58 protein-coding genes and 9 tRNA genes (2 of these 67 only partly in view) are annotated in these 55,034 nt (G+C 46.8%); 39 read left to right on the top strand and 28 right to left on the bottom strand.

The window, feature by feature from the left end:
* Positions 1-886, bottom strand: the 5' portion of a protein-coding gene (locus tag ACZ5DR_RS02880) for a serine hydrolase domain-containing protein (RefSeq protein WP_377364296.1). The gene continues 365 nt to the left of window position 1, outside the view; 886 of the gene's 1,251 nt are visible here — the first part of the coding sequence; it begins with the start codon at positions 884-886; the stop codon falls past the left edge of the window.
* Between the two features lie 156 nt (positions 887-1,042).
* Positions 1,043-1,705 carry a TetR/AcrR family transcriptional regulator gene (locus ACZ5DR_RS02875; protein WP_377364294.1) on the bottom strand — a complete coding sequence of 221 codons (663 nt, stop codon included), beginning with the start codon at positions 1,703-1,705 and terminating at the stop codon, positions 1,043-1,045.
* A gap of 129 nt (positions 1,706-1,834) precedes the next feature.
* Here ACZ5DR_RS02875 and ACZ5DR_RS02870 point away from each other — a divergent pair, with 129 nt between their 5' ends.
* The 7 genes from ACZ5DR_RS02870 to ACZ5DR_RS02840 all read left to right on the top strand — a co-directional run bounded on the left by ACZ5DR_RS02870 (position 1,835) and on the right by ACZ5DR_RS02840 (position 9,082).
* The gene (locus ACZ5DR_RS02870; protein WP_377364292.1) at positions 1,835-2,323 is read left to right on the top strand and encodes a DUF3237 domain-containing protein; all 489 of its coding nucleotides are present in this window, start codon (positions 1,835-1,837) and stop codon (positions 2,321-2,323) included.
* Between the two features lie 52 nt (positions 2,324-2,375).
* Positions 2,376-3,476: an extracellular solute-binding protein gene (locus ACZ5DR_RS02865; RefSeq protein ID WP_377364290.1), complete on the top strand. Its 1,101-nt coding sequence runs from the start codon at positions 2,376-2,378 to the stop codon at positions 3,474-3,476.
* Between the two features lie 108 nt (positions 3,477-3,584).
* Positions 3,585-5,219 (top strand): carboxylesterase/lipase family protein, encoded by a 1,635-nt coding sequence (locus ACZ5DR_RS02860; RefSeq protein ID WP_377364288.1) that lies wholly within the window; start codon positions 3,585-3,587, stop codon positions 5,217-5,219.
* A 36-nt stretch (positions 5,220-5,255) separates the two neighbouring features.
* Positions 5,256-6,047 carry a TorF family putative porin gene (locus ACZ5DR_RS02855; RefSeq protein WP_377364286.1) on the top strand — a complete coding sequence of 264 codons (792 nt, stop codon included), beginning with the start codon at positions 5,256-5,258 and terminating at the stop codon, positions 6,045-6,047.
* 128 nt (positions 6,048-6,175) lie between these two features.
* A complete protein-coding gene (locus ACZ5DR_RS02850; RefSeq protein ID WP_464543852.1) occupies positions 6,176-7,372 on the top strand; it encodes an ABC transporter ATP-binding protein in 1,197 nt (398 codons plus the stop codon).
* 7 nt (positions 7,373-7,379) lie between these two features.
* A complete protein-coding gene (locus tag ACZ5DR_RS02845) occupies positions 7,380-8,276 on the top strand; it encodes an ABC transporter permease (RefSeq protein WP_377364284.1) in 897 nt (298 codons plus the stop codon).
* Between the two features lie 2 nt (positions 8,277-8,278).
* Complete coding sequence (locus ACZ5DR_RS02840; RefSeq protein WP_377364282.1) at positions 8,279-9,082, top strand: ABC transporter permease; 804 nt, start codon at positions 8,279-8,281, stop codon at positions 9,080-9,082.
* Positions 9,083-9,165: 83 nt separating this feature from the next.
* On the opposite strand, the gene smpB is transcribed toward ACZ5DR_RS02840, so the two are convergent.
* Entirely contained in the window at positions 9,166-9,645 is a 480-nt protein-coding gene (smpB, locus tag ACZ5DR_RS02835) for an SsrA-binding protein SmpB (RefSeq protein ID WP_377364279.1), read from the bottom strand.
* A gap of 158 nt (positions 9,646-9,803) precedes the next feature.
* Between smpB and ACZ5DR_RS02830 the strand changes: the two genes are divergently transcribed.
* From ACZ5DR_RS02830 to ACZ5DR_RS02820, 3 genes are read left to right on the top strand one after another with little or no spacing between them, the layout of a single operon-like run.
* The gene (locus tag ACZ5DR_RS02830) at positions 9,804-11,162 is read left to right on the top strand and encodes a sodium-dependent transporter (protein WP_377364277.1); all 1,359 of its coding nucleotides are present in this window, start codon (positions 9,804-9,806) and stop codon (positions 11,160-11,162) included.
* Between the two features lies 1 nt (position 11,163).
* Positions 11,164-11,592, top strand: a complete 429-nt coding sequence (locus tag ACZ5DR_RS02825; protein ID WP_377364275.1) for a type II toxin-antitoxin system RatA family toxin — start codon at positions 11,164-11,166, stop codon at positions 11,590-11,592.
* Complete coding sequence (locus ACZ5DR_RS02820) at positions 11,585-11,875, top strand: RnfH family protein (protein ID WP_377364273.1); 291 nt, start codon at positions 11,585-11,587, stop codon at positions 11,873-11,875. Before ACZ5DR_RS02825 ends, ACZ5DR_RS02820 begins: the two co-directional genes overlap by 8 nt.
* A gap of 5 nt (positions 11,876-11,880) precedes the next feature.
* Here ACZ5DR_RS02820 and ACZ5DR_RS02815 read toward each other — a convergent pair whose 3' ends face one another.
* Positions 11,881-12,198, bottom strand: a complete 318-nt coding sequence (locus ACZ5DR_RS02815) for an outer membrane protein assembly factor BamE (protein ID WP_377364271.1) — start codon at positions 12,196-12,198, stop codon at positions 11,881-11,883.
* Positions 12,199-12,267: 69 nt separating this feature from the next.
* Between ACZ5DR_RS02815 and fur the strand changes: the two genes are divergently transcribed.
* On the top strand, positions 12,268-12,678 hold the full coding sequence (fur, locus tag ACZ5DR_RS02810; RefSeq protein WP_377364269.1) for a ferric iron uptake transcriptional regulator: 411 nt from the start codon (positions 12,268-12,270) through the stop codon (positions 12,676-12,678).
* A gap of 14 nt (positions 12,679-12,692) precedes the next feature.
* On the opposite strand, the gene recN is transcribed toward fur, so the two are convergent.
* Entirely contained in the window at positions 12,693-14,363 is a 1,671-nt protein-coding gene (recN, locus tag ACZ5DR_RS02805) for a DNA repair protein RecN (protein ID WP_377364267.1), read from the bottom strand.
* Positions 14,364-14,546: 183 nt separating this feature from the next.
* Between recN and grpE the strand changes: the two genes are divergently transcribed.
* The 3 genes from grpE to dnaJ all read left to right on the top strand — a co-directional run bounded on the left by grpE (position 14,547) and on the right by dnaJ (position 18,383).
* On the top strand, positions 14,547-15,116 hold the full coding sequence (gene grpE, locus ACZ5DR_RS02800) for a nucleotide exchange factor GrpE (protein WP_377364265.1): 570 nt from the start codon (positions 14,547-14,549) through the stop codon (positions 15,114-15,116).
* Positions 15,117-15,217: 101 nt separating this feature from the next.
* Positions 15,218-17,137: a molecular chaperone DnaK gene (gene dnaK / locus ACZ5DR_RS02795; protein ID WP_377364263.1), complete on the top strand. Its 1,920-nt coding sequence runs from the start codon at positions 15,218-15,220 to the stop codon at positions 17,135-17,137.
* Between the two features lie 115 nt (positions 17,138-17,252).
* Positions 17,253-18,383 carry a molecular chaperone DnaJ gene (gene dnaJ, locus ACZ5DR_RS02790; RefSeq protein ID WP_377364261.1) on the top strand — a complete coding sequence of 377 codons (1,131 nt, stop codon included), beginning with the start codon at positions 17,253-17,255 and terminating at the stop codon, positions 18,381-18,383.
* Positions 18,384-18,419: 36 nt separating this feature from the next.
* Here dnaJ and ACZ5DR_RS02785 read toward each other — a convergent pair whose 3' ends face one another.
* Positions 18,420-19,031 (bottom strand): uridine kinase family protein, encoded by a 612-nt coding sequence (locus ACZ5DR_RS02785; RefSeq protein WP_377364259.1) that lies wholly within the window; start codon positions 19,029-19,031, stop codon positions 18,420-18,422.
* Positions 19,032-19,153: 122 nt separating this feature from the next.
* Here ACZ5DR_RS02785 and ACZ5DR_RS02780 point away from each other — a divergent pair, with 122 nt between their 5' ends.
* The 3 genes from ACZ5DR_RS02780 to ACZ5DR_RS02770 all read left to right on the top strand — a co-directional run bounded on the left by ACZ5DR_RS02780 (position 19,154) and on the right by ACZ5DR_RS02770 (position 21,706).
* Complete coding sequence (locus ACZ5DR_RS02780) at positions 19,154-19,726, top strand: hypothetical protein (protein ID WP_377364257.1); 573 nt, start codon at positions 19,154-19,156, stop codon at positions 19,724-19,726.
* Positions 19,727-19,735: 9 nt separating this feature from the next.
* On the top strand, positions 19,736-20,071 hold the full coding sequence (locus ACZ5DR_RS02775) for a DUF3392 domain-containing protein (protein WP_377364255.1): 336 nt from the start codon (positions 19,736-19,738) through the stop codon (positions 20,069-20,071).
* 264 nt (positions 20,072-20,335) lie between these two features.
* Positions 20,336-21,706 carry a glyceraldehyde-3-phosphate dehydrogenase gene (locus tag ACZ5DR_RS02770; protein WP_377364253.1) on the top strand — a complete coding sequence of 457 codons (1,371 nt, stop codon included), beginning with the start codon at positions 20,336-20,338 and terminating at the stop codon, positions 21,704-21,706.
* 73 nt (positions 21,707-21,779) lie between these two features.
* On the opposite strand, the gene ACZ5DR_RS02765 is transcribed toward ACZ5DR_RS02770, so the two are convergent.
* Complete coding sequence (locus tag ACZ5DR_RS02765) at positions 21,780-22,550, bottom strand: TSUP family transporter (protein WP_377364252.1); 771 nt, start codon at positions 22,548-22,550, stop codon at positions 21,780-21,782.
* Positions 22,551-22,748: 198 nt separating this feature from the next.
* Here ACZ5DR_RS02765 and ACZ5DR_RS02760 point away from each other — a divergent pair, with 198 nt between their 5' ends.
* Positions 22,749-23,033, top strand: a complete 285-nt coding sequence (locus ACZ5DR_RS02760) for a hypothetical protein (RefSeq protein ID WP_377364250.1) — start codon at positions 22,749-22,751, stop codon at positions 23,031-23,033.
* Positions 23,034-23,104: 71 nt separating this feature from the next.
* On the opposite strand, the gene ACZ5DR_RS02755 is transcribed toward ACZ5DR_RS02760, so the two are convergent.
* The 3 genes from ACZ5DR_RS02755 to ACZ5DR_RS02745 all read right to left on the bottom strand — a co-directional run bounded on the left by ACZ5DR_RS02755 (position 23,105) and on the right by ACZ5DR_RS02745 (position 25,733).
* The gene (locus tag ACZ5DR_RS02755) at positions 23,105-23,641 is read right to left on the bottom strand and encodes a DUF501 domain-containing protein (RefSeq protein ID WP_377364249.1); all 537 of its coding nucleotides are present in this window, start codon (positions 23,639-23,641) and stop codon (positions 23,105-23,107) included.
* A 7-nt stretch (positions 23,642-23,648) separates the two neighbouring features.
* Entirely contained in the window at positions 23,649-24,059 is a 411-nt protein-coding gene (locus ACZ5DR_RS02750; RefSeq protein WP_377364248.1) for a hypothetical protein, read from the bottom strand.
* Between the two features lie 261 nt (positions 24,060-24,320).
* The gene (locus ACZ5DR_RS02745) at positions 24,321-25,733 is read right to left on the bottom strand and encodes an aminotransferase-like domain-containing protein (RefSeq protein ID WP_377364246.1); all 1,413 of its coding nucleotides are present in this window, start codon (positions 25,731-25,733) and stop codon (positions 24,321-24,323) included.
* A gap of 188 nt (positions 25,734-25,921) precedes the next feature.
* Between ACZ5DR_RS02745 and ACZ5DR_RS02740 the strand changes: the two genes are divergently transcribed.
* The 3 genes from ACZ5DR_RS02740 (at position 25,922) to ppnN (ending at position 29,958) form a co-directional block, all read left to right on the top strand.
* Positions 25,922-27,901 (top strand): methyl-accepting chemotaxis protein, encoded by a 1,980-nt coding sequence (locus tag ACZ5DR_RS02740; protein WP_377364244.1) that lies wholly within the window; start codon positions 25,922-25,924, stop codon positions 27,899-27,901.
* A 63-nt stretch (positions 27,902-27,964) separates the two neighbouring features.
* Complete coding sequence (locus ACZ5DR_RS02735) at positions 27,965-28,444, top strand: peroxiredoxin (RefSeq protein WP_377364242.1); 480 nt, start codon at positions 27,965-27,967, stop codon at positions 28,442-28,444.
* 140 nt (positions 28,445-28,584) lie between these two features.
* The gene (gene ppnN / locus ACZ5DR_RS02730) at positions 28,585-29,958 is read left to right on the top strand and encodes a nucleotide 5'-monophosphate nucleosidase PpnN (RefSeq protein WP_377364240.1); all 1,374 of its coding nucleotides are present in this window, start codon (positions 28,585-28,587) and stop codon (positions 29,956-29,958) included.
* Between the two features lie 65 nt (positions 29,959-30,023).
* Here ppnN and ACZ5DR_RS02725 read toward each other — a convergent pair whose 3' ends face one another.
* From ACZ5DR_RS02725 to ACZ5DR_RS02710, 4 genes are all read right to left on the bottom strand, one after another.
* Entirely contained in the window at positions 30,024-31,085 is a 1,062-nt protein-coding gene (locus tag ACZ5DR_RS02725) for a zinc-binding metallopeptidase family protein (RefSeq protein ID WP_377364238.1), read from the bottom strand.
* 30 nt (positions 31,086-31,115) lie between these two features.
* Positions 31,116-31,922 carry an NAD(+) diphosphatase gene (gene nudC / locus ACZ5DR_RS02720; RefSeq protein WP_377364237.1) on the bottom strand — a complete coding sequence of 269 codons (807 nt, stop codon included), beginning with the start codon at positions 31,920-31,922 and terminating at the stop codon, positions 31,116-31,118.
* 79 nt (positions 31,923-32,001) lie between these two features.
* Positions 32,002-33,024, bottom strand: a complete 1,023-nt coding sequence (tdh, locus tag ACZ5DR_RS02715; RefSeq protein ID WP_377364235.1) for an L-threonine 3-dehydrogenase — start codon at positions 33,022-33,024, stop codon at positions 32,002-32,004.
* Positions 33,025-33,035: 11 nt separating this feature from the next.
* Entirely contained in the window at positions 33,036-34,232 is a 1,197-nt protein-coding gene (locus tag ACZ5DR_RS02710; RefSeq protein WP_377364233.1) for a glycine C-acetyltransferase, read from the bottom strand.
* Positions 34,233-34,391: 159 nt separating this feature from the next.
* On the opposite strand from ACZ5DR_RS02710, the gene ACZ5DR_RS02705 reads away from it, so the two are divergent.
* The 9 genes from ACZ5DR_RS02705 to ACZ5DR_RS02665 all read left to right on the top strand — a co-directional run bounded on the left by ACZ5DR_RS02705 (position 34,392) and on the right by ACZ5DR_RS02665 (position 36,292).
* Complete coding sequence (locus ACZ5DR_RS02705) at positions 34,392-35,453, top strand: polysaccharide deacetylase family protein (RefSeq protein ID WP_377364232.1); 1,062 nt, start codon at positions 34,392-34,394, stop codon at positions 35,451-35,453.
* Between the two features lie 62 nt (positions 35,454-35,515).
* A tRNA-Ser gene (locus ACZ5DR_RS02700) sits at positions 35,516-35,606 on the top strand.
* 40 nt (positions 35,607-35,646) lie between these two features.
* Positions 35,647-35,722, top strand: a tRNA-Asn gene (locus ACZ5DR_RS02695).
* 1 nt (position 35,723) lies between these two features.
* A tRNA-Pro gene (locus ACZ5DR_RS02690) sits at positions 35,724-35,800 on the top strand.
* Between the two features lie 23 nt (positions 35,801-35,823).
* Positions 35,824-35,899, top strand: a tRNA-His gene (locus ACZ5DR_RS02685).
* Positions 35,900-35,912: 13 nt separating this feature from the next.
* Positions 35,913-35,988, top strand: a tRNA-Lys gene (locus ACZ5DR_RS02680).
* Positions 35,989-36,033: 45 nt separating this feature from the next.
* Positions 36,034-36,109: transfer RNA gene (locus tag ACZ5DR_RS02675), tRNA-Asn, on the top strand.
* 1 nt (position 36,110) lies between these two features.
* Positions 36,111-36,187, top strand: a tRNA-Pro gene (locus ACZ5DR_RS02670).
* Between the two features lie 29 nt (positions 36,188-36,216).
* Positions 36,217-36,292, top strand: a tRNA-Lys gene (locus ACZ5DR_RS02665).
* Between the two features lie 460 nt (positions 36,293-36,752).
* On the opposite strand, the gene ACZ5DR_RS02660 is transcribed toward ACZ5DR_RS02665, so the two are convergent.
* From ACZ5DR_RS02660 to ACZ5DR_RS02630, 7 genes are all read right to left on the bottom strand, one after another.
* Positions 36,753-36,836, bottom strand: a tRNA-Tyr gene (locus ACZ5DR_RS02660).
* A 52-nt stretch (positions 36,837-36,888) separates the two neighbouring features.
* On the bottom strand, positions 36,889-37,836 hold the full coding sequence (locus tag ACZ5DR_RS02655) for a ProQ/FINO family protein (protein ID WP_377364230.1): 948 nt from the start codon (positions 37,834-37,836) through the stop codon (positions 36,889-36,891).
* Between the two features lie 184 nt (positions 37,837-38,020).
* Positions 38,021-38,488, bottom strand: coding sequence for a hypothetical protein (locus ACZ5DR_RS02650; RefSeq protein WP_377364229.1), 468 nt, complete (start codon positions 38,486-38,488; stop codon positions 38,021-38,023).
* Positions 38,489-38,502: 14 nt separating this feature from the next.
* Positions 38,503-38,724 (bottom strand): cell division protein ZapB, encoded by a 222-nt coding sequence (locus ACZ5DR_RS02645; RefSeq protein ID WP_377364227.1) that lies wholly within the window; start codon positions 38,722-38,724, stop codon positions 38,503-38,505.
* 52 nt (positions 38,725-38,776) lie between these two features.
* On the bottom strand, positions 38,777-39,973 hold the full coding sequence (locus ACZ5DR_RS02640; protein WP_377364225.1) for a flagellar assembly protein T N-terminal domain-containing protein: 1,197 nt from the start codon (positions 39,971-39,973) through the stop codon (positions 38,777-38,779).
* Positions 39,973-40,584 carry an LPP20 family lipoprotein gene (locus tag ACZ5DR_RS02635; protein ID WP_377364224.1) on the bottom strand — a complete coding sequence of 204 codons (612 nt, stop codon included), beginning with the start codon at positions 40,582-40,584 and terminating at the stop codon, positions 39,973-39,975. Before ACZ5DR_RS02635 ends, ACZ5DR_RS02640 begins: the two co-directional genes overlap by 1 nt.
* A 65-nt stretch (positions 40,585-40,649) precedes the next feature.
* A complete protein-coding gene (locus ACZ5DR_RS02630; RefSeq protein ID WP_377364222.1) occupies positions 40,650-40,832 on the bottom strand; it encodes a hypothetical protein in 183 nt (60 codons plus the stop codon).
* A gap of 198 nt (positions 40,833-41,030) precedes the next feature.
* On the opposite strand from ACZ5DR_RS02630, the gene ACZ5DR_RS02625 reads away from it, so the two are divergent.
* From ACZ5DR_RS02625 to greB, 7 genes are all read left to right on the top strand, one after another.
* Positions 41,031-42,014: a hypothetical protein gene (locus ACZ5DR_RS02625; RefSeq protein WP_377364220.1), complete on the top strand. Its 984-nt coding sequence runs from the start codon at positions 41,031-41,033 to the stop codon at positions 42,012-42,014.
* Positions 42,015-42,085: 71 nt separating this feature from the next.
* Positions 42,086-42,751 carry an alpha/beta hydrolase gene (locus ACZ5DR_RS02620; RefSeq protein WP_377364218.1) on the top strand — a complete coding sequence of 222 codons (666 nt, stop codon included), beginning with the start codon at positions 42,086-42,088 and terminating at the stop codon, positions 42,749-42,751.
* An 11-nt stretch (positions 42,752-42,762) separates the two neighbouring features.
* Positions 42,763-43,593, top strand: a complete 831-nt coding sequence (locus ACZ5DR_RS02615) for an inositol monophosphatase family protein (protein ID WP_377364216.1) — start codon at positions 42,763-42,765, stop codon at positions 43,591-43,593.
* A gap of 60 nt (positions 43,594-43,653) precedes the next feature.
* On the top strand, positions 43,654-44,118 hold the full coding sequence (locus ACZ5DR_RS02610; protein ID WP_377364214.1) for a DUF2489 domain-containing protein: 465 nt from the start codon (positions 43,654-43,656) through the stop codon (positions 44,116-44,118).
* Positions 44,115-44,486 carry a hypothetical protein gene (locus ACZ5DR_RS02605; RefSeq protein ID WP_377364213.1) on the top strand — a complete coding sequence of 124 codons (372 nt, stop codon included), beginning with the start codon at positions 44,115-44,117 and terminating at the stop codon, positions 44,484-44,486. Before ACZ5DR_RS02610 ends, ACZ5DR_RS02605 begins: the two co-directional genes overlap by 4 nt.
* A 22-nt stretch (positions 44,487-44,508) precedes the next feature.
* Positions 44,509-45,336, top strand: a complete 828-nt coding sequence (locus tag ACZ5DR_RS02600) for a mechanosensitive ion channel family protein (protein ID WP_377364211.1) — start codon at positions 44,509-44,511, stop codon at positions 45,334-45,336.
* 96 nt (positions 45,337-45,432) lie between these two features.
* The gene (gene greB / locus ACZ5DR_RS02595) at positions 45,433-45,936 is read left to right on the top strand and encodes a transcription elongation factor GreB (RefSeq protein ID WP_377364210.1); all 504 of its coding nucleotides are present in this window, start codon (positions 45,433-45,435) and stop codon (positions 45,934-45,936) included.
* A gap of 50 nt (positions 45,937-45,986) precedes the next feature.
* Here the strand turns inward: greB and ACZ5DR_RS02590 are convergent, their stop codons facing one another.
* From ACZ5DR_RS02590 to ACZ5DR_RS02565, 6 genes are all read right to left on the bottom strand, one after another.
* Positions 45,987-46,928, bottom strand: coding sequence for a sugar phosphate isomerase/epimerase family protein (locus tag ACZ5DR_RS02590; protein ID WP_377364209.1), 942 nt, complete (start codon positions 46,926-46,928; stop codon positions 45,987-45,989).
* Positions 46,929-46,954: 26 nt separating this feature from the next.
* The gene (locus ACZ5DR_RS02585; protein ID WP_377364207.1) at positions 46,955-47,956 is read right to left on the bottom strand and encodes a Gfo/Idh/MocA family oxidoreductase; all 1,002 of its coding nucleotides are present in this window, start codon (positions 47,954-47,956) and stop codon (positions 46,955-46,957) included.
* A gap of 97 nt (positions 47,957-48,053) precedes the next feature.
* On the bottom strand, positions 48,054-48,875 hold the full coding sequence (locus ACZ5DR_RS02580; RefSeq protein WP_377364205.1) for an ATP-binding cassette domain-containing protein: 822 nt from the start codon (positions 48,873-48,875) through the stop codon (positions 48,054-48,056).
* Between the two features lie 15 nt (positions 48,876-48,890).
* Positions 48,891-49,889 (bottom strand): ABC transporter permease, encoded by a 999-nt coding sequence (locus ACZ5DR_RS02575; RefSeq protein ID WP_377364203.1) that lies wholly within the window; start codon positions 49,887-49,889, stop codon positions 48,891-48,893.
* Positions 49,890-49,901: 12 nt separating this feature from the next.
* Positions 49,902-50,840, bottom strand: coding sequence for an ABC transporter permease (locus tag ACZ5DR_RS02570; protein ID WP_464543851.1), 939 nt, complete (start codon positions 50,838-50,840; stop codon positions 49,902-49,904).
* Positions 50,841-51,055: 215 nt separating this feature from the next.
* Complete coding sequence (locus ACZ5DR_RS02565; protein WP_377364199.1) at positions 51,056-52,033, bottom strand: sugar ABC transporter substrate-binding protein; 978 nt, start codon at positions 52,031-52,033, stop codon at positions 51,056-51,058.
* Between the two features lie 176 nt (positions 52,034-52,209).
* Between ACZ5DR_RS02565 and ACZ5DR_RS02560 the strand changes: the two genes are divergently transcribed.
* Both ACZ5DR_RS02560 and ACZ5DR_RS02555 read left to right on the top strand, forming a co-directional pair.
* Positions 52,210-53,244 carry a LacI family DNA-binding transcriptional regulator gene (locus tag ACZ5DR_RS02560; protein WP_377364197.1) on the top strand — a complete coding sequence of 345 codons (1,035 nt, stop codon included), beginning with the start codon at positions 52,210-52,212 and terminating at the stop codon, positions 53,242-53,244.
* Between the two features lie 99 nt (positions 53,245-53,343).
* Positions 53,344-54,372 carry a Gfo/Idh/MocA family oxidoreductase gene (locus ACZ5DR_RS02555; RefSeq protein WP_377364195.1) on the top strand — a complete coding sequence of 343 codons (1,029 nt, stop codon included), beginning with the start codon at positions 53,344-53,346 and terminating at the stop codon, positions 54,370-54,372.
* 393 nt (positions 54,373-54,765) lie between these two features.
* On the opposite strand, the gene ACZ5DR_RS02550 is transcribed toward ACZ5DR_RS02555, so the two are convergent.
* Positions 54,766-55,034, bottom strand: partial view of a CoA-acylating methylmalonate-semialdehyde dehydrogenase gene (locus ACZ5DR_RS02550; RefSeq protein ID WP_377364193.1) — the 3' end only. 1,234 nt of this gene lie beyond the right edge of the window; 269 of the gene's 1,503 nt are visible here — the last part of the coding sequence; its start codon lies off the right edge, out of view — the gene reads right to left on this strand; its stop codon occupies positions 54,766-54,768.

Below are 55,034 nucleotides of genomic sequence, written 5' to 3'. Positions count from 1 at the left end.
CGACACCGGGTTCTCCATCCATAATAAAAAAACCATCCTGTTCTGCGCCGAGTGGCTCCCACAATTTTTCAGCCATATAATTTGAGATGTTTGTGCCACTAACTCGTTCGATCAGTAAGCCGAGTACGGCGGTGTCGATTGTTTTGTACGCAAATACTTTTCCGGGTTGTGATGAGCGACCAATGGTTTTGGCGACATCAACAAAGCGTACGACATTTTTAATTAGCGCTTCGATGTGGTTTTTGCTGGCTACGCTCATTGTGTGGAAGTCATAACTTTCCACATAATCTACCCCAGAGCGCATTTCTAGTATTTGTTTAATGGTCACACCGTTGTATGCACCGGGTTTTAGTTCTGGCAGGTATTCGGTAATGTCCTGTTCGATGGATTGGATTAGACCGTCCTCAACCGCAATCCCGATTAGGATAGAGGTGATGGATTTGGTCATCGACCAGCCCATGAATTTGGTATCTGGAGTTGAGTGGTTGTGGTATTTCTCGTACACCACTTTTCCTTGTTTAATGATCATCATGGCATTGGTGTAGGTACGATCTAAAAACTCTTCTGGAGTTAAAGTTTCACCGCCCATTTCATAGGTAAAGTCCAGTGGCGCTAGTTGATAATCTAGGGCGCTGGGCTGTCCTGATTTTGGTACTTTGCGCGTGGTATATAGCATGTCCATTTGGCGGAACATGACGGAGTTAACCTGTTTGTCATTCATATGCCAGCGCGCATTTTGAATCGCGATGGGTACGCTGGATGGGGCGCCGACTTGCTCTAAAATAGGCTCTAACATTAATCCTGTTGGATTAGATGCTGGACGTGTAGTGTCCACAACAGGGGTGTCCGTGACATCGCGGTTTGGCATGTCTGCATTGATTGGCATAAATTGCTCCACATAAAAAAGTAATGACTATGTATCGGGTGTTAATGAGTGGTTCGACACGTTTTACATAGGGCATTGCCAATTCTATAGACTGGCAAGCAATTCAGACTTTGTGTGGAAATACGAGGTCTTTCCGTCATCACTGGTTGTCCGAGATTAGTTAAGTATCCAAGGTTTTAGCAATGCGCTAATCAGTTCGCGCAAATGCAAAACCAGTTCTTCGCGTGTGGCGAAATGTCCGCCAACGTATTCCTGAAATTCATGAGCACTGATGCAATAAATGATGCTGGCAACTTGCTCAGTTGGGCAGTCGGGCGAGAGCTGTTGACTGTTAATCATTTTGTCAAAAGCACGCAGCATTTGTTGTGAGTAAAAACTACGCTCAGATTCCAATCCTTCAATCCGGTCATGCTCTTCAGGCAAGAGTAATGACGCGGCTAATATTTCACGCCACATGTGTATGTCGATGGCTTCGTTTTCAGGGTGTAGTGCACCTAAGATGATGTTGCTGAGATACACCACGGGATCATCTGATGGCATTTCAATCATTCGATCAATGGCTTCGGCGGTTAATTCCCTTTCATCTGCGAGTAAACCAAGCAGGACAGATTGCTTCGATTCGAAGTAGTTATAAAACGTAGCAATCGAGACATCGGCCTTTTTACGAATTTTGGTAATGGTGGCTTTTTCGTATCCCAATTCAGAGATCAGTGAGCGCGCCGCATTCAAAATGTTGCGGTGAATGGTTTTAGCTTTGAGCTGACGCTTACTTAAAGTCTCAGTTTCCTGATTACTTCCACTCGCTTTTGACGTGGTCATTTTGACTCCCATAAAAAACTAAAAATAGAATGCATTCTGCCTATTGTTTAAAAATAGAATGTGTTCTAGTATTTTTAGTGTAACGCATTCTACTTTTTATTACTAATGAAAATCGAGGCACACATAACAATGAGTCAACATATCGAGAAAGCATTGATGGCACCAGATGATTCTGGCCGTTTCCAAGTGGAGCTGGCGTTCCGCGTTTATGTCGAACTAGGCCCGACAGAAGACATGGGTAAAACCCATGACGGGTGTCGTAAGAATTACCCCATTACAGGGGGCTACTTTAAAGGTCCAAATATTTCTGGGGTTGTGATTCCAGGTGGCGCAGATGTGTCATTAGAGCGCAATGATGGTGTGGCGGAGATTGGTGCCGTATATCGACTAAAAGCGGATAACGGGCAAATTATCCTGATTGATAATCAAGGTATTTGGCGATCGGCGCAGCCTGAAGACGGCTCAAAAGACGGACATTATCTACGTACTAACCCCAAATTTATCGCTCCAGAAGGTCCACACGATTGGCTAAATAAAAGCATGTTTATTGGCACAGTTGATGACTTTGAGGGGGAGAACACCCTCATCGTTTCCATGTATCGCGTATCGGGAAGTTGATACTCATTTATTAAACCGACATAACAAATTGAATCGCAAAAAAGGAACACAAATGATGAAAAAAATTAAAAGCGTTTCACTGTCTGTCCTGCTGTCATTAACGACGCTACCTGCCATGGCCAAGGACGACACATTACATTTATACAGTTGGGCCGGAATTTTTGATAAGCAGGTATTAGACGGTTTCACCGAGCAAACAGGCTATAAAGTACAACAAGATAACTACAGCTCTGACGCCATGTTGGAAACCAAGTTGCTGTCAGGGCAAGCTGGATACGACATCGTAATACCTTCCGCTGTGCCGTATTTGCAACGGGAAATTGCCGTAGGTGCCATGCAAAAGTACGACCCGGCGAAAGTGCCGAATATGAAAAACCTCAATATTGAAATGCGCTATTTGCTGCGACAGTCCGATCCGACTTTAGAGTACGCAGCTATTGCTGCATGGGGCAGTACAGGACTCGGTTTGAATAAGAAATTGATCGGCCAGCATTTGGATTTAAGTACCGCTCCAACCAATAGCTGGGGCTTGATATTTGAGCCGCAGTACGCGCAGAAATTACAAAAGTGTGGCCTTTATTTAGTCGATTCTGCATTTGATGTGATCCCAGCAATGGCCGCGTACCTCAATCTTGATCCAACCAAGATGGATAAAGAAACCGTTGATAAGGTGATGGAAAAACTGTCTGAAATTCGTCAGTACGTGTACTTGGATACGGGTAAATTTGAAACCGATATGGCGAATGGTTCTGCTTGTGCTGTATTGGGGTTCTCTGGCTCCATCACTCACGCCAATATGATTGCGCAAAAAGCTAATAATGGTGTCGAGCTGGATTACGTTATTCCGAAAGAAGGCGCTATGGCGTGGATGACAACGATCGCGATCCCAAATAACGCTCCGAATTCAGAGGCTGCGAATGCCTTCATGAATTACCTACTTGAACCTAAGGTTTCGGCGAGAATGTCGATGCTTACTGGCTTCCCAACCCCTGTCGAAGGCGCAAAAGCCTACTTGCCGCCAGAAATGGTGAATAACCCTATGTTGTACCCACCCGAAACGACGCTAGCGCGTTTGTTCATGGGAGGGCCATTAACGGCTAAGCAGAGTCGTTACTTACAGCGTAAGTGGTCTGAGTTCCGCAGCGCGCAATAGTGTAAACGCGCTTATACCTTAGTGCCTGACACGTTAGGCACTTTCTCTAACTTTTAAAAAATATGCTAGTTGCCGTGGCAGGGATTGCTGCGTCTATTTGAGGTGAATATGTCTGAGGTGAAACTAACCGGTGTTGTGATGACCAGTACCGGTCCTATTGTCGGGAAAGTGCTTGAAAGTGGGCGTGTGTCTAGCTTCTTGGGGATTCCTTACGCACAGCCGCCAATCGGTGCGTTACGTTTTAAGGCAACACAGCCGGTTAAACCGTGGCAAACACCGTTTGAAGCGACGCAATTTGGTTCGCCATCGCTACAAATGATGGGAGCTGAACATGAAGTTGCCGACTTTATTGATGAAAATACCCCAGTAGGGGAAGGTTATTTTGGTTCAGAAGACTGCCTAACGCTGAATGTGTGGAAGCCAGAAAATGAGCAAGCCAAGCGTCCGCTGTTTATATGGATTCATGGTGGCGCAAACCACATGGAGGGGAGCCGAAGTCGAATGTACAACGGCGAAGTCATGGCTGAGCAGGGCAATATTGTTTTTGCCTCGTTAAATTACCGCTTAGGCATGATGGGGTTTATGGATGTCAGCGAGCTAGGCGGAGAGGACTACTTAGGATCATCTTGTAACGGCTTAATGGATCAACTAATGGCAGTTGAGTGGATCCTATCCAATGCCGAAGCGTTTGGCGCAGACCCAGGTAATGTCACGATCGCAGGAGAATCAGCAGGCGGGATGGACATCAGTTGGTTGCTGGCGAGTGGTCGTCTTAAGGGCAAAGTTAAACGTGCCATCCTAATGAGTAATGTTAAAGGACCGGCCGGATTTGGCGAGGCTCCGAACAAACTATCCCGCCACGATAAGCGTTTCTCTCAGACTATCGCGAAGCAATTTATGGCGCGTCTTGGCTATGACTCGTTCGAAGTTATGCAAGCCGATGCGGCGCAAAATGTGTTTAACCGTCTTGCAAACAGTGTGACGGGAGAAGATCACCTATTTGATTTAGATGGGTTGTTTTACCCCTGTGTAGATGAGGTGTTTTCAGATAACGAACCGTATCGTGCCATTCGAGCAGGAATGTTGGATGGGATCGATATTATGTTGGGGTATACCAACTATGAGGCCGGTCTTTGGGTCATGGCGGAAGAGGCCATGTTAAATTGGCCCGCCCAAAAAATGGCGGACCTTTATGGCAATCTTAGCGATCGCGTAAAAGAGAAAGTTGTCGCTCAATATCGGACGTTTCACCCAACGCTTAGCGAAGGGGAGTTGGGGCTTATGATCATGAGTGACTGTGGCTTCGTGAGCCCCATCACGTGGTTTGCAGAGGAGATGTCGGCACGTCAAAACAAGGTTTGGATGTATCGATTTGACTGGGAAGTGAATAGCACATTCAAGGCCATGCACTCCTGCGAGTTGCCATTTTTCTTTGGTCGTCCGAACGACGAGGCGGCCTGTGAGCTCATTCAAGCACCGGCGAATTCTGAGCAAACACAAGAGCGTGAAACCTTATCCCAAGCATTCTTCCAGCGAGTGCTGTCGTTTATTCATCATGGCACACCGAATGCCAACCCAACCATCAATTCATTGAATTGGCCTTTATACGAATCCAATACACGAAGCGTCATGCGTTTCGATCTCGACTGCGAAGTCATTCAACAACCCAATAAGGAGAAACACAATTGGTGGACAGAGCATGTCTACGCACCACTTATGAACCCAACTAATGAAAGCGCTTAAAACAAACATATAACGATTAATCCATGAGGAAATATCATGAAGGAACTAAAAAAAATTGTTTTACCGGCTTTGCTGATTTCATTAACTACTTCTCAGGCATTTTCTGAAGAGGCGAGTGACATTAACTTAGCCGCCGCCCAGACGGGTAAATTGGCGCCGCCTAATGATGGTGCTTTGATTCTCGGTATGTCTTTGACCAGTAACTATATTATCGGTGGCAATACACAGACCAATAATAAGCCGGCCTTTCAACCATTTATCGAGTACAACGCGCCTCAAGGTTATTACTTAGGGGCTTGGGGATCGAGCGGAATTTGTGACTGTGCGCATACCCCTTACGGTTTGTATAAAGTGGATGAAAATGAGTATGAGTACGACATATATGTAGGTTATCGAGCACGTTTAACTGAGCGTCTGAATGTAGATCTGAACGCATGGCGTTTTGCGTACGACGATACTGGTCATTTCGGTAACACCTTGAACGCTAAGGTTAATTATCGCCTGACACCAAAATTCGATCTCGGATTATTGGTGAAGTATTACACCAACTTTGATAACACTTTGTTAAGCCAGCAAGCGAGCTATGCACTCTCAGAGCAATGGCGCGTGTCAGGGGCGTATGAGGGTTGGACTCAATCAAAAACGACCGGGGCTATTAGCCAAGATAGCAGTGATAGAAACTGGAATGTCGGCATTTCAAAGCAGTTAGATCGAGCGTGGTCTTTGGATGTGCGTGCCTACGGGGCTAATTTCGCAGATGTTTGGACTGGTGAAGATGAAACGCGATATGTGATGACGGTAACTGCCATTACAGACTTGCTTCACTGATTCAACTTTTGATTTAAAGATTCAACTTGACCCTTTTGTGGCTAAACGTAGAGGCCATGAGTTTTACCCTTTTAACGAATGGTATCCGCCTTTAGAGGCAAAAGTGGTCAATTTGGTTGGAGCTTAATATGTCTACAAACGCTTCCAACCTCAGACGTTTAGGAAAAGTTATGCTGGCTTTAACAGAAAAATCGGTAATTAACTCGGCAGGCCAGTTTGGCCGCGACACAGAATCTCGTACTCCCTTAATTGAAATTCGAGGCATTTCAAAAAGCTTCCATAGCTTCACGGCAATCAATGATTTGTCTCTCAATATTTATGAAAAAGAGTTTTTTGCACTACTTGGGCCTTCTGGCTGTGGCAAAAGTACTTTGTTACGAATGCTAGCAGGCTTCGAGACGCCTACTTCCGGTCAGATTTTATTAAACGGTGAGAATATGGTGTCGATTCCTCCAGAAAAACGCCCAATAAATATGATGTTTCAGTCCTATGCTTTGTTTCCACACCTTACCTTGGAGCAAAACATTGCGTTTGGTTTGAAGCGATTAAATATGGCGAAAGACGAGATTCATTCCCGTGTGGCCGAAATGTTGTCGTTGGTACAAATGGAAAAGTTTGCACGCCGCAAGCCCGGACAAATTTCGGGGGGGCAGCGTCAACGCATTGCGTTAGCTCGTTCCCTAGCACGACGCCCCAAAATGTTGTTGCTTGATGAACCCATGGCGGCACTCGATAAAAAATTACGTCGCGAAACCCAACTTGAGCTGATGGATATCCAGCATCAGCTGGGAACCACTTTTGTAATAGTGACGCACGATCAAGAGGAGGCGATGACAGTAGCCAATCGTATTGGAATCATGGATCACGGTCATCTTGTGCAAGTTTCAACACCGTTAGAAACCTACGAGAACCCAGTGAGTCGTCATGTGGCCGAGTTTGTCGGGGATACCAATGTGTTTTGTGGGCACGTCAATGCGGTCAAAGAATCAGGATGGCAATTTTGCCTCGATAAAGTAGACACCGTTCTGGTTGCACCGGAACTGACTGGTGTTCCTTCCGGAAATATAAAGTATCTCAACGTTCGTCCGGAGAAAATGGCTGTCAGTCGAGATTACGAAGAAGACAGTTCTAATTACTTAAAGGGCACTATTATCGATGTCGCTTACCTTGGCAACCTGTCAACGTATTACGTGGATGTGGGCCTTGATAAACCTGTTTTGGCGCAAATGACCAACAGTCAGCGATTACACACAGAGCATTTTGCGGAAGGAGATGTTGTGTGGGTGTCATGGTATCCGCAAGACGGACAATTGCTGGTGCGCTGAGGTGAATATGAGCAAGTTATTTTACAATCGTTGGGTCTTAATCGGCATTCCATATGGCTGGTTGCTACTGTTTTTCATAGCGCCTTTATTCATCATTTTAGGTATTTCGCTGTCTGATCCAGCTTTCTCTATTCCACCCTATACGCCGATTTTGGAAGTGCAGCGTGGTTTGGAAGGTGTCTGGCAGTATTTATCTGAGTTGGACGTCGAGAACTTTATTACTGTCTTTCAGGATAGGGTCTATTTTGCGTCCTACTTGAATAGTCTAGAAATGGCGGCCATTACTGTTTTTTGGTGTCTGATAATTGGTTTTCCAATTGCCTACGGGATGTCCTGTGCTCCAGCATCTTGGAAACCCAAGCTTATCATGGCTATCAATCTAACGTTTTGGTGCTCGTTCTTGATTCGTATTTATGCATGGATGGTATTGCTCAGTAAAGAAGGAGTCATCAATCACTTGTTGATCGCATTGGGGGTGATTGATACTCCTCTAACGATCCTAAATACAAATTTTGCCGTGTATTTGGGGTTGGTGTATGCCTATCTGCCTTTGATGATTTTTCCTGTTTTTGCAACGTTGGAAAAACTCGATAATAGCGTATATGAAGCCGCAAGAGATCTCGGTTGCAGTCACACAAAAGCATTTTATTTCATTACGTTACCGTTAAGTCTTCCCGGGATCTTGGCTGGATGTTTTCTCGTGTTTATTCCCGTGACAGGCGAGTTCATTGTACCAAGCCTGTTGGGTAACTCTTCAACGCCCGTGATTGGACGTGTGCTATGGACTGAGTTCTTTACCAATGGTGATTGGCCTATTGCGGCTGCGATTTCAATCTTTTTGATGATGTTTTTGGTGGTTCCGATCATTCTGTCGCAAGTGTTTAAAAAAGATAAGGAGGCATAAAAATGCATCGTAAATTTACTTGGTTCAGCCTCACATCTTTGGGCATTGGCTTGGCATTTTTGTATTTGCCTATTTTAACTCTGGTTATTCTGAGTTTTAACGATTCGACTATGGTGACTGTCTGGACGCACCCATCTACCCGCTGGTATGAAACCTTGTTTACCAATGGCTCTTATTGGGGCCCTGCTTGGGTCACGATACGTATTGCATTGGTCGCGTCGACATTGGCGGTCATTATGGGAACACTAATCAGTTGCGTAGTCGTCCGCATGAAACGTTTTAAAACAAGACCCATTTTTTTGGGGATGACGATTGCGCCTTTAGTGCTGCCTGAAGTGATTACAGGGTTGTCTTTGATGTTGATGTTTACCGCTTTTCATATTGATCGCGGCTATGCCACTGTGATCATTGCTCACACCACTCTTGCGATGTGTTTTTCATCGGTGATTATTACAGCGAGAATGTCGTCGTTAGATTTATCTACCGAAGAAGCGGCAAGGGATTTAGGATGCGGGCCTATTTCTGCATTTTTACATGCGACATTACCGGCGATTTTACCGGCTATTGTGTCGGCCTATTTGTTGGCGTTTGCAATGTCTTTAGATAACTTGGTCATGACGACGTTTACGACAGGGCCGGGGATTACAACGTTGCCTATGCGTATTTACTCTGAGGTGACGACCGGTATTAAGCCTGAAATTAATGCGCTCTCGAGTATGGTTATTTTAGTTATTGCCATGTTTGTGTTGACGAGTTCATTAGTGACTAAATACTCAGCTAAGAAAGAGGCGTTGAGTTTCCCTTAGTGATGTGTGCTTGAAAAAGCACTTTCTCACAAAGGTGGGCGTCTCCACCTTTGTGAGCTTTTTATATATCAATCACGTTTGCCTTAGATTTTCGCCTTCATTAGGCGCTCTTTATCTCGAGCCCAATCACGTTCTTTGGCAGAATCCCGTTTGTCGTGATCTTTTTTACCGGTCACTAGTGCTACTTCACATTTGATCTTGCTACCTTTCCAGTACAATGCCATGGCCGCACAGGTTTTGCCTTTTTGCTCTGTGACCTGGATGATGCGGTCGATTTCACGACGGTGCATCAGTAATTTGCGCATGCGCAAAGGTTCGCAGACTACGTGGGTTGAGGCACTTAGTAAGGGCGTGATGCGGGCATTGATCAGATAGGCTTCATTTTGGTGGATGATGACATAGCTATCCACCAGTTGGGCTTTGCCTTCACGGAGGCTTTTTACTTCCCAGCCGGCCAACTGTAGGCCTGCTTCGAACTTCTGATCGATGAAGTATTCATGGCGCGCGCGCTTGTTAAGGGCGATGGTGCCTGAACTGGGTGATTTTTTCTTTGCTTTACTCATAGACGAAAATTATACGGTCGATAGTTGGAAAAACCTATGCTTTTCTTGAGGTATGCGTCCTAATGTAAGAAAATTCCACTCTTTACACAATTGCAGGACGAGCTGTGTCTTTGCACAGGCGAGCAATCTACTACTCCTGAAACAATAGAGCGTAATGTATGCCCGAGAGTCGCTGTTTACAAGGTATCTGGTCCAGTCCCTGGATATTTATTTTTGCCGCCGCAGGTTCTGCGATTGGTTTAGGTAATATTTGGAAGTTTCCTTATATGCTGGGGACTAATGGCGGCGGTGCGTTCTTGTTTATTTATTGTGCCTGTTTGTTGCTAGTGGGGCTGCCAATGTTAATGGCTGAGGTGGCATTAGGGCGTACGGTACGATCAAACCCGGTGGATACGGTCAATGATTTGGCTGAGCGTCATGTGATCCATCGTTTTTGGGTGGCGATTCCTTATCTGGCGGGCGCGACGGGGCTGCTCATTCTGACTTTTTACAGTGTGATTGCTGGTTGGGGATTCGCTTACGCTCAACGGGCAATGACAGGTGCTTTGCAAGGGCTGGATATGGTTCAGTCCCAAGCAGTATTTGATGACTTCTTGGCCTCGCCTGTTGAGATGATTTTCTGGCATACCTTGTTTATGGGGCTAGTAGTGCTGTCTGTCGGGCAGGCGGTGACCCGTGGTTTGTCGAATGTGGTGCGGATTCTTTTGCCCGTTCTCATTGTGACTTTGTTTATTCTGGCGGTCTATTCCATGGTGATGGGGGCAGGTGCAGATGCGTTGCTCTTTTTGACCCGTTGGGATTGGAGTGGGTTTACCTTTGATGTGGCCTTGTCTGCCATTGGGCATGCGTTATTTAGCTTAGGGGTTGGGTTAGGGGCAATGTTCTCCTATGGCGCATACATGAGTAAGCGTATGTCCATCGCTAAGGCTTGTACGATTGTCGTAGGGCTGGATCTGATCGTTTCGATTTTGGCGGCATTAGTTATCTTTCCGCTGACGTTTAAGTTTGGCTTGGATGTGGCAGCGGGTCCGAGTTTGCCTTTTGTTTCCTTGCCTCTGATTTTTGGCGCTTTGCCGGCAGGGCAGGTGATTGGGTTGTTATTTTTTGCGCTCTTAGTTTTGGCTGCGCTAACGTCAGCTATTTCTATGATGGAGTTGTTTGTGGCTTGGCTCCATGAGCGTTTTTACACTGGTCGTCTAAAAGCAGCCTTTACTTTAGGTCTTGGTGTTTGGCTGGTCGGTGTGGCAGTGGTTTTGTCCTTTAACCATTGGGACGCGAAATTGCTGTTTGGTTTGAATTTATTTGAAATCATCGATCAGCTGACCTCTTTTATTATGTTGCCTGTGGCGGCCATTGCTTTGTCAATCTTGGTCGCATGGGTGGTGCCGAAAAAGATGCTGATGAACGAAATGTTGGTTAAGAACGCTACGCATTTTCGTTGGTGGTACACTACGTTAAAATACGTGAGTATTCCCGCTGCGATTCTTATTACAGTGGCGGGATGGATAGGAGCTTAGTTTGAGTCATATAAAAAGGTTTGCTCATGTGAATTACAGTCAACGTCAGATGTTTGACTTGGTAAACGATTTTGAGCAATACCCGCAATTTCTACCGGGCTGTTTGGGTGCACGAACCTTGTCTCAAAGTGACAAAGAGATCGTGGCCACATTAGAGGTAGGTAAAGGTCCTGTGAGTCAGTCGTTTACGACACGCAATATTCTTACTGAGCCTGAGAAAGTAGAAATGACATTAGTGGAAGGGCCGTTTAAACGTTTGCATGGTGTGTGGACGTTTCAGCCTCTGTCTGAAACCAGCTGCAAGATCGAGCTGAGTATCGATTTTGAGTTAAAAGGTGTACTGAAGTTTGCCTTTGGTGGTGTATTTGGTCAGGTGACCAATGCCATGGTGGAAGCGTTTAGCGAGAGAGCAAAAGTCGTATATGGATAAGATCCGCGTCGAGGTAGCCTATGCGTTGCCCGAAAAACAAAAAATCGTAGCTTTGGATGTCGAGGAAGGCTGTACGGCAATGGAGGCAGTTCGTCTGTCAAACATTGATGCGTTTTTTCCTGGTTTGGATTTGACTGCGCCGAAAATGGGGATCTTTGGTAAAGCCATTCGTAATCCAGAGGAGCATGTATTGCGTCCTGGCGAGCGTGTGGAAATTTATCGAGAGTTAAAGGTTGACCCGAAACAGGCTCGAGCCAACCGCGCAGCAAAAACGTCTAAATAAAACGATTACTTTTGCTGGATACTTTGCAGTAGGCCGCTGTCAAAGGTGAGTGTTAGGTGTTTTACATCACTTAACTTGCTGTTCTCATCGGTGTAGAGGCTAGTGAATAAGTAGTGCCACTCGTCGGGTTTGAAGGTGTCTCGCACCATTGGCGTGCCGAGAACGTAAATAACCTGAGATTCGGTCATTCCGATTTTGAGTTGCTCCACTTGTTCTGTTTTAATGACGTTGCCCTGTTCAACCGCTGGTTTGTAGGGTTGCGGTAGTAGGCTGCAAGCACTGAGAGTGAAGAGTGCTGAAAGCAGGAGAATCGTTTTCTTCATTGGTAAAATCCTTTGTTTGGTGAGCCAATGATAAAGTAATTATTAACAAGATCGAATAGAGAATGACTCATGAGCAGTGAAAATCAAGAACTAAAGAAAGCAGGACTGAAAGTTACGCTACCGCGTGTGAAAATTTTACAGATCCTTGAAAATGCAGGCGACCATCATATGAGTGCGGACGATGTGTATCGTACTTTGTTGGAGCAAGGTGAAGACGTGGGCTTGGCAACCGTTTACCGTGTGCTAACCCAATTTGAAACTGCGGGTTTGGTGGCTCGTCATCACTTTGAAGCGGGTACTGCGGTATTTGAATTGGCGAAAGGCGATCACCACGATCACATGATTTGTCTAGAAACAGGGAAAGTGATTGAGTTTGTTGACCCTATCATTGAGAAGCGTCAACACGAAATCGCAGCCGAGCATGGCTACGATATCGAAGATCACAATCTGATTTTGTACGTTCGCCCTAAGAAAGGCTAAGCGTGTAACGCTCTCTATTGGAGTTGTACGTTACCGAGCATCTCTTGCGCATGAGCGAGAGTTTGCTCGGTGAGCTCCAGTCCCCCTAATAAACGCGCAATTTCTTGCGTTCTATTCATTTCCGCAAGGGACTCTACTTTAGAGCTGGTAGCATTGTTTGCCACGCTTTTACTTACCCGCAAATGCTGATGCCCTTGGGCCGCAACCTGTGCTAAGTGTGTCACACAGAAGACTTGCCCTCGTCCGCCCACTGCACGCAACATGCGTCCGACGACTTCTGCAATGCCGCCACTGATGCCCACGTCTACTTCGTCAAATACGAGTGTTGGAATCACGGATGTATTAGCAGTGACAACTTGGATGCCTAGGCTGATGCGTGACAATTCACCACCGGAGGCAACTTTTCGCAATGGTTGAGCAGGTTGTCCTGGGTTCGAAGCAATCATGTATTCGATCTCTTCAAAGCCGTTGGCGCTGATGTGTTCTAGGGGTTGGCAATGAATGTAGAAACGCGCATAAGGCATGCCTAATCCGTGAATTTGCTCCTCAACTCGTTGAGCCAATTCTTCTTTTGCTTGCATGCGTTTTTCAGTCAGCAAGGTGGCGCTGGTAGTAAGCTGCTGGTAGCTTTGCTCTTCTTTCAGTTTAAGGGCTTCAAGGCTTTCTTCACCACCAGAAAGCTGGTCTAGTTCTGCTTCCACTTCATCACGCAACAGTAATAGACCTTCTGGGAGTACCTTGTGTTTGCGCGCTGTGTCATAGATGTCTTCTAAACGGCTTTCGATGGCTTGCAAACGCTCGGGATCTTGCTCAAGGGTGTCCTGGTAATGGGTTAAGCTAGAAGACGCTTCTTCCGCTTGAATTAGAGCTTGGTTCATCATCTCTAGGGCGTTTTCGAGCTCTTTTGTTGGCGGCTCAATACTACTGGCTTGTTGAATGGCTTGATGTAGCATGGAGCACACATTGCCTTCATCGCTTTCTCGTAGGATGGCGCTGGCGTGATAAGCCTTGTATTGAGCGTCAGCAATGTTGGACAAGAAAGACTGCTCTTGTTCAAGGGACTCGATTTCGCCTTCCTTTAAATCAAGCTGAGACAGCTCTTCTGCTTGATAGGAGAGTAACTGTACTCGCGCTTCCATTTCAGTGGAGCGGTTTTGCTTGGCGTGCAATTCCTCACGTAGCTTTTTCCAGGCGCTGTATTCCGATTGCACTTGACGGGCAAGCTCTGTCAGCTGGCCATACTCGTCTAATTGTTGGCGTTGAGCGCTGCGTTTTAATAGGGACTGGTGTTCGTGTTGACCATGAATGTCCACTAGAAAGCTGCCGGCCTCTTTTAGGTCAGCAAGGGTGCAAGGGCGTCCATTAATGTAGGCTTTAGAGCGACCTTCTTTGGTGATGACCCGGCGCAGTATGCAGTGATGATCGTTTTCTAAATCCCGTTCTTCCAGCCAGTCTTGTACGTCTGGATAGTTGCTTATCTCAAAGGTGGCGCTGATATCGGCTTTCTTTTCCCCATGTCGAACAACCCCTGCATCGGTACGCCCACCTAAGCATAATGATAAGGCGTCAACCATGATGGATTTGCCGGCACCGGTTTCCCCTGAAATGGCGGTCATGCCATTTTTGAGCTCAAGATCTAGAGAGTCAACAATGGCGAAATTTGAGATGGCGATACTGGTTAGCATGAGATGCTCCTGATACGGCGAAATAGATATGGTTATTTATACAGTAGTTGGTTGTTTTTTGACAAGTGGGGCGTAAAGAAATTATTTCCGTAGATTTAATGGGGGTTAGGTGTTGAAAGGTTAAAAGGTGTCCCCATATAGCCCACACAGACAGTGATTACTTCCTGTTATTTGGAGATGAAAATGAGTGATCAGCCGAACAAAGCTAACCAAGAAGTCGAGCAGGACGAACTGCTAAACGAAGAGGAAGTCGCAACGGCCGAAGAAGGTCTTGAGGAAGTTCAGGAAGCGGGTGCTTCTGATGAGCTCGCTAAGGCGCTTGAAGAAGTCGCGACCTACCGAGAAGCTGCATTACGTGCTCAAGCAGACGCGCAAAACGTGCGCCGTCGCGCTGAGCTGGATGTTGAAAAAGCACACAAGTTTGCGTTGGAAAAATTCGCCAAATCGGTGATTACCGTAGCCGATAACTTGGAGCGTGCTTTGTCTTCTGCCGCGGAAGGGTCTGAAAATGATCCAATGCGTGAAGGAGTTGAATTGACGTACAAAGACCTAGTGGAAACCTTGGCTCGTTTTGAAGTTGTAGCCGTTGATCCGCAGGGTGAACCGTTCAACCCAGAATTACATCAAGCGATGACAATGGTGCCTAACCCAAATATGGAACCAAATACCGTTATGGATGTGGTTCAAAAAGGTTACACGCTGAATGGCCGTTTATTGCGCCCAGCGATGGTAGTGGTTTCAAGTGCTGCCTAAAAAACTGTCATTTTTTTGACACCGGGCTCTTGAAATTAAAATCACTGCACCCAAATACAGAATTATCGAAACGAACAACGAATTTTTACTGGAGATAAACCATGGGCAAAATCATTGGTATTGACTTAGGTACAACCAACTCTTGTGTTGCTGTCCTAGACGGTGACAAATCTCGCGTAATTGAAAACGCAGAAGGCGATCGCACCACCCCATCTATCGTAGCATTCACTGAAGACGGTGAGACGCTAGTAGGTCAGTCTGCGAAACGCCAAGCGGTAACAAACCCAACGAACACTCTATTCGCTGTTAAGCGTCTGATCGGTCGTCGTTTCCAAGACGACGTGGTTCAAAAAGACATCTCTATGGTGCCTTACAAAATCATCAGCGCTGATAACGGTGATGCATGGGTAGAAGTGAAAGGCGACAAGAAAGCGCCACCACAAGTATCTGCTGAAGTTCTTAAGAAAATGAAGAAAACAGCAGAAGACTACCTAGGCGAAAAAGTAACAGAAGCCGTTATCACTGTACCGGCTTACTTTAACGACTCTCAGCGTCAAGCAACGAAAGACGCAGGTAAGATCGCTGGTCTTGAAGTGAAGCGTATCATTAACGAGCCAACTGCTGCGGCGCTAGCCTACGGTCTAGACAAAGCGACTGGTGACTCTACGGTTGCTGTTTACGACTTGGGTGGTGGTACGTTTGATATCTCTATCATCGAAATCGCTGACGTAGATGGCGAGAAGCAATTCGAAGTATTGTCGACTAACGGTGACACCTTCCTAGGTGGTGAAGACTTCGACATGCGCGTTATCGAATTCTTGGCTGCAGAGTTCAAGAAAGAGACAGGTATTGATCTACATAACGACCCATTAGCGCTACAGCGTCTAAAAGAAGCGGGTGAGAAAGCGAAAGTTGAGTTGTCTTCTTCTAGCCAGACAGAAGTGAACCTTCCTTACATCACGGCTGACGCAACAGGTCCTAAGCACCTTAACGTTAAATTGACTCGCTCTAAGCTTGAGTCTTTGGTTGAAGATCTAGTGACTAAGTCCCTAGAGCCTTGCCGCCAAGCACTAAAAGATGCAGACCTATCTGCTTCTGACATCGACGAAGTTATCCTAGTTGGTGGTCAGACGCGTATGCCTCTTGTACAAGAGAAAGTAACTGAGTTCTTTGGTAAAGCGCCTCGTAAAGACGTGAACCCAGATGAAGCCGTTGCAATCGGTGCATCGATCCAAGGTGCGGTACTTGCAGGTGATGTGAAAGACGTACTTCTTCTAGACGTGACGCCTCTTTCTCTAGGTATCGAAACAATGGGCGGTGTCATGACTCCGCTTATCGAGAAGAACACGACTATCCCAACTAAGAAGTCACAAGTATTCTCAACTGCGGAAGATAACCAGAACGCTGTAACGATCCATGCCCTACAGGGTGAGCGTAAACAAGCGTCTCAAAACAAGTCTCTAGGCCGTTTTGACCTTGCAGACATTCCGCCAGCGCCACGTGGTGTGCCACAAATCGAAGTGAGCTTCGATATTGATGCCAACGGTATCTTGAGCATCTCTGCGAAAGATAAGGCGACTGGTAAAGAGCAGTCTATCGTAATCAAAGCCTCTTCAGGTCTAAGCGATGATGAAGTGGAAAAAATGGTAGCAGACGCAGAAGCGAATGCTGAAGAAGACCGTAAGTTTGAAGAGCTTGTACAAGCTCGCAATACTGCGGACGGCATGATCCACGCTACGCGCAAAACTCTGACTGATGCGGGTGATAAAGCGACTGCAGAAGAGAAAGAAGCGATCGAAAAAGCGATCACTGATCTTGAAGCTGCGCTAGAATCTAACGACAAAGATCAGATCGAAGAGAAAACTAATGCGTTGACTCAAGCGTCTGGCTCTCTAGCTCAAAAACTATACGAGCAAGCTGATGCAGGTGCTGCCCAAGGCGGTGCTGAAGAAGCGGCTGGTCAGAAGCAAGACGATGCAGTGGATGCTGAGTTTGAAGAAGTAAAAGACGAGAAAAAATAAGCCAAAAGCTTAGTTTTATCGTCGTCCCGAAGGGACTATGCAAAACACGGGACGCCACCGTGTTTTGCTGTCTTCGGGCTAAAGAGCTCACTCTACAGATTCAGGAAACCCTGCAATGAGTAAACGTGATTATTATGAAGTACTTGGTGTAAGCCGAGACGCGGACAAAAAAGACATCAAAAAGTCTTACCGTTCGTTAGCCAACAAGTACCATCCGGACAAAAATCCGGATAATCCAGAAGCACTGGATAAATTTAAAGAAATCGCCGAAGCCTACGAAGTGCTGTCTTCTGATGACAAGCGCGCGGCCTATGATCGCTTCGGACACGAAGGCGTAAATGGCCAGCCGGGTGCAGGCGGCTTTGGCGGTGGTGCAGGCGGTTTTAGTGACATCTTTGGTGACGTATTTGGCGACATCTTTGGTGGCGGCGGCGGTGGCGGACAAAGTCGTACCCGTCGTGGCTCTGACTTACGTTACACCCTGGAGCTTGACCTAGAGCAAGCAGTATGGGGCTGTGAAGAGAAGATCCGCATTCCAACCCTTGTGGAATGTGAAGTATGTGATGGCTCTGGTGCCAAACCGGGTTCTAAGCCGAAAACTTGTGGCACCTGTGGCGGTGCTGGCCAAGTGCGCATGTCCCAAGGTTTCTTCTCAGTTCAGCAAACCTGTCCAGAGTGTCATGGTCAAGGCCAGATCATCTCTGATCCGTGTAACTCTTGTCACGGCCAAGGTCGTAAGCAAGAGTACAAGACTCTGAATGTTAAGATCCCAGCTGGGGTTGATACAGGCGATCGCATTCGCCTATCAGGGGAAGGGGAAGCCGGAACTCATGGTGGACCAGCGGGTGACTTATTCGTACAAGTCTCCGTTAAACCTCACGCGATTTTTGAGCGTGATGGCGCTAACCTATACTGCGAAGTACCGATCAGTTTTGCTACGGCAGCATTGGGTGGCGAAATTGACGTGCCGACTTTAGATGGTCGTGTACGTTTGAAAGTCACACCAGAATGTCAGACTGGTAAATTGTTCCGCTTGCGTAACAAGGGTGTTAAGCCTGTACGCGGTGGCCCAGTAGGGGATTTGATTTGTCGTGTACAAGTTGAAACGCCAGTTAATCTGACAGATCGCCAAAAAGAATTGTTACAAGAGCTGGCAGACAGCATGGGGGATGATTCAGATCATTCGCCAAAGCAAAAGAGCTGGTTTGACGGTGTGAAGAAGTTTTTTGAAGACATCAAAAAATAGTCACACTGACATCTTGTCTTGAATCAAAAAAGGAGCCTATCGGGCTCCTTTTTCCGTTAATAATGACTCAATATAATGGCGTAATAAATTCGCCGCATTGGTGAAGCTATTATTGTTCGGAATAATGAAATCTGCTTTGTTGCGAATCTCGATGGTTTTTAATGATGCTTGGCGAACATGGCGCATGTAGCGGCTGGTCACCTCATTAACATTACGTCCGCGCTCGGCGATATCGCGCTTCAATCGACGTACGATGGCGATGTCCATGTCGGTGTCGACAAACAAAAGGTAATCGACAGCATCGCGGATAGCGGGATCTTGAAACATCATGTGCCCTTCAACCAGTACGACTTTACTCGGCTCAAGGTTACGATAGCCAACTCGCTTGTGTTGGGAGTGATCGTACACAGGGATTTCGTTGGGCTGCTCTTGGTTTTTGCAGTTGTGGATAGCAAGGGAGATGCTTTCCAAATCTAACGAGTTTAGATCATCAAAGTTATAAACATCAGGGTCAATGCTGCCGCAGCCTTTGTAGAAACTATCCTGACAAATTATGGTCAGTCTATCTTGTAAGCCTTCTGCTAACAGTGAGCATAGACGGCTTTTGCCGCTACCAGAAATGCCGGTTACGCCAATTACGAGTGCCATGGGCTACCTCAAATGGATAAGTGGTTTACAATGAAGTATGGAATATGGCGCTATATTATCAAAGAAAGGTAAAATCCGCTTCCTGACTTTTTGGTTAAAATTAGATTTAGGTTTGTTGAAACATGTTTTTTTATCGAGTTGCGTTGCAAGTGTTTACGCTAATGTTGGGTTTAGTGAGCGTACAAAGTTTTGCGCAAGAGCAGACCGAGCCAGAACCTGTGGTTGCCCCCAGCTATGCTAAAGGAGCAGAGCTATTTGGTATTGGGTTTAATGACCTATCAAAGTCTTCCTTTGAAGCGCACCTTAAAAAAATGGGCTTAGAGCCTTATCCGTCCTATCGTGCTGGAATTGCCAGCTATAGCTTAGGAAAAGAGGGCATATTAGGAATTCGTGAACTGACTGTGCGTTACAACACGTCTAATTTTGTTGAGAAGGCTACCATGTCAGGTGTGGTCGAGAGTAAAGAAAAGCGGGCGAGTTTGGGTAATGTGTTAGTTAAAAAATATGGCCAGCCTGATGTAGGATTTGTCCGCGATGGCTTTGGGAGAGCCCGTTGGTTATTGTCCGATGGCACTGAGATTGAACTTCACAACACCACCTTTGATGTGTCCGTTTTATATGTGGATACGCGTCCTGCTCGAGAACAAGCCTCTGGCCAAATTGACGTTGAGGCGCTGATGCGCCGTGCTCGGTAATGCTTCTTCATGATTAATGTGCTTTATGATCTTAACGCCTCTTTGGCGTATAACTTACGACCTTATCTACAGGATATTTCCCTTGCCTTGGTGGCGACGCTTTTAGTCATTTTCGGTGATCATGTTAATGGTATGCTTAAACGTGCCGTGGCCAATTGGTTCTTCCTTGCCCGTATTGGTGCATTTGTTTTGATGTGTACCTTCGGATATGGCTTTTTGACTTTATGGGGACAGCCTATGGTGTATTGGTTGCTGACTCATATAAGTTCGGTATATCTCCCTAGTTTTATCCTTGCTTGCTTCTGTCTCTTAGGTTTTTTGGCTGAACGAAAGCGTTACGTGTAAAAAATTTAAGAAAGTTTCCACCAGTTTCTGTTAGTAAATTACGTAACTTTATTAGATTAAAAGGGCTTAAAAACCGACTTTTATATGTATTGTTGTTATTTAATAACAGACCTTTCAGAATTACGTTGTTTTCATAAAAAATCGCCTTAAATGCACGATTTTAAAGGGTTTTTGTTGTCGAGCTACAATTTGTTTTTGCCATTTTGAATGGGTAAACTGCGCCCAAATCGTTAGAAATCGTTTGTTTTTCTCGGGGGCAGATACATGGCAAACACTTGGATAGAAACCGTATCAAAAGTTGAATCAATGATTCCTCTTTTGGGTAAGTTAGGTCGTGAGCAGTCAGTTAAAGTTCAGTTAGCTGGACAAACACTTATGTCTGACTCTGTCACAGGATTAGTGGCTCTTTTTGATCAATATCCTGAAATCGATCTAGCACGTGTATATCAAGTGTTGGAGCAACTGATCGAAGGCAACACCGCCAACACAACCGTTGAGTTGGAAGAAGTATTTGCTGCTGCAGATCTTGAGACACTAGCGGGTAATGCTGTGGCGGGATCTACAACGCCTGTTGTGCTGTACGGCTTCGGTCGAATCGGTCGATTGCTTGCTCGTCGTATGTGTACTCTTGGCCATACAACGCCAGGTATGCACCTAGCCGCAATCGTTGTACGTAAAGCCTGCGACAATGATCTAGCGAAACGCGCTAGCCTACTTAAATTTGATTCAGTACATGGCACCTACGAAGGTGTTGTTAAAGCTGACGCAGAAAACGAACAGCTCATTATCAATGGTCAGCCCGTTAAAGTGATCTATGCATCGGATCCAAGCACTGTTGATTACACAGCATTTGGTATCAACAATGCCTTGCTTGTTGACAACACAGGCCGCTGGCGTGATCACGATGGCTTGAGCGTGCATCTTGCTCGCCCTGGCATCGAGCGTGTTGTGCTGACTGCACCTGGTAAAGAGATGAAGAACGTTGTGTTCGGTGTGAACGACAGCGACATCAATTTTGATGACAAAATTTTGTCTGCGGCATCTTGTACCACCAATGCTATTACTCCGATTCTTTCTGTATTGGAAGCGAAATACGGCATCGAATCTGGTCACGTAGAGACAGTTCACGCTTACACCAACGACCAAAACCTAATTGACAATGTTCACAAAGGTGATCGTCGTGGACGTGCAGCAGCCATGAACATGGTTATGACAGAAACTGGCGCAGCAAAAGCCGTTTCTAAAGCCATCCCTTCCCTAGAAGGCAAGCTAAGTGGTAGCGCTATCCGTGTTCCAGTGATCAACGTTTCTATCGCAGTGTTAAGTCTTAATCTAAAGGCTGGTACTTCCGTCGAAGAGATTAACGAAGTGCTGAAAAATGCTTCAGCAAGCGCTGCCTTGGCAGGTCAAATCGGTTTCAGTGCCGAATCTGATGCTGTTAGCTCGGATTTCATCGGTAGTGAGCAAGCAGGAATCTTGGATTCACTGTCTACAAAAGTACGTGGTAACCAAGCGACTCTATACGTTTGGTACGACAACGAATACGGCTACAGCTGCCAAGTGGTTCGCCTAATGGAAAAACTAGCCCAAATGGCGCTGGTTGAAGGTGAGACCGTGGCAAGCGCAGCCGCATAATGACCGGACACATTTAAGCATGTGTGTTAGTTCGGCGACCCTCGGGTCGCCGTTTTTTTGCCTGCGTGTTAGCTTAACTAGACAGTAATAATTTCGTGGAGAGAGCGATACACATGAGTATCACTAATGGGCGAATGAGCTTTGCACCTTTCGATATCACCAGTCGTGAGCCGACTTGAGCCCCAAGCCAGCTTCCAATCCCCATTAGAATTCCCAGCCCCCAAAGTACGTGACCGCTGAAGCTAAAAATGATCAATGAAGAGGCATTACTGGTGGCATTTAACACCTTGGTATGAGCCGTGGCGGAAACAATTGAATAGCCCATGAAGCAAATGAATGCGGTAGAGAAAAAGGCCCCGGTGCCTGGGCCAATCAGACCATCATAAAAACCAAAAGTCAGTCCTGCTGCAAACGCAAATTGCGTCATTGTTAGTTGCTTAAACTTGGCGATGGCTGGCTGTATCTTGGGTAACAGCCAAAAGAAAATAGCGACGCCGATGAGAATTCCAGGGATCACTTTAATCAACAGATTACTGTCTAGGTAAGACACCAGTAACGTGCCTGACACGGAGCCAATGGCCGTCATTATGATCGGGACTTTTAAGGAGTTTAATGACACCGCTCCGGTTCGAACAAAATGATAAGAGGATGATAGCGTCCCAGCGCTTCCTTGAAGCTTGTTGGTTGCTAAGGCTTCGACGGGAGACACTCCTGTGGCAATAAGTACGGGGACAGTAATCAAACCGCCACCGCCTGCTAGGGCATCTATTAATCCGGCAACAAAGGCCGTAGCAAAAAGGGCTATCAATGCCCAATAGGGAATATTCGGAAAAAGCCAGTCCATGTGCAATCCTCTTGTGTAAACTTAATCAGATAGGTGAATGTCTTAGTATTCTAAGATGCCAGCCTAAACTTTGGGAATGGAAAGTGTTGTTTATTGCAGCAAATAACATTACGTTTTGATACATGTGGTAGCTTGAGCATTGACTGCGAACTGGCTACTGTAAGGAATACAGTGTTCGTATCACAAAGGGTTTACAGAATGGCTAAACAACACGCAGAGGTTCAGCAGGACGACTTTATGAAGTTCGGTGGCGAGCGTCCGAGTTACCTCGATATCGAGGATGAGTTGATGGCTTTAGGCGGCCATGGCGTTACTGGTAATAATTTTAAAAAAGAAGTGTTAAAACTAGCGGGCTGGACCGGTGGTGCCTTAACCACTTACGCCCAACGCCCAGCAGTTGCCTGCAATGCATTTAATAAGGTGCGTGAGATTCTTCCTAAAGTATCGAGCCCAGATGAGCTTCGAGCAGCACTGAAAGGGTGACCTAAAGAGTTTTGTCTTAATCAAAATAATAAGGCCAGCAATTGCTGGCCTTATTATTGTCATAGGGTCGTTTAACGACTGTAGGCTTGACGCGCTTCGGCGTCGGCAATATCTCGGATGCCATATTCTTCATCTAATATCTTACCAATGATGTTTTCTCCGGCAAGGTGATGTCCGTATTGCATGTGTAAGCAGCGAACCTGATCCCAGTTTTTAATGCCGCCTATGCCTAAGGTTTCAAACAGGTGAGTGAAGCCTTTTTCTTCAATAATGGCTTTATGTTCCTGGCTCATGGCATCCCAACGGCGCTTCACATAATCCTCGTGGGATCTATGGTAGGCAGCACGGAGTTCTTCATCGTCTTTGATACGTTGCTCAAGCTCTTTTACGACACCTTGGCTTTCGATGCGCGCAAGGGCTTTATCAATGGCGCTGCTGGAGAGCCAAAATAAAGTTGGAAAAGGTTGGTCAAAGACCCAGGTTTCCATTTCAAGAACTTGGGGAACACCATCGGGTGAGTAATGTGCAACGCTGCGAATTCCGCTAGGTGTGCGACCTAATTGCTGAGTAATGATGTCAATATCAGCTTGAGATAGGGTACTAGTCATGAAGAGTTTAAATTGTAAATGCTGGGAAGCTTGCTGCGAATTGCTGAATCCATTCGGCAGCCGCTTCGTTATAGTTTAAGCGTCGGCCTTGAAACTTCGCCTGTCGGCGATAGTGCTCGATCTGTGAAAGCTGTTCTACCATGCGGACACAGTAACAGTCTTCTTTGTTAGGGAATTCGATAGCGATGCGATATTCGTCCCGCTCATTGTCACACCAAGCGATGCGCCCAACAACACAGAAATGCGGGTCAATTTCTTCCAATGTTATGCGTACAGATGCGCCCGTTTGAAAAGCGCTAGAGGCTAAGTAGGTAATGCCTACAAAGCCGTGCCGATCTGTGCCTACAGTCGGAAAAGACTGATCCTCAATCACTTCGATGTTTAAGGGTAAGTCTTTTGGATGTGCAACAAATTCCATCGCGACAAGCCAGTTCTATGTAATTAATTGGTTTATCGGCCAGACAGCCATAAGGTTTAAAAGAAAGCGAATTGTACGCTTTTTAATCTGGCTGTACAGACGAAATTTAGGATAAATTCCACGGTCTAAATAATTTTTCACTATTGGTATCTGAGCCTCACGTAAATCCCACTAGAACAGGCGTGATAAGTACCCATTATGGGCTGAAAAATTCAGGCCAGTGGGAATTTCATCCTAACCTATTAAAACGCTATGCATATATCAGTCCATTAATTCAAAGCAAAGGCGACCAAGTGTTTTGAGTGCCGTTTCTGTGTGGTTGTTCCATGGGAGAGCGTAATTAATACGGATATGGTGGGTGAAGGTTCCAGAATGGCTGAGGGCATGGCCTGGTAGCAAACCTATTTTATGTTGTAGTGCTAGCTTATGGAGTGCTAAAGCATTGATCTCTTTGGGTAAAGTAACCCAAAGGATAAACCCTCCTTTCGGCGCAGAGTAGTGAGTACCGACGGGAAAGTGTTTAGTGATTGCTCCTTGAAAGTAGCTTAAGTTTTGTTGATAGGTTTGGCGAGTCTTACGTAGATGACGGTCATAGGCGCCATTTTCTAAAAAATTAGCGATGGCAACCTGCGTTAACGTAGGCGTGGCAAAGGATTGCACATAAGCCTGTTGGGCAATTGCCGCTTGTTGTTTACCGCCAATAATCCATCCGACGCGAAATCCTGGTGCGATACTTTTTGAAAATGACCCGCAGTAGATAACCTTATCTTGCCTGTCTAATGCTTTTAATGACGGCAGTCTTGGAGATTGATAGCAAAGCTCTCCATACACATCGTCTTCAATGATGGTGATGTCATAGTTAGCGGCCAGCGTGAGTAGCTCATGGCGTGCGGGTTGAGGCATCTGCGCCCCCGTTGGATTTTGATTCTCTGGGGAGACCACGCAAGCTTTAATCGGATGCTCCGCTAAAGCATTGGCCAGCATACTTAGGTCTAAGCCCGTGTCCCAGTGACATGGGATTTCGATGACCTTTAAATGTAATGCTTTGGCTGCTTGCAGTATTCCATGATAGCTCGGGCTTTCTATCGCAATGGTGTCACCCGGCATGGTGGTGCTCTGTAGCGCAAGCATTAAGGCGTGTTGGCAACCCAGTGTAATCAGTATGTCTTCAGGGGATAACTTGCAGCCGGTATCGAGCATGCGAATGGCAATCTGTCTACGCAACACTTCAGAGCCAGGTGTGAAAGCGTAAGCGGCACAGATATCGGGTTCTAAACGCATCAGGCGACCAACGGATCGCTGCAATTGTCGGATGGGTAAGAATTGGTTGTTAGGGATGGCTGCACCAAACTGAGTCACATTTGTATCTTGAGAAAGCCGTAGCACGTTAGCCAACATGGTCTGGATGCTTTCATCCTGATCTGCAGTGGACTGGGGACGAACTTTTAGGGGTTGAGTAGGAATACTGTGAACAAAGTAGCCTTTTTGTGGCTGGGCTTTGATCACCCCGCGATCCTCAAGTAAACGATAGGCCTGTAGCACGGTTGCCATGCTGACTTCCATCTGGGCGCTGGCTTTTCGTACGGATGGAATGCGCTCGCCTAGCTTAAAAAGTCCCTCTTGGATATGCGTTTCAATTTGATCCGCGACTTTTTGATAGAGGGTTTGATCCATGGATGAAAGTGGCCTTAAGTTTGCTAGCTGTTCAATTTATCAGATTGCGCTCTATAAAATAAGTCAGATAAGGAGCGGAGGCCTAAATGAACTTGCGGTTACGTTTGTTTACAGGCAAAGTTGAGTAAAGAAAACATAATAATTGCGAGGCGCGGAAACCAAATGTTTACACTATTTTTTGAGAGGAAATGATGTCTCTATCTGTTGTGCAGCGTGTGCTGCTTGGTTTTGTGCTGTTATTGGTGTTGCTGTTTGTGGTCGCTGGCGCTGGCGTCCAAGGTCTCAACAGTGTTCAGGAACGTATAGAAACTGTAACTGGAGAAATGGCTAATATCTCCGATGGCAGTAATGCTTTGAGTGCGCAAATGGGAGAAACCAGTAGTGCTGTATTGCAGTATTTGGTGGCCTCCAGTGATGCAGCATTAGAAGAAGCGATGACTCAGTTCAATCAAGGCCGTGATGCGTTTGCTGCACAAAGCGAGGCGCTTAAATCATTGGTCTCAGACTACCCTGACATCCTTGCGGTATTGACCGCGGTGGATGACCAATCCGATGAGTTTATGGCTGTGGCCAGTAGCGCCATTGAAGATCATACACGTCAAGTACAGCTTAAACGCAATCTTGCGGATAAGAAGCTAGATCTGAAAGATACAATGAGCTTTGTGGTTGATGACCTGAAGGCGATTGAGCGTTACCCAGAGAGTGATGAGCAATCTTTTGCGTCTGGGTTAGCCCGTACGCAAATGGAAAGTTTGCAATTACTGATTAGTGATTACTTTGATACCTCTGATATCAGTGATCTAGAAGACCTGCAAAGCGATATTGATTCTTCATTTGGTCCTGTGGATCAAGTATTAGAAACCATTAATGATGAGATGGTGGTTGAGAACATAGAGATCATTCGTCAGGCGGCTCAAGCTGAAGATGGTGTGATTGCTGAGTACTACGAGTTAAATAAGATTGAGGTAGAAGCGGAAATTGCCGCAGCGAGCTTACTTAATAGCCTTAATGTCATCCAAGGATACCAGCAAGAGCTCAGTGGCATGGTGAATGAGCTACGTGACCAGGCTAAAGATAATGCTCTAAGCGCCTCTTCTAATGCTAAATACATTTCGATTTTAGTGGTGGCTGTCTCCGTCATCATTGCAGTATTAGTGGCGTTATGGGTTAGCAGAAGTATCCGTAAGCCGTTAGCGAAGATTTTAGAGATCTTGGATCTTATCGCTAATGGTGACTTGACCCAGCGTGTCACTGTCACCAGCAAGGACGAGTTTGGTCAGTTATCGAGCTGGGTGAACATACTGGTAGAAAAGCTGGGATCTGTGGTGAAACAGATTGAAGGCGCATCCCATGAAGTGGTGAAATCAGCTGGCCATGTGTATCAGACGTCGTCAAATACTCAGAACATCATGCAAGAGCAAAACGACAAAACGACGTCAGTCGCTTCTGCTATGAATGAAATGTCTGCAACCGTTGCGGAAGTCGCCCAAAATGCCGAAGTGACTTTGAGTAAGGTCCAAGACGTGGATAAGAGTGCGCACCATAGTCTTGAAAGGATGAATGAAAACATTGCTCAGGTTCAGAGTTTAGTGTCTCAGCTCGAGGCGTCGTCTGAAATTGTTTTGCGGGTCGACCAACATTCGCAAAATATCGGTCAAATTCTGTCTGTGATTCAAGAGATTGCTGAACAAACTAACTTATTGGCTTTGAACGCTGCGATTGAAGCAGCCCGTGCCGGTGAGCAAGGTCGAGGATTCGCTGTCGTGGCGGATGAAGTACGTACCCTAGCGAATAGAACGCATACCTCTACAGAAGAAATACAAACGGTGATTTCTGATCTGCAAAGCGGGGTCAAAGATGCGGTAAGCTCTATGGATCAAAGTCGTCAAAATGCCCGTGACAGCATGGAAGAAGCACAAAGTGTGGGTGTTGTCTTGAATGACCTACGTGAATTCATGGTTGAAATCCGCGACTTGAGTATGCAAATTGCCACAGCGGCTGAGCAGCAATCCCATGTGGCCCAAGAGATTAACCAAAGCGTTCATGAAATTTCCTCCAGCTCAGAAAGTGCTATGGAAGAAGCCCGTATAGGTAAGGAAAACTGTGAGAAGATGAACGAAGTAGCGGAGCACCAACGTCAGTTGGTGGGGCAATTTAAAACATCATAAGACTATCGCTAGCTGAGATTCATTTGGGTACTATGTTGGCATCCGCAACATTTGGAGAAAGGTATGAGTTTACAGATGGGTGATATGCTGCCATACGGTAGCTTCCAGGTCATGGGGGAAGAAGGCCCGCAAACAATTGATGTAACAGAGTTCTTCGCAAACAAGAGAGTCTTAATGTTTGCTGTACCTGGAGCCTTTACACCGACGTGTAGTGCGAGTCATTTACCTGGTTATGTTGTCCATTACGATGCTTTCAAGGAAAAAGGCATTGATGAGATCATGTGTCTTTCAGTGAATGATGTGTTTGTGATGAATGCTTGGGGCAATGCACAAAACGCAGAAAACATTGTCATGGCGGCAGATGGCTTGGCAGAGCTGACCACTTCTATGGGATTGGAGCTGGATATTTCCGCTGCCAAAATGGGGATTAGAAGTCGTCGTTACGCCATGTTGGTGGATAACGGTATTATCCAAGAACTTTGGCTTGATGAGCCCGGAGAGTTTAAAGTGAGCTCGGCGGAATATGTGCTGAGTCAGTTGTGATAAAAAATAGGCCGCGTAAGCGGCCTTTTTTATGTGTTGTGGAAGACAGAAAAATTTGGCTACACAATTTGTCTTGCAATTTGAGCCTTTCGGATCAATATACTTATAAGACAAGAACATAACTGAAAAGGAGGGCGATCATGATGTTGAACGATCGCGTAGATGCGCTGGTATCACCAAAAGGCGCACTGGAAATGTTATCTCAGGATGAAATAGCTCGCATGTCAGAAGACTCTGGCGAGTTGCATGAGTTGTTTCGACGTTGTTCATTGGCCATTTTGAACTGTGGCAGTGACTCCGATGATCCGACTGAAATTATGTCGGTCTTTAAAGATTTTGAAATCCGAATTATTCAGCAAGAGCGGGGCGTTAAATTAGAACTGAAAAACGCACCGGGCAGCGCATTCGTCGATGGCAAGATGATCAGCAGCGTCCGTGAGATGTTGTTCAGTGTTTTGCGTGACATCATCTTTACTTACCATGAATACAACCTTTCTCGCGGTTTGGGAGAGGCTTCTTCCGATAAAATCACCAACGTCGTGTTTGAGCTGTTGCGTAACGCCAATGTGTTTCGACGCATTCAAAGTCCAGACATGATCGTTTGCTGGGGTGGTCACTCTATTGCCCGACACGAGTACGATTACACCAAGCAAGTAGGCCATGAGTTGGGGCTGCGTGAATTAAATATTTGTACGGGCTGTGGTCCAGGGGCCATGAAGGGTCCCATGAAAGGGGCTGCGATTGCCCATGCTAAGCAGCGCTTAAACAATGGTGTGTATTTGGGCTTAACTGAGCCTGGCATCATTGCTGCGGAATCACCGAATCCTATTGTGAACCAACTGGTGATCATGCCAGACATTGAAAAGCGTCTGGAAGCCTTTGTCCGCACTGGCCACGGTATTGTGGTGTTCCCAGGCGGCGCTGGTACTGCTGAGGAGATCCTGTATTTACTGGGTATCTTGTTGCACCCTAAAAACGATGGCATCCCTTACCCATTGGTGTTCACTGGGCCGAAAGAAAGTGCGGCTTACTTTGAGCAGATCGATGAGTTTATTGGTGCAGTGTTAGGGGAAGCGGCTCAAGCCAAGTATCAGATTATTATTGATGATGCTGTGGAAGTCTCCCGTGTCATGAAGCGTGGTATGGAAGAAGTGCGTCTATATCGTAAAGCCCATCAAGATGCCTTCTACTATAACTGGAAGCTGCATGTGCCTGATGAATTTCAGCGTCCCTTCGAGCCGACCCACGAGAACGTGCGTGGTTTGAATCTGCATTTCGGTCAGGACACTCACTTGTTAGCGGCGGATTTGCGTCGAGCGTTCTCTTCGATTGTAGCGGGTAATGTGAAGCCCCAAGGGGTGGCAAGTATTAAGGAGCTAGGTCCCTTTGAAATCCATGGGGATAAAGGGCTAATGCGTAAGTTAGATGCCCTGCTGCAAGCCTTTGTTGAGCAACAGCGTATGAAGTTGCCGGGCAGTGCCTACGTTCCTTGTTATAAAGTTGTTACGGACTAGCAATACTTCGAATCAAAAGGCCGCACTGAGATGCGGCCTTTTTATTGCGCGTTTTATATGGCGCTTTACTGGGAATAGCTCTGCACTACCTGATGAATAAAACTAAGTTTTTCGCGTACGGCCGGTGCAATAATGAAGGGGTACAAATCCGGTTGTCCCATGCTCCGATTTAAATTATTGACGGCGAAGGTAAGAGGTAAATACTGGTTGAGAATGTCTTCAAAGTTCCCATGCTGGTATGGGTCGAGGCTGGCCTGCGTGGCTAAGGCTTGATGACTAGGGTTGGGAGGTTGTACCTGCAAACCGAATTCATAAGCTGTTTCCAATGTATCGAGTATGTGTAAATAGTGGGCCCAGGTTTCTGCCCAATCTTCCCAAGGGTGGGAGGCCGCGTAGCTGCTGACAAAAGAGGTTTGCCAATCTGGCTGAGGTTGGCTGTAGTGTTGTTGCAGTGCGTCACTGTAGTTGGCGCGCTCATCACCAAACATTGCTCGGTATTGCTCCAATAATTGGGCATTGGGGGCAATCAATTGATCCCAATAATAGTGGCCCACTTCATGGCGAAAATGTCCGATTAACGTACGATAGGATTCGTTCATGTCCTGACGTACTTGCTCGCGATCCACGGGATCTGCTTCGGCGGTATTGATGGTGATTTGTCCTAGGGCATGACCTGTGGTGCTTTGGGCGTCCTCTGGGATTTGGTTTTCTTCAGAAATGAAATCAAACGATAGGCCATCCTGTGGGTCTTCTTTTTTGCTGATCACTGGAAGTTTTAGCTTTAACAGAGAAAAGACTAGACGGTGTTTGGCAGATTCTAATTGCTGCCAAGCTTGGTGTTCTTCTATCCCCGCTAGGTTTGGAATATGGCGGTTTAGGTCACAAGCTTCGCATAGGGTGCCTTCTTCCTTGACCATCCAGTTGCAGACATTGTGTTGGTGGTTGGCGCAAAAATGCCATATTTGTCCGCTTGTGTCTCCTTGTGCCTGATAGCCATTCTCCAGAGGGGTGAGGGCACTCAAGGTCAGCAGCTCAGGTATAAATCCGAGTTGAGCTTGGCAAGCTTCACATTGGGTGTTTTCAAACAGTAAGGTTTGACCACATTGTTGGCAATTAAAGAGCTGCATAATCCTTATGTCCTCATTCAAGGTACAGAGCTAGCGGTCCTGGTCTTTTGCGATGGCTGCTACTTGCGCCAGGATCAGCTGACCAGAAATGCTGGTTGGGTTGGGGGTGTTTGGTAAATCGTTATAGGGCCACCAGTGAGCCTCGGCGATTTCATCTTTGGCGGGGGTGATCTCTCCAGAATCATACTCCGCAAAAAAGCCCACCATCAGTTGATGTGGAAAAGACCATGGCTGGCTATCAATGTAGCGAATATTGGTGACTTTGATGCCCACTTCTTCCATGACTTCCCGTTGTACTGCCTGCTCCAAGGTTTCTCCAGCTTCAACAAAGCCCGCAATATTACTGAAGAAGCCTTCTTTGGCTGTTAATGGTCGAGCGAGCAGAATGTCATTACCCTTACGCACCGATACAATGATGCAGGGGGAAATTCGCGGGTAGTGTCGGATATTGCAGTGGGAACAGACTTTTGCATGCTCTTTTGGGTGTTTAACCGTTAAAGCATGACCGCAGCGACCGCAAAACTGATGGTCTGCATCCCAGGTGGCCAGCTGTTGGGCGCGACTCAGCAGTCCGTAATAGTAATCGGTGGTTTCAAACAGAAGTTCTCGTAGCCCTTTTTCCTCAAAGCCTTTTGGGGTTTGCGGAAAGTAGCACACAAACACATCATTCTCTTCAAATTTGCCGCAATAGACGCTGCGCATTTCTGAGGTGGGATGAAAATCCCCCAGCGAGAAAAGAAATTGATCGCCAACAATGAGAACCTTTTGTTTCGCTAATAGAATGTAGCGCGCTGCTGCGTGGGGGGAAGGGTGAGTGTGTGTGCCTATTTCAATCATGAGTCTACTATCCGTCCAATGACCTCACTAAACTAACGTGCAGTCAGGTCATTGGCAACCGGATTTAGTGAGCTAGGGGTTACCAGTCTAGAATCACCTTGCCAGACTTGCCGGATAGCATGGCGTCAAAGCCCTCTTGGAACTGGTTGATAGAGAAATGGTGAGTAATGATAGGGCTGATGTCGAGACCCGATTGCAGCATGGCAACCATTTTGTACCAGGTTTCGTACATTTCTCGGCCATAAATGCCTTTGATTGTCAGACCTTTAAAAATAACCTGATTCCAATCAATGCGTGTATCACTGCTTGGAATGCCAAGCATGGCGATCTTGCCCCCATGGTTGAGGTTTTCCAGCATGGATTCAAAGGCGCTGCCATTACCTGACATTTCAAGGCCCACATCAAAGCCTTCGGTCATGTGCAGTTCCCCCATGACATCTTTGAGAGATTCATTCATGACGTTGACGGTGCGGGTGGCGCCTAACTGTTTGGCTAATGAGAGTCGGTAGTCGTTCACGTCGGTAATGACAACGTTGCGGGCTCCCACATGTTTGGCAATGGCGGCGGCCATGGCGCCAATTGGGCCGGCTCCGGTAATTAAGACATCTTCTCCAACCAGATCAAATGACAAAGCCGTATGGGTGGCGTTACCGAATGGGTCGAAGATGGCCGCCATATCGCTACTAATGTCGTCAGGTATTTTGAAAGCGTTGCTGGCTGGGATGGCTAAGTATTCTGCGAAGGCGCCAGGACGGTTGACCCCAACCCCAAGGGTTGTGCGACATAGGTGTCTTCTGCCTGCACGGCAATTACGGCAATGGCCACAGGTGATATGACCTTCCCCAGAAACGCGATCGCCAATTTTAAAGCCCCGTACTTCGGCTCCCACTTCTGCAATGGTACCGACGAATTCATGGCCTACGGTCATGCCGTGGGGGATGGTTTTTTGTGCCCATTCGTCCCATTTGTAGATATGGATATCCGTACCGCAGATGGCGGTTTTTTGGATTTTAATCAATACGTCGTTGTGACCACATTGAGGGCGCTTGGTTTGGGTTAACCAAATGCCTTCTTTTGGGTGCTGCTTGCTTAATGTTTTCATGACCAAGACTCCTAGATAATGTTTAACCTTTGGCCAACGCGTTTAAATGCTGCAATGGCTTGATCCAATTCTTCACGAGTCAGGGCCGCAGACATTTGTGTACGAATTCGCGCTTTGTTCATTGGGACGACTGGGTAAGAGAACCCTGTGACCAGTACGCCTTCTTCTTGAAGGGCAGTGGCCATACGTTGCGCGAGTGCGGCATCCCCTAACATAACGGGAATGATCGGATGTTCCCCTGGGATGAGCTCAAACCCTAATGCATTCAGTTGTGCTCTAAAGTATTCTGCATTGCTTTGTAGTTGTTGCAATGGTTTTAAATCGCTTTCTAATAGGTCCACAACAGCCAAGCTGGTGGCTGCAATCATAGGTGCCAGAGAGTTGGAGAAAAGGTAAGGGCGAGAGCGCTGGCGTAGCCAGTCGATGACAGGCTTTTTGCCGCTGGTATAGCCGCCGGATGCACCGCCTAGGGCTTTACCTAAAGTGCCGGTGATGATGTCAACGCGCCCCATAACCTCACAATATTCATGGGAGCCTTTGCCATGGGCACCTAAAAAACCCACCGCATGGGAGTCGTCTACCATCACCAGTGCATCGTATTGGTCAGCCAGATCACAGACTCCTGCTAAATTGGCAATGATGCCATCCATAGAGAAGACGCCGTCAGTGACAATCAGCTTAGTTTTTGCGCCAGCTGTGTCTGCTTCTTGTAGTGCTTTTTCCAGATCCTGCATGTCGTTGTTGTCGTAACGGTAGCGTTGCGCTTTGCATAAGCGTACCCCATCAATGATGCTGGCGTGGTTCAAGCTGTCGCTGATCACTGCATCGTCTTTTGTCAGTAGGGTTTCAAATAAGCCGCCGTTGGCATCAAAACAAGACGAGTACAGGATGGTGTCTTCCATGCCTAAAAAGTGACTTAGGCGAGCTTCCAATTGCTGATGGATCGTTTGGGTGCCACAGATAAAGCGAACCGATGCCATACCATAGCCAAAATCATCTAACGCTTGGTGGGCGGCGTTAATGACTTGGGGATGATTGGCTAAGCCTAAATAATTGTTAGCGCATAGATTGATTAAAGGATTGCCAGAGGCAAGAGAAACTGTGCCGCTCTGGGGGCTGGCTAAGGCTCGTTCTTCCTTGTATAGGCCTTCGGTTTTCAGCTCGTGAAGTTGCTGGGTAAGCTTTGTATAGAGTGTCTGTTTGCTCATGTTTCTTTCCTCCTAATCTGATTTCAGTGTAGTGCTAAGAAATAGAAACGGGATAGATGCAGTGGTAGTACTAAATGAGCATAACAGTTGTTGAGTTGTCCCTTTATAAAGGGGTCGCGTACAATGCTGTGAATAAATACTTAAATTAAAGGACTGGAAATGTCACTAAAACACCTAGGTTTAATTGGTGCTGCAACCATGCTGGCGTCGGCGACCTTCGCACAAGATTATTTGCCTATTTTGCAATATCACCATGTGAGCGCATCGACTCCCCGATCCACCTCTCTTTCTCCTGAAGAGTTTAAAGAGCACATGGACTATTTGGCTGAAGCTAATTTTAACGTGGTGGATTTGGCAAAAGCCCTAGACGACATTCGTAATGGCGTAGCATTACCTGATAAAGCCGTTGCGATTACTTTTGATGATGCCTATCGCAATATTTATCAAAATGGCTTTCCAATCCTTAAAGAGCATGGGTTCCCATTTACTGTCTTTATTAATACTCAGCCCATCGAGCAAAAAAACCGTAGCTTCCTAACTTGGGATCAAATCAAAGAAATGACCCAATCAGGTGGCGTATTTGCGAACCATACAGTCAGCCACCCTTATATGGCACGAATGGAAGAAGGGGAATCCCATGGGCAGTGGAAGGCTCGTATGGAAAAAGAAGTGGCAGATGTGGAGGCCGCATTAGAGGAGCACTTAGGCACATCCCCTAAAATGTTGGCGTATCCTTACGGGGAGTCTAATCAGGAGATTCGCACTCTGTTGACTGATCAAGGGATTGTGGGCTTTGGGCAGCAGTCTGGTGTTGTGAGTAAAGACTCTAATTTTGCCGACTTGCCTCGTTTCCCTGCAGCAGGCAACTACGCCAAGCTCTCTACATTAAAAACCAAGTTGAATTCTATGCCGATGCCGCTAGAGAAAGTTGAAGCCGGTGGCGATTTTGCGGGTGAGATGCCCGTGTCGTTAACGCTTTCATTTAAAGATGGGCAGTATCGTCTAAAAGACTTGGCGTGTTATGTGTCAGGGCAGGGCAAAGCAGCATTAAACTGGCTAGACGATACCACTGTTGTTGCGGCGGCAGAGAAACCATTTGGTGTCGGTCGTGGGCGTATTAACTGTACTATGCCAAATAGGGCGGGGAGTCAGTATTACTGGTTCTCCAACGTCTGGATTCGTGCTGGGGAAGACCAGCGTTATGTGTCACAAAAAAATTAAAAAAAATTCAAAAAAGTGTTGCACTGAAATTTAGAATCCGTAATATACACCTCGCTCGCAACGGAGGGGTGGCAGAGCGGTTTAATGCACCGGTCTTGAAAACCGGCGAAGGTTAATAGCCTTCCGAGAGTTCGAATCTCTCCTCCTCCGCCATCTTCCTTTTAGGAAGGAAGTTGTGAGAAAAATTAGTTGTTCCCTGATAGCTCAGTTGGTAGAGCAAATGACTGTTAATCATTAGGTCACTGGTTCGAGTCCAGTTCAGGGAGCCATCGGAGTATAGCGCAGTCTGGTAGCGCGCCTGCTTTGGGAGCAGGATGTCGGGGGTTCGAATCCCTCTACTCCGACCACTAATTTGCATCAATTGGTAATGGTGGGCGTAGCTCAGTTGGTAGAGCTATGGATTGTGATTCCATCGGTCGTGGGTTCGAGCCCCATCGTCCACCCCATTGCCTCATAGTTGGGTCGTTAGCTCAGTTGGTAGAGCAGTTGACTTTTAATCAATTGGTCACTGGTTCGAATCCAGTACGACCCACCAACTATGCCTCGAAACCAATTTGGTTTCATCCTATTTCTGATACATTCCCTGATAGCTCAGTTGGTAGAGCAAATGACTGTTAATCATTAGGTCACTGGTTCGAGTCCAGTTCAGGGAGCCATCGGAGTATAGCGCAGTCTGGTAGCGCGCCTGCTTTGGGAGCAGGATGTCGGGGGTTCGAATCCCTCTACTCCGACCATCAGGATAGTCTGACAATTTGTCTTAAGTGGGTCGTTAGCTCAGTTGGTAGAGCAGTTGACTTTTAATCAATTGGTCACTGGTTCGAATCCAGTACGACCCACCACTTTCCCTTCTTTCTATATTTCTCTTATTTCTTCTTGTAGTCATATTCCTGACCTGTAGTCTGGCTTACTGCTTACCTGCTTACTGCTTACTGCTTACTGCTTACTGCTTACTGCTTACTGCTTACTGCTTACTGCTTACTGCTTACTGCTTACTGCTTACTGCTTACTGCTTACTGCTTACTGCTTACTGCTTACTGCTTACTGCTCTGTGCTTGTGTTGGTTTTGTGTCGTGTAGGTGGGCGTCGGGTGAAGTAGATTTAAGGTGTCTGTCTTGTTTCGGCTAGGAGCTTGATTTGGTGCTTGATCTACTAGGTGCTTGATTGGCTATCAGGGTAATGATGGGGTAGTTGTGTGGTGCTTTCTGTACGGTATATAGCTAAAAATGTATAAATTTAACTGGTTGATTTTACTGAGAATGGAATTGGAGAAGATAGGGAATATCAGGAAGAAAAGAGAAATGGTGGAGGGAGGTGGATTCGAACCACCGAAACTTTCGTGGCAGATTTACAATCTGCTCCCTTTGGCCACTCGGGAACCCCTCCACAGCAGCGCGGCATATATTATAAGGCTTGCCGCGCCGTGTAAACACTTTTTTTAGTTTTTCTTCAGCAATTGTGCCAATTTAGCCTGCATGCGTTCTTCTTCCGTTAGGTTCTCGAACTGTGGGTCAACTTTTGGCTGTTGTTTGGCTTTCTTTGGACGGTTTTGTTGAGAGCCACCTTTGCCTTTGTTACCTGGATGAGCGTTTTGCTTGCTTTTAGGCATTGGTTTTTTCGGCGCTGTGGGCTTCTTGGCGTTAGGTAGAGCTGGCTCATCGCTTACCGCTACGCCCTCAAGGTCAATACGTGGCTGACCAGACAGTAGGCACTTCTTATAGCGATCAGAGCGCGTGTAGGCCGCCATGGCGCGTTTACGTTTGCTGTCGTTGAACTCGTCGTCAAGCACCATGTCTTTGTCGATGCCAACTTTAAGTGGGCGTGGGTTGTTCCAGTCGAAGGCTTTAGGGTAGCGCTCTTCCAACAAACGAATCAGTCGACGGTTGTTCTTTTGATTTTTTTGGCGACGCTTCTCCTCGGCACTGAGTGCTGGCGCTTCAGGAGTGTGGCTAGGTGTTGAATCGACGGGCGTTTGCTCAACTTCTGTCACAGCAGTCTCTTGTTGGTCAGCGGCTGGTGTAAGGTCTTGTTCAGTAGTCATAAGAGATTCTTTCGTTTCTTGGTTGTCTTCGTTGGTCTCAGTGGCTTGTTGCATTTGATGCATTAAGTCAAAGCTGAGTTGGTTTTCCAAGTCCGAGTTTTCGGGCTTGCTGGGTGAAGGGCTCAGTAGGTCTAATGAGTCTTCGATGTATAGTTGTAGCTGATCTTCTGTAGAACGCTTTGTCATAGAGGATAGCAAGTCCAGAGAGGCATCGCTCGGACTGTTAACTTCGTAGGCCGTCTCTTGGGGCGTTTGTTTTAGGCGCTCAATCTCTTGCTTGGCTTGGTTAAGCTCCGCTAAAAGGTTGTCGATTTTATCTTCTAGCGCTTTGATTAATCGATCCATAAAGATTAATTTCCGGATGGTGTGTTAGGGAGAGGGACGCTGGGAGCGCCTTCTCGACCGACCATTTCGTTGAGCTGTTGTGTTGTTGGGAGTATGACTTCTACATTGCTAGTATTCCACCAACGAAACACGCTAATCATGGTTATGCTCACAACAAAAATATAAAACAGCTTCATTATTATCGTTAGAACGTCAAACCTACGCCAATGGTGGCATGTTTATCATAAGCTGTGTCGTCGCTGTTAAACACTTTTAGGAAAACGTCTAGTCGTGTGTTGTTGGTTATACCAATTCGCAACCCAGCTTCTGGGTAGTAAGCGCCGTTATCCAATAAAAAAGTGCCTGCACCGACGTAACTCCAAATCGGTACCGAGCCGCCCCAGTAAAACATGGGGGTTGGCGTGTATAAACGGGCACCAAGGGTTAAGGTGCTTTCAAAACTGTCCCGCAAAATAAAAGAAAAGCCGCCGTAAATAGATAGGGTACGTGGGTAGGTGTACTCGACCAGTGTATTGATTACGCTAGCAGTGTGGCTGGTAGCGGTTGAGGGTTTGCTAAAGACATAGTCATAGCTTGCTAAGCTCGAAAACTGTCCAGCGGCCGATGCGCTGGTCGCCCCTGCGAGTAAAGCCGCTGAAACAAGTTTTTTCATCAATTTCGACCCAATTAATCCAGTTGGTTTAGTTTGTTTAGCATCTGGTTTAGGCTGTTTTCCCAGTTGCTGTGTTGTTCTGATTGTTGGTTTAGTTTGCTGGAAATTTCTTCTTTTTCCTCAGTCAGCTCGTAATTTTGCATTTCAAGCTCGGAGATGCGCTGGCGTAGTGTAGAAATTTCCTCAACAGCAGCATTGATGCGTTGTTCTAAGTGGTGAAGTAGTTCGTTGTTCATGTAAATCTAATCCTAGCAGTGTAGTGCATTTTAAAAGCTTGATTTTAATTGTTTACCAAGCAATCACAACATCTTGTTGTTGAACATTTAATACCCGTGCGTCCACGGCAAGTTCGCCAATGGCAAAATTGGGTTGGACCTGAGTGATAGTAACATTGATGTTGGCGTTGTTAAGTTGTGTTTGCGCATTTTGTAGCTGATCAAATATCTCGTAACGACGAAAAACTTGAAATTGATCACCTTTCTTGATGCCTGCAAGTGATCCTGCGTTGATATGTATTTGATTGCCTTCGGTGCGAAAAATATTAGCGACGAATGGCTGACAATTTAATTTGTCACTGGTGTCGATGGCCATATTTTTAAGGGTTTGTTTAACGATCTGACCATAATGCAGTGTCCAGAACTGACCTGTACCAAAACCTATTTTATTGGTTTCATCTGTATCCCATTTGCCGGTCTCATCATAGCGCTCTTGGAAGATTAAAGCGCCACTGAAGCCATCATAGATGTAAAGGTCTAGGACGAACTTACGTTGGTTGTCTTCTTTGTTTGCCCAGCTTAGTAATTTGTTTAATGGGGTCTTTTGATCGGGGCGCTTTGGAAAGCGCTCGCTGATATCTCGAACAACACCACTTATAACGTATTGCACCCCTAAGTCTTCACCGATATTGGCCACGTCAGTTAGGGAGCCGTCATTGGTCATGGAGGTTGGGGCGTTAATAAGATCAGGATAAACCGATAAATTGGTGGCAGCCAATGCTCTTAGGTAGCCCTGTTGATTGATTTCATCTGCTAGGGCTTTGGGGAATTCTCTAGGTATATTGTGCAGGGCACCTAAGTTTGCTTGTTGTGGTGTTTGCAGTGCGAACCCAGTAATACCAACAGATTTCTTGTAGGGGTTGATGGTGCCGTTTTCACACATGCCTTCTGGGGAAATGTCGGTTTGGATCAGAACCGTTAAGATGTCTGAATCCACGGATTCAGACAATATGCGAGTATCTTTGGCAACGCCGGCACTTTGAATAGAGGTATTGGAAGATATGGTGCCATTGACCATGGCGTCATGGGAACGGACTCTTGAGCTGGCTTGCAAGGTGGCTTGCTTGATAGCCTGCTGAGTCGCCCGATAACGTGCATCATCTAGGTCTTGGTCATAGATGATGGCTTCCCCTTGAGCTTCAATGGTTTGGCCGATAGCTGAGCTTAAGGTTAAGCTCAGTAAGCATGTGGTTAAAATCAGCCTAATCATTATTGAACGCTATAAAAGCTAGAGGGTTGTGACGCTGGCGTAGCAGTACTCGTGCTGTAGTTTTTACGAATTTGGCAGGTAGGGTTCGAACGGATACTTTCCGGCGAGCTAACGCAGGCTCGGAAGTTTTCTTGTAATGCCATTTCGACAACGGTTTCAAATGTGCCGTCTTCCAGTTCCCGCTGAGAAATCACTTTAGCGCCCACTAGGTAGGCATCTACATAGGTGCGCAGTTCGTCATGCTGCATCATCATGTTGCTGAGGGAGCTGGTGCCATCAATTTTTAAGCCGTATACCCGCTCTGATAGATTACGGTAGGCGTCAAGTTTAGAGCCGCGCAGGGACATGAGGCGGGCTTGGGATTTGGACAGTTGTTTGCTGGAGATTGGAGCAGAGTAGCCAGTTGCATTAATGATGATGGGATCTCTAGGCACCACATCGATAATTTCGATGTCGCGGGTTTCCTCTTCTGATTCTGAAGAGTTGCTCAGCATACCTCCTGTACAAGGGGCTACCGATGTGCACTGGGATTCCATTATTGGTTTGCCGCTACAGGCACTTAAAAGTGCTGCTAGGCCAATCAATGTTACTAGTTTGCCCGTATGTGTCATCGGGGATCCTCCATTAGATACTGCGCCAGCTTTCAGCCGTTTAACATAGGTGTAATGAATACCGATTAATGAACTCGGTAAATAACTACTTTTTTTGTCGGTTTTGTCGCAGCGGATTTCGCGATGGCTGTTTCACCTGCGGGCGTTGCCATCATTTCTGATCCGTTTTGATAGTAATGATTATAAGTACAGCCTTGTAGCGCCAAGGCAGCAACTCCAATAGCTATCAGCCACTGTTTTGTGTGCATCGCAAAACCTCAATATTCGTTTACTCCTATAGTTTACGGTTAAAACTACCTATTCTTGAAGTAAATTTGCACAGATTTGCGTCATTTTTGCGGTATTTCAACGGAATATTGGGGGGATCCTAATATGCTTTTCTGTTCTGGTTAAAAAATGAGCAGCTCCTATACTTCTACAAGACATGCGAAATGGGGGTGTTCATTATGAATTTTCAAAAGGTCAGTTTAATAAATCAAGCGCAAGGGCAGCCAGGTTCTTTGGCAGAGCGTTTACGGTTTGATGTGGAGCAGACTCTTAAAGGGACCTATGCTGATGAGTCATTAGTGGAGCGTCTGGATGATTTGTATTTACCCTTTGCACGCTGGGTAGAGGATCGTTTGCAGTCTAAACAAGGTCCCCTAGTCATTGGCTTAGGTGGGCCCCAAGGGTGTGGCAAAACCACATTCTCTTCGGTGGTCAGCCATGTGCTGTGTAAGGGGTTTGACCGTAATGCTGTGGTGGTGAGTTTGGACGATCTTTATTTGACCCGCTCAGATCGCTTGTCCTATGCCCATCAAGTGCACCCTCTGTTTGCGACCCGTGGTGTACCAGGGACCCATGATATTCCTCTGGCGCTGAATATCTTTGAACGCATGAAGCAGCTCAAGTCTGGGGAAGTCATGTATGTGCCTATGTTTGATAAGTCACTTGATGATCGTAAGCCAGTACATCGTTGGCAGGAAGTTGCAGGGCCTGTGGATGTGATTTTTTTTGAAGGCTGGTGTGTGGGAGCTTCCCCTATGTCAGAAGAGTCTTTACTGACACCCATTAATCGCTTGGAAGAAGATAAAGATGCGGAGGCGATATGGCGTAAAGCGGTCAATGAGCATTTGGCCACGGACTATAAGTCTCTATTTGAGCTTATTGATGTGCAAATGTGGATGCAGCCACCAGGTTTTGAAGTCGTTTATGACTGGCGAAATAAGCAGGAGCGAGTGTTAGAAGAGCATCTACATGATATTCATGGGGGGATTTTGGATACCTTGGACATTAAAGTCATGTCCCCAGAAATGCTAAAGGGCTTTATGCAATACTACGAGCGTATTACCCGCCATATGATTTGTTCTATGATTCAACGGGCAGATATTCAGTTTATGTTAAATGGTGACCAGGGGGTTGAATCGGTAAAATTACCCGAAACACACTAGCTGGATTCATCGATCAGCAATTTATGATAGGCTGTCACCATTGTGATGGCCTATTTTTTGGAGCAGTTTTTGTGTCAAAGCCACTAGAATTTATCACCGTTGATACCGCCGAATCCCCCAACTCTGCCGTCATCTGGATGCATGGCCTTGGAGCGGATTGCCATGACTTTGAAGGAATCGTTCCGCAGTTAGGCTTACAAGGTAAAGCCATTCGTTTTGTGTTCCCTAATGCGCCCATTCGCCCAGTGACCATTAATGGTGGAATGAAAATGAGGGCATGGTACGACATCTTAGAAATGACTCTTGATCGCAAAGTGGATATGGCCAACATTAAAGAGTCTGTGGAGCAAATTGAGCAGATGATTTCTGAGCTTGAAGCACAGGGCATTGCCAGTGACAAGGTCGTGATAGCTGGTTTTTCGCAAGGGGGCGTGATCGCTTATCAAGTTGCTTTGTGTGGTCAATATCAGCTTGCAGGCGTGATGGCTTTATCTACCTACATTGCGGATCCAGACCAAGTTCAGGACGCTCAGGGTCATAAGAATGAAAAGACCCCGTTCTTAATTCAGCATGGCACCTTGGATCCGGTCGTGGATCCGAGTTTAGCGGTACGAGCCAATACCCTATTAAATGATAAAGGGTATGTTACAGAATACAGCACTTTCCCTATGCCTCACTCAGTGTGTGCAGAACAGGTGGCTGTTATCGGTGAGTGGTTGAATCAGCGTTTTGCTTAAGGAGAGAGTAAATGTCAATTAAGTTTGAGCCAGATCGTTGGTTAGAATCCGCTAAAGAATGGGCCCTTCATGCGGGCGGTATGATGCAGCAAGGTCGCGCAAATGCAGAGTTCAAACGAGATTATAAGGCCGGCCACGAGCTGGTCACCTCGGTGGACTTAGCGGTGGACGATTACTTGTGCACTCAAATTGTATCAACCTTCCCTGGGCATTTGATTTTGTCTGAAGAGTCGTCCCCTGATTTAAATGTCGCCATGGCGTCGGATGTGCCTGTGTGGGTTATTGATCCCATTGATGGTACGGTCAACTTCGCTCAAGGTTTGCCCCATGTGGCGGTGTCTATTGCGGTGTTTTACCGTGGAGAGCGCTGGGTGGGAGTGGTTTATGGACCATTTTTAAATGAAATGTATTCCGCCGTAAAAGGGAAAGGGGCTTGGCTAAACGACAGGCCTATTTCCGTTAGTGGTCGTAATGTATTGCGTAATGCGGTGGTTGCTACAGGATTCCCATATCAGCGAGATACTTTATATGAGTTGATGGGATATGTGACGGCCGTATTGGCGAATTGCCAAGACATACGACGAAATGGTTCTGCTGCATTGGATCTGTGTGCAGTGGCCAATGGGCAAATGGATGCTTACTACGAAAATGTAAAGCCGTGGGATATGGCAGCAGGAGCTTTAATTGCCGAAGAAGCTGGAGCTACCATAGGGGCGTTTGGTGCTCAGCGCGCAGAGTGGCCTAAGGCCATAAATGGCGACAGTTTAATCGTTGCGACGCCAGAGCTATATGACGCTATCAATACCCTGCTGCAAGAATCTCGAATTGAATTGAGCGTTTAGTGTCTATTGGGCTTCCTAAGCTCAGTACCCACTGAACCTAATATTAATGCTAGGAAATATATGTCTACTAATGCATTTTGGGCAATTTTGATTGTGTGTTTTGCCGTCATTGGCTTGTCGGTTTATTTTATTGCACGACAGTTGAAACAGAATAAAGAGCGTGCCGATCGTATTGCGGCGGGAGAAGGTCGCTTACGTGAAGAGCGGACAAAGCGAATTGAAAGCATCCAAATCCTAATGCGCGCCGTAGAAGAGGATGAAAAGCTAACTTGGACGGAAGCGTCTATTCGTGTGAAGAACCTGTTAGATCAGTTAAGCGTTGATTTATCGGAGCACGAAGATGTGCAAGCTGTGTACTTAGTCGAAGAGCACACACAACATATTCCAACTCATGATCAATGGAATGCTCTGCCACTTGCTGCGCGACGTAAATATCAAGCCGAGATGGATGCACTCGAAGCAACCCATGTGGAGCGTTTGCGTCGCGCTAAAACTTACTTGTTGGCGTATAACTTTAACGAATGATCTTACAAATCCTGATCGGTACATTCGTTTGCTTTTTATTGTTGGTTGTCTTGCTGGTGTTTTTTATCAAACACAAGCAGCGAGCGCCTTATTACCAGTTAGATGCAAATGGCTGTGTCAAAGTACTGCGTGAAGCCGTGGAGCAGCGGCTGCTTGAGCGAGACTGGCATGTCTTTATTGGGATGAGTGTGCGATATGATCAGGAGATCGAAGCTTTGCGTCACGAGTGTGCTGTGATCGATGAGGAATGTGTCGTGAATACGCAATGTAAAGATGGCAAAGTGTATGTTGTGTTTTCAAAGCAAGGTATTTTACGCTTAAAGCATCTGTTAGATGAATGGCAGCATAAAGCCGAGTATTTGGCTTAATTTTTAACACAGGAAATGAGATATGAATGAATTGGAAAAATGGATGGAAGAAGGGAGTACTTGGCTGCCTTGGTTAACAGAGAAAAGCGTCAGCATTATTGTTGGCATTATCATTTTCTTTGTTGGTAAGTGGATTGCTAAGCGTATCGCAAATTGGATTGAGCAACGTATGCGCAATTCAAAAATTGACAATGCCGTAGTGGGCTTTACCTCAAGCATCTTGTATGCCTTGATGTTTGCCGCTGTGATTCTGATGGCGCTTGGTCAAATTGGCGTCCAGACCACATCCTTTATTGCTATTCTCGGTGCCGCCGGTTTAGCCGTAGGTCTTGCGTTGCAAGGTTCCTTGTCAAACTTTGCGTCGGGCGTACTGATCATTCTATTGCGTCCATTTAAAGCGGGGGACTTCGTTGAAGTCGGTGGCGAAATGGGAACGGTAGATCGCATTGAGTTGTTCCATACCTACCTGAAGACCCTTGATAATCGCAGCGTGATCCTGCCGAACTCGTCTGTGATGGACGGTACCATTGTCAACTATTCGGCCCATTCAACTCGCCGTTTAGATCTTGTTATTGGTATTAGCTACGATGCAGACATCCGTCTGGCCCGTGATTTGATGAAGTCTATCCTGGACAATGAAGAGCGTGTATTGCCTGATCCTGCGTACATGATTTTTGTCTCAGAGTTGGCGGACAGCTCCGTAAACTTCAGTGTTCGTATTTGGGTGAAATCAAGCGACTTGTTGCAATTCAAGTCTGACTTCTTAGAGAAGGTTAAATACACCTTTGATGAGAACGGTGTTGGTATTCCGTACCCACAAATGGACGTGCATTTGTCCAAAGCAGACTAAACTGCGAAAGGTTATACAATGGCGTCGCGAGAAATCGTGGCGCCATTTTTGTTTGTTGAATACTTTGTTTATTGAAGACGCTGTTAGAGAGGTTCTATGAGTCGATACCGTCCACCGGGTGCTCCAAAAGGTGCTTACATCACCAAACAAGGGGCGGATAAGCTGTTGGCTGAGCTGAAATATCTTTGGAAGGAAAAACGCCCTGAAGTGACTCAAACCGTCAGTGATGCCGCAAAGTTGGGGGATCGCTCGGAGAACGCAGAATACATCTACGGTAAGAAGCAGTTACGTGAGATTGACCGACGTGTGCGCTATCTAGAAAAGCGGTTAGATCAATGTACCGTGGTGGATCGTTTGCCCATTGATCGTTCCGTTGTGTTCTTTGGGGCATGGGTGACACTGGAAGATGACGACGGGAATCAAGAGCGTTTTCGCATTGTAGGGCCCGATGAAATCGATCATGAGGAAGATTACATCAGTATGGATTCACCCGTAGCAAAAGCACTGCTGAAGCGTAGCGAGGGAGATGAAGTGGTACTGAAAAGGGCGGGTGGTGAAAAAACCTATTATATTGATCAAATAGAATACGTAGAGTATTAAAAAGAGCAGGGGGCCCGCAGATTGGCCACCCTGCTAAAAGATGCCGGTCCCTAACGCAGGATCGTTTGCTTCAGAGCATCCACCGAGGATTGGATGCCCGCTTCAACCGACATGGTGAAGTCTTCCATCTCTAGAGAGACCCAATCGTGGTAGCCTTGCATGCCGACCACAGAGAAAAACTCTTTCCACCACTGGAGGTCGTGACCCGCGCCGACCGCCACATAGTTCCAAGAGCGGTTTGCAACGTCCGTCACGTCTTTAAGTTCCAATAGGCCGTTGATGTCGCATAAACCGCGCTCAATGCGAGTGTCTTTGCCGTGTACGTGGTGAATGGCGTCCCCTAGAGCGCGGGCAGCCGCGATGGGGCAAGCGCCTTTCCAGAACAAGTGACTTGGATCTAGGTTCATACCTACCATAGGGCCAACTTCGTTACGCAAACGGAACAGTGTCTCAGGGTTCCATACCAACATGGCAGAGAAGTTTTCTAGAGCGTATTTTTCTACGCCTACTTCAGTCGCCAGTTTCACCAGATCGTGCCATAGAGGGAATGCTCGATCTTCCCACTGGTAACGGTCACGCTCAGGCATTTCATTTGGCCAGCTCTTGGTGTACACCAACCAGTTAGGCACCATGTCTCCTGGAGCCGCTTCAGGCAAGCCAGACATGGTGATGATTTTCTTAACGCCAATTTCCCCTGCAAGGCGGATGGTGTCTTCCATCTCTTTACGGTGGCGCTTACCCATCTCACCTGGATCAAGAGGGTTAGCAGAGCAGTTTAGCGCGGCGATTTGTAGGCCGCGGGCTTCGATCTCGGCTAGCTTTTTCTTTAGCAGGCCTTTATCAGCAAGCAGTTCGTCAGCGCGGAAGTGAGGGGCGCTTGACCAGCCACCCCCCGTCATTTCAACACCTTCTAAACCCAGTTCAACACATTTATCTAGCATCTCTGTGAACGACAGATTGCCCATTACATCGGTACAAATAGAGAGTTTCATAAATAAGCCTATAAATTCACAAAGTGTTAGTTGTACAAGTCTGGTTTAGAAATGCGCTTAATTGGCTCACGCTGACCTGATGTAACAGCGCGAAGGGCGGCATCGGCCGTCAGTGTGGCAGCATAGCCATCCCATGCACTTGGCCCAGTTGCTGTACCGGCAGAAGCCGCAGCGATCCACTCTCTAAATTCTTGGTCGTACGCTTCAATAAAACGTTCACGCCAGTCTTCAGGAATGGCTTGGCGAATACCGTGTTGATCAGAAATCACAGTCGCAGGACGATTTGGAAGTGCCGCAACCCCAAGTTCACAGCTTACTTCGCCACGAATATCGTAGCCGTAGGCAATGTTTACAGAGATTTCCACATCCACGATGGCACCGCTTGCCATGTGAAGTAAGACGATGGTTGGGTCACGCAGCTCGCCGCCACGGGTTGAGCGACGTGGTACACGAACTTCTACCGCGTCAATTTCATCTGAAAGTAACCAGCGTGAGATGTCCGCATCATGAACCAGCGTGTCATTGAGAGGCATGTCAGAGGTGTATAAACCCTCTGGCACACTCGGGTTGCGGTGAGTGGAGTGATACATCAAAGGCGTGCCCAAGGTGCCACCATCAATCACAGCTTTAAGGCGACGGTAGTCAGCGTCAAATCGGCGCATAAAGCCCACTTGTACAAGACGCTTGCCATAAGCTACTTCCGCAGCCAAGACTTTCAGCGCTGATTCTTCCGAGATCACCATTGGCTTCTCGCAAAACACGGGTTTACCGGCGGCGATACATTCAAGCAATTGTTCTTCGTGGGCCGCTCCCCAAGAACAAATCACCACAGCGTCTACTGTCTCGGAGTGAATCAACTCTTTAACGGACGTGAATACTTTTGCACCTTCAGGGGCGATAGCTGTTGCGCGGTTTTCATCGATGTCATTGACCGCAACCACTTCAACACCTTGTAATACTTTTGTTAGACGGCGAATATGATCTTGTCCAATCATACCAGTCCCGATAACGCCAACTCTTAAAGACATAAGTCCCCCTATTCCTTAAAGAATATAAATGAGTAAATAATTATTGTTTTTTGTGCGCTGTGTAAGGGGCGTCTATTGGTTAGACGCCGTCCACGGGTTATTGATTTGCAGCCGCTGCTGGCTGCCCATCATGGGCATCCATATGACTCGCGATTTCGCTCTCAAGGTCTGCCATGGCTTCACCGCCCGCCATCAGATCCGTGATTTCTTCACGGGTCTTGTCGCCTTTACGGAAGTCCGCCGCCAGAGCGCCACGAATCAAGACAGCAAAGTGGTCACCCACTGTCATGGCGTGCATAACTTGGTGGGTAATGAAGATAACAGCTAGGCCGCGTTTACGAGCTTCGAAGATGATGCGCAATACGTGGGCCGCTTCTTTTACACCCAATGCCGCAGTCGGCTCATCGAGAATAAGAAGGCGGGCACCAAAGTGAACCGCACGAGCAATGGCCAAGGATTGACGCTCACCACCGGACAAACCACCGATCAGACGATCGCCGTCATCGATACGGGTGATACCGAATTCACGTACCGCTTTAACGGCGGTTTCGTTAGCTGTCTTGCGGTCAAATACTGTGAATGGGCCCCATTTTTTGGTGGGCTCAACCCCTACGAAGAAGGAGCGACCAATGCTCATCAATGGGAAGGTGCCCCCGAATTGGTGAACGGTTGAAATACCTCGGTCTGATGCATCCTTTGGACGATCGAAGTTGACTTCTTCCCCATCCATAAACATTTGACCAGAAGTCGGTTTGTGGACACCGGCCAAGGTTTTAATCAAAGTAGATTTACCGGCACCGTTGTCACCCAATAGACACAGCACTTCACCTGGGTGTACTTTCAAAGAAATATCGTGCAACACATCAATTGGCCCAAATGACTTATTTACGTTGCGAAGTTCCAATACTGGAGTAGTCATATCTAATCCCTCTTCTTATTTTTTTTGTTTGGGCGCGTGTGTTAACGCCATTTTTCGGAAGAAATTGTTCATCAATACAGCTGCCATCAACATCACGCCGATGATCAAGCTGGACCAGTTACGGTCGATGTCTGTGAAGTAAATACCTTGGCTTACGACCGCAAAGGTTAGCGTGCCGAAGAAGATACCCATGATGGATCCGAAGCCGCCTGTAAGAAGCACGCCGCCCACCACAATGGAAACGATCACGTTAAAGATGTACTGCATACCACCGGATACTTGCGCAGAGTTGAATAGAATCGCCCCACACATGCCTACAAATGCTGCGCTGGTAGAAGACAAGACAAACAACCAAATCGTCATGTTACGTACTGGAATACCAGCGTTGTGGGCGCTGACCTTGTCGCCACCCATGGCATAGATCCAGTTACCAAAACGAGTACGGTGAATCACGAAGAAGTACACGGCCACCAAAGCCAACCACCAGAAGATGATCACCTGATAGCTACCACCGATGAGTTGGCCGAAGATGGATTTACTCCATTCAGGGGCTGCCAAAGAAACACTGGCATTACCGGTAAGCAGGACCGAAGAGCTCAATACCAAACCTTGCATGGCAACCAAGGTGCCTAGGGTAACAATCAAAGACGGTACCGTTGTGTTGACCGTTAAGTAACCATTGATCAGTCCAACGATCACCCCAAGTGCAATCGCACCTAGAATGCCTACTTCGATTGGGAAGCCATAGTGACCGGACAGAATGGCTACGGTCATAGAGCCCGCAGGAATCATGGCACCAATGGAAATGTCCAGTTCTCCAGCGATCATCAACAAGCCCACAGGCAAGGCGATGATGCCTAGGTTAGCGGCAAAGTTTACCCAGCTTGCCGATCCCACTAGGTGGTCTAGCTGAACGCCACCAAAAATGATGTAGAACACAATGACTGCCGCGAAGCTCAGTACTGAGCCGGATTCAGGGCGAGTCAGAAAATTGCTGATAGATATGTTATTCATAGCTCTGCCTTCTTATTTGTTCTTTTTCTTGGAGTAACTTAGCGCAAGCTTTCTGAACGAGTCGTTGGTGATTACGGCAACCAATAGCAAGGCACCGATGATGATACTGCCAACGTTCGGATCAAAACTGGTGAAGTAAATCCCTTGGTTCACCACAGCGAAGGTGATGGTGCCGAACACAATGCCGAACACAGAACCAAAACCACCGGTCAATAACACACCACCGATGACCACACACATGATCGAGTTAAAGATAAAAGCTTGACCGCCTGCTACTTGAGCACTCTGATACACCATGGCTTGAGACACACCCACAAAGGCTGCCGCAAAACCACTCATCATAAACAAAGAGATGGTCAGTTTTTCTGTTGGGATACCGGCGTTACGGGCACTGATCTTGTCGCCACCTAAGGCACAGATCCAGTTACCGAAACGAGACGCGTGTAAGATGAAGCCCACTACCACGATGAAGCCGATCCACCAGAAAATTGTGATCTGGAACATGCCGCCGATAAACTGGCCTAACATGGCTTGAGACAGTTCGCTTGGAATAATGGACGCTGTAGTTGAGCCAGTTAACAAGATAGAAGAGCCAAGAGTCAGACCCATCAGAGCGAACATCATACCGATGGTCACAATCAGAGACGGAATCTCCGTACGCAGTACGATTAGCCCGTTAATAAGACCCACTAATAAACCAACCCCTAATGCGGCCAAGATGCCCACAAAATCTGGTAAACCAAAGTAACCAGAGACAATGGCAGTGGTCAGCGAAGAAGCTGGAATCACGGCACCAATGGATAAGTCCAATTCACCAGCGATCATGAGCAAGCCAATAGGCAGTGCCACAATACCGATCTCTGCTGCAACGTTAAGCCAGCTTGCAAAACCTGCAGGTGAAAGGAAGACCATGCCGCCGAAAATTGAGAAGAAAACAAATACCGCAAGCATTCCGAAGAATGATCCTGCTTCTGGTCTTCTGATTAGCTGTCCAAGCGACGGTCCAGATGTGTTTTTGTAAGTCACGACAGACTTTTGATTTTGGCTAATAGAGGCCATGTACTACTCCCCGAGAATAAACAAACCTTTCGGCTTTTCTTTACGCCAGCTCTTAGACTGGCAATCCGCTGCGCACTCAACATTGAGTGCGCAGGGTGAAAGCGCGCTTAACGAGTACCTTGTTTAACACCTGATAGCGTTGAATCAACGTTGGTTTTGTCAACGATGCCAGGGCCGGTCAAGATTTCTCGAGTCGGTACAGTCAGGCCGTAGTTCACATAGCCATTTAGGATGGACACAGCTAGGTAACCTTGTAGGTAGCCTTGTTGGTCAATCGCAAACAGTTGCTTGCCAGACTTGATGTTGTTTAATACGGTTTCGTCCATGTTCAAGCTACCCACTTGTACGCGGCCCATTTTGCCAGACTGCATAACGCCATTGATGGCAGAGTTCGCATCTACGTTACCGATCGTGTAAACGCCGTTTACCGTAGGGTTGCGAAGTAGGTAAGCTTTGATAGCTTGGGCAACGGCTGTTGCGTTACCAAAGGAAGTTGCTGGAAGAGGAAGTACTTCAGCTTCACCACCTGCCGCCGCAGCACCATCTGTCAAACCTTTACAGTTAGCTTCGATGTTGGCAGCACCAGGAAGAGTGTTGATACAAACCAGTTTGTTCTGGCCGTTTTTAATTAGGTATTGAGCGGCTGCGATGCCTGCTTTGTAATCATCTGAACCGATGTAGTTCATTGCATCAAGCTTGTCAGCGGCTTGAATGCCACCCGCGTTGTAGATGATCAGAGGAATGCCCGCAGCTCGAACGGCTTCAAAGGCTGGATCCATTGCCGCAGGAACCCAGTCTGGGCCAACAATGGCATCCGCACCTTGGGAGATCGCTTGGCGAATCAGCTCCGCCGCATCCACACCTAGGTTGTCGTAGTTTTGAGGAGATAACCAAGTAACAGAGCCCCCTTGAGCTTCTACTACTAAGCCTGCATCGTCAGCACCTTTCTTCACGATTGACCAGAAGGAATCGTCAGGCTTGCCACCAACGACAAAGATATTAGCTGCCATGACAGCAGTGGTTGCGCACGCAGTGAAAGTCGCTACGGCAGTTTTTAACAACAAAGAACGGTTCAGCTTTTTCATTTTTATTTTCCTTTCCATTGCTTGTTTTGCTCTCTCGTTGGAGAGCTGGTTATTTTTATTCGCAAAATAAAAGTAGTAAAAAATTTGCAAGTTGGGAAATGAAAAAGAGCTAAAGATGGTTTATTGTGTCATTATGAATCATTCATAGTGACATAATAAAAATAGTTGGAGTGAGTATGAAGCGACCAACCATCGCAGATCTATCAAAGGCTGCAGGGGTATCTACCTCAACGGTGAACCGAATTCTTAATGGCAGTGGGGCGGTTAAAAACAGCACCATGCTGCAAGTCAAAAAAGCCGCTGAGAAAATTGGTTTCTATGGAATCGGAGCCATCGAGTATCGTGTGAAAGAATCCACACCCACCTATCGTTTGGGTTTTTTGTTGCAACAATCCCACCGACCTCTGTATCAATTATTCCGTGACCACATTGTTCAGGCCTGTCAAAACAGATTGAACGAAGTCGTCGAGCCGCTGGTGGATTTTGTTGATATTTTGACGCCAGAGAATATCGCCTCACGCTTAATTGCCTTGGGTAAGGAGTGTGATGCGGTGGCTGTGATTGCCGCGGACCATCCTTTGATTGGTCATGCCATCAGTGATTTAGCGCAACAAGGCACACCAGTGGTGGCCTACATCACAGACCAATCAAGCTCGCAAAAAGCGGCTTATGTAGGGGTGGATAACTGGAAACTTGGACGAACTGCGGGTTACCTAATGGGGCAGATGAGCAAGCGTCCTGGGCGAGTAGCGGTCTTCATTGGTAACCATAGATATCAGTGCCAGGACGTGGCGGATGCGGGGTTCAGATCGTATATTCGAGAATACCATCACTTGCTAACTGTTGATGAAACTCGTCCTACCCACGAAGACCCAAACCTGGCTTACGATATGGTGAAAGAGCTGGTGAATTCCACCGATGATTTAGTGGGGATCTTGATCGTTGGTGGGGGGATATCTGGGGTTGTGCGTGCTCTAAAGGAGCTGCCAGAAGACAAGCGAAACGAGATCATTTTGGTCTGTCGCGATTCGGGCCCAATCACCATGAAAGGCTTGTCAGAAGGGCTGATTAACGCCTCCTTGTGTCACCCTCTAGAGAGCATGTCATCCATGTTAGTAGAGAGTCTAGTGGAAACGGTACAAAACGATTCAGCGACGCCGACTATGTTGAAAACCGTGCCTTTTGAGATCCTGATGCCGACCAATATTTAAGTGTAAAACTTGGGTTATTTTGGAATATAAATTCCATTTTTTATTGTATTGGAGTATTTTGTCTAAATAATAATGTAAATGGATGTAGGGAGCAGAATCATGCGCTTAGGGTTAGTTGGATATGGTACAGGTGGACAGCATTTTCATGGGCCTTTTATTGAGGCGGTGAATGGCATCCAGTTGGTGGGGATTGTCGCGCGAGCAGCCGATAAGGTTGCGGCGGCTAAGGCGGATTTTCCTGATGTGCCGGTATTTGAATCCTTAGACAGCATGATGGCTAGCGTGTCTCTTGATGCGGTGACTGTAACCACTCCGCCTCATACGCGCCGAGAGCTGGTGCTTAAGGCCATTGAAGCTGGCTTGCATGTGGTAGCGGATAAACCCTTTGCTCCGAATGCCGAGGTTGCCAGAGAGCTGACTAAAGCGGCACAAGATCGTGGTGTGGTGTTAAGTGTGTTCCATAACCGACGCTTTGATACGGATATTGTTACCTTAAAGAAAACTTTAGAGAGTGGTGTATTAGGGCAAGTCTGGCGCTTCCAATCACGGTTCGATTTGGATGATCCTGCCACCCTAGAGAAGGGGCCAGAAGGCGGTTTGCTCCGTGACCTTGGTAGCCATGTGGTGGATCAAGCCATTCACCTATTCGGCTCTGTGGCGTCAGTGAATGCTAACTTAGATAACATGGAGCTGCCTGAAGGCACTACTAACACCAGTTTTTGCATTACCCTTAACCACAAAAATGGCGTTCACTCCCACTTGTCCGCAAGTAAAGTGAATGGCTTGGTGGCGAAGGAGATTCTCGTGTACGCAGAGAACGGTGGTTATCACTCTTTGGCGACTGACGTACAGGCTCAAGATATCTTTGCAGGCAAACGCCCGGTGGAGGATTTAGATGGCTGGGGATATCAAGATGAGGCCCACTGGGCATTACTTGCAACCCCAGAAGACAAACGCACTGTCCCCTCAGAGCAAGGTCGATACCATGACTATTACCAGCAGTTTTACGACGCTGTGACTCAAGGTAAAACACCACCTGTGACCTGTGAAGAAGCCATTGAAGTCCTTAAAGTCATTGATGCGGTTTCCTTGAGTGCTGCGCAAAATCAGTGTGTTTCCATCGACTGATTTCATCCACTGATTTTACTTAACTAAAGCGGTCATATTTTGGCCGCTTAATCGCCTTTCATTTACCCTTTTATTTGGGTTCCTTCGTCCTCTTTTTAGATCTCTTTCAGTCGATAAATAAGGGGCTGTTGAGGTCTTATTACACCTTCTATTCGCCAATAGAGTTAAGGCTCATACTTCACTTTAGTTTGTTTAGTGATCAAAATTCAGGTCGATATAGGTAATCGATCTATAGGTTTGTGTCATTTTTTGTATCGGCTTTGTTTCAAAATGACACGAAAAAAGCCCACGTAAAGTGGGCTAAAAATACTGCATACTAGAGAGAGATTACCGGAGCAAACTAGCAGCAGCCACGGAGGTGGTCGGAGTATCTTTCGTGTCTAACTCTATCAACTACTTCATGGTCGGCATGGAGAATTCCGCGCCTGCGCGAAGACCTGTTGGCCAGCGAGCAGTAACAGTCTTCATGCGAGTGTAGAAGCGAACGCCATCTGGACCATGCATGTGTAGCGGTCCAAACAAAGAACGTTTCCAACCACCGAAGCTGTGGAATGCCATAGGGACTGGGATCGGTACGTTAACACCCACCATGCCCACTTGGATTTCTTCACAGAATTGACGTGCCGTGTCGCCGTCACGGGTGAAGATGGAAGTACCGTTGC

It is taken from the genome of Marinomonas vaga (assembly GCF_055388305.1).
The sequence above is the reverse complement of the archived record's forward strand: the minus strand, read 5'-3'. Positions and strand labels throughout refer to the sequence as shown.

Excerpts from the sequence above, each read along its gene's own strand:
- ACZ5DR_RS02875 (WP_377364294.1), bottom strand. The coding sequence starts at position 1,705 with ATGACCACGTCAAAAGCGAGTGGAAGTAATCAGGAAACTGAGACTTTA.
- ACZ5DR_RS02870 (WP_377364292.1), top strand. The coding sequence starts at position 1,835 with ATGAGTCAACATATCGAGAAAGCATTGATGGCACCAGATGATTCTGGC.
- ACZ5DR_RS02865 (WP_377364290.1), top strand. The coding sequence starts at position 2,376 with ATGATGAAAAAAATTAAAAGCGTTTCACTGTCTGTCCTGCTGTCATTA.
- ACZ5DR_RS02860 (WP_377364288.1), top strand. The coding sequence starts at position 3,585 with ATGTCTGAGGTGAAACTAACCGGTGTTGTGATGACCAGTACCGGTCCT.
- ACZ5DR_RS02855 (WP_377364286.1), top strand. The coding sequence starts at position 5,256 with ATGAAGGAACTAAAAAAAATTGTTTTACCGGCTTTGCTGATTTCATTA.
- ACZ5DR_RS02850 (WP_464543852.1), top strand. The coding sequence starts at position 6,176 with ATGTCTACAAACGCTTCCAACCTCAGACGTTTAGGAAAAGTTATGCTG.
- ACZ5DR_RS02845 (WP_377364284.1), top strand. The coding sequence starts at position 7,380 with ATGAGCAAGTTATTTTACAATCGTTGGGTCTTAATCGGCATTCCATAT.
- ACZ5DR_RS02840 (WP_377364282.1), top strand. The coding sequence starts at position 8,279 with ATGCATCGTAAATTTACTTGGTTCAGCCTCACATCTTTGGGCATTGGC.
- smpB (WP_377364279.1), bottom strand. The coding sequence starts at position 9,645 with ATGAGTAAAGCAAAGAAAAAATCACCCAGTTCAGGCACCATCGCCCTT.
- ACZ5DR_RS02830 (WP_377364277.1), top strand. The coding sequence starts at position 9,804 with ATGCCCGAGAGTCGCTGTTTACAAGGTATCTGGTCCAGTCCCTGGATA.
- ACZ5DR_RS02820 (WP_377364273.1), top strand. The coding sequence starts at position 11,585 with ATGGATAAGATCCGCGTCGAGGTAGCCTATGCGTTGCCCGAAAAACAA.
- ACZ5DR_RS02815 (WP_377364271.1), bottom strand. The coding sequence starts at position 12,198 with ATGAAGAAAACGATTCTCCTGCTTTCAGCACTCTTCACTCTCAGTGCT.
- fur (WP_377364269.1), top strand. The coding sequence starts at position 12,268 with ATGAGCAGTGAAAATCAAGAACTAAAGAAAGCAGGACTGAAAGTTACG.
- recN (WP_377364267.1), bottom strand. The coding sequence starts at position 14,363 with ATGCTAACCAGTATCGCCATCTCAAATTTCGCCATTGTTGACTCTCTA.
- grpE (WP_377364265.1), top strand. The coding sequence starts at position 14,547 with ATGAGTGATCAGCCGAACAAAGCTAACCAAGAAGTCGAGCAGGACGAA.
- dnaK (WP_377364263.1), top strand. The coding sequence starts at position 15,218 with ATGGGCAAAATCATTGGTATTGACTTAGGTACAACCAACTCTTGTGTT.
- dnaJ (WP_377364261.1), top strand. The coding sequence starts at position 17,253 with ATGAGTAAACGTGATTATTATGAAGTACTTGGTGTAAGCCGAGACGCG.
- ACZ5DR_RS02785 (WP_377364259.1), bottom strand. The coding sequence starts at position 19,031 with ATGGCACTCGTAATTGGCGTAACCGGCATTTCTGGTAGCGGCAAAAGC.
- ACZ5DR_RS02780 (WP_377364257.1), top strand. The coding sequence starts at position 19,154 with ATGTTTTTTTATCGAGTTGCGTTGCAAGTGTTTACGCTAATGTTGGGT.
- ACZ5DR_RS02775 (WP_377364255.1), top strand. The coding sequence starts at position 19,736 with ATGATTAATGTGCTTTATGATCTTAACGCCTCTTTGGCGTATAACTTA.
- ACZ5DR_RS02770 (WP_377364253.1), top strand. The coding sequence starts at position 20,336 with ATGGCAAACACTTGGATAGAAACCGTATCAAAAGTTGAATCAATGATT.
- ACZ5DR_RS02765 (WP_377364252.1), bottom strand. The coding sequence starts at position 22,550 with ATGGACTGGCTTTTTCCGAATATTCCCTATTGGGCATTGATAGCCCTT.
- ACZ5DR_RS02760 (WP_377364250.1), top strand. The coding sequence starts at position 22,749 with ATGGCTAAACAACACGCAGAGGTTCAGCAGGACGACTTTATGAAGTTC.
- ACZ5DR_RS02755 (WP_377364249.1), bottom strand. The coding sequence starts at position 23,641 with ATGACTAGTACCCTATCTCAAGCTGATATTGACATCATTACTCAGCAA.
- ACZ5DR_RS02750 (WP_377364248.1), bottom strand. The coding sequence starts at position 24,059 with ATGGAATTTGTTGCACATCCAAAAGACTTACCCTTAAACATCGAAGTG.
- ACZ5DR_RS02745 (WP_377364246.1), bottom strand. The coding sequence starts at position 25,733 with ATGGATCAAACCCTCTATCAAAAAGTCGCGGATCAAATTGAAACGCAT.
- ACZ5DR_RS02740 (WP_377364244.1), top strand. The coding sequence starts at position 25,922 with ATGATGTCTCTATCTGTTGTGCAGCGTGTGCTGCTTGGTTTTGTGCTG.
- ACZ5DR_RS02735 (WP_377364242.1), top strand. The coding sequence starts at position 27,965 with ATGAGTTTACAGATGGGTGATATGCTGCCATACGGTAGCTTCCAGGTC.
- ppnN (WP_377364240.1), top strand. The coding sequence starts at position 28,585 with ATGATGTTGAACGATCGCGTAGATGCGCTGGTATCACCAAAAGGCGCA.
- ACZ5DR_RS02725 (WP_377364238.1), bottom strand. The coding sequence starts at position 31,085 with ATGCAGCTCTTTAATTGCCAACAATGTGGTCAAACCTTACTGTTTGAA.
- nudC (WP_377364237.1), bottom strand. The coding sequence starts at position 31,922 with ATGATTGAAATAGGCACACACACTCACCCTTCCCCCCACGCAGCAGCG.
- tdh (WP_377364235.1), bottom strand. The coding sequence starts at position 33,024 with ATGAAAACATTAAGCAAGCAGCACCCAAAAGAAGGCATTTGGTTAACC.
- ACZ5DR_RS02710 (WP_377364233.1), bottom strand. The coding sequence starts at position 34,232 with ATGAGCAAACAGACACTCTATACAAAGCTTACCCAGCAACTTCACGAG.
- ACZ5DR_RS02705 (WP_377364232.1), top strand. The coding sequence starts at position 34,392 with ATGTCACTAAAACACCTAGGTTTAATTGGTGCTGCAACCATGCTGGCG.
- ACZ5DR_RS02655 (WP_377364230.1), bottom strand. The coding sequence starts at position 37,836 with ATGGATCGATTAATCAAAGCGCTAGAAGATAAAATCGACAACCTTTTA.
- ACZ5DR_RS02650 (WP_377364229.1), bottom strand. The coding sequence starts at position 38,488 with ATGAAAAAACTTGTTTCAGCGGCTTTACTCGCAGGGGCGACCAGCGCA.
- ACZ5DR_RS02645 (WP_377364227.1), bottom strand. The coding sequence starts at position 38,724 with ATGAACAACGAACTACTTCACCACTTAGAACAACGCATCAATGCTGCT.
- ACZ5DR_RS02640 (WP_377364225.1), bottom strand. The coding sequence starts at position 39,973 with ATGATTAGGCTGATTTTAACCACATGCTTACTGAGCTTAACCTTAAGC.
- ACZ5DR_RS02635 (WP_377364224.1), bottom strand. The coding sequence starts at position 40,584 with ATGACACATACGGGCAAACTAGTAACATTGATTGGCCTAGCAGCACTT.
- ACZ5DR_RS02630 (WP_377364222.1), bottom strand. The coding sequence starts at position 40,832 with ATGCACACAAAACAGTGGCTGATAGCTATTGGAGTTGCTGCCTTGGCG.
- ACZ5DR_RS02625 (WP_377364220.1), top strand. The coding sequence starts at position 41,031 with ATGAATTTTCAAAAGGTCAGTTTAATAAATCAAGCGCAAGGGCAGCCA.
- ACZ5DR_RS02615 (WP_377364216.1), top strand. The coding sequence starts at position 42,763 with ATGTCAATTAAGTTTGAGCCAGATCGTTGGTTAGAATCCGCTAAAGAA.
- ACZ5DR_RS02610 (WP_377364214.1), top strand. The coding sequence starts at position 43,654 with ATGTCTACTAATGCATTTTGGGCAATTTTGATTGTGTGTTTTGCCGTC.
- ACZ5DR_RS02605 (WP_377364213.1), top strand. The coding sequence starts at position 44,115 with ATGATCTTACAAATCCTGATCGGTACATTCGTTTGCTTTTTATTGTTG.
- ACZ5DR_RS02600 (WP_377364211.1), top strand. The coding sequence starts at position 44,509 with ATGAATGAATTGGAAAAATGGATGGAAGAAGGGAGTACTTGGCTGCCT.
- greB (WP_377364210.1), top strand. The coding sequence starts at position 45,433 with ATGAGTCGATACCGTCCACCGGGTGCTCCAAAAGGTGCTTACATCACC.
- ACZ5DR_RS02590 (WP_377364209.1), bottom strand. The coding sequence starts at position 46,928 with ATGAAACTCTCTATTTGTACCGATGTAATGGGCAATCTGTCGTTCACA.
- ACZ5DR_RS02585 (WP_377364207.1), bottom strand. The coding sequence starts at position 47,956 with ATGTCTTTAAGAGTTGGCGTTATCGGGACTGGTATGATTGGACAAGAT.
- ACZ5DR_RS02580 (WP_377364205.1), bottom strand. The coding sequence starts at position 48,875 with ATGACTACTCCAGTATTGGAACTTCGCAACGTAAATAAGTCATTTGGG.
- ACZ5DR_RS02575 (WP_377364203.1), bottom strand. The coding sequence starts at position 49,889 with ATGAATAACATATCTATCAGCAATTTTCTGACTCGCCCTGAATCCGGC.
- ACZ5DR_RS02570 (WP_464543851.1), bottom strand. The coding sequence starts at position 50,840 with ATGCTTGCGGTATTTGTTTTCTTCTCAATTTTCGGCGGCATGGTCTTC.
- ACZ5DR_RS02565 (WP_377364199.1), bottom strand. The coding sequence starts at position 52,033 with ATGAAAAAGCTGAACCGTTCTTTGTTGTTAAAAACTGCCGTAGCGACT.
- ACZ5DR_RS02560 (WP_377364197.1), top strand. The coding sequence starts at position 52,210 with ATGAAGCGACCAACCATCGCAGATCTATCAAAGGCTGCAGGGGTATCT.
- ACZ5DR_RS02555 (WP_377364195.1), top strand. The coding sequence starts at position 53,344 with ATGCGCTTAGGGTTAGTTGGATATGGTACAGGTGGACAGCATTTTCAT.